Below are 57,671 nucleotides of genomic sequence, written 5' to 3' on the forward strand. Positions count from 1 at the left end.
ACCGTGGCCTGCAGCGGCGCCGGAGTTCGCAGGGCGGCGCGTAGCGCGGCCGGTAGCAAGGCGTCCATGCGCTTGCGGCTGCTCTCGGGCAGGCTGCGCACGCGGTGGCTGCCCAGCAGCGTTTCGGTACGGCGCAACAGGTCTTGCGCGTCGTCGCCGAAGGCCTGGCTGATCTGTTCGGCCAGTTCGCAGCTGCTATCGGGTTCGTCCGGGCCGGACCCGGGGTCGGCGGTGCCGGGTGCGGGCGCCGGCACTTCGGCGTCGCCCATGCCCACCAGGCGGAACACGTTGCGGAAGGTTTGCGAGACGAATTGCCGGTGCCCGGCCAGCGTGCTTTCGAAGTCCTCGGGGCTCATGCCCAGGGCCGCGGCCAGGGCGCCGCGCAGCTCGGGGTCGCCCGGCAGCAGATGGGTCTGGGCATCCTCGCGGTATTGCAGGGCATGCTCGGTGCGGCGCAGGTAGCGGTAGGCCTCTTCGAGCCGGCGCGCGTCGTCCTCGGGCACCAGGCCGGCGGCGCTTTCCGCATGCAGCGCTTCCAGCAGGCCGCGCTTTTGCAGCGCGGGCATGCGGCCGCCGCGGATCAGTTGCGCCAACTGCACCACGAATTCGATTTCGCGGATGCCGCCATCGCCCAGCTTGATATTGTTGGCGCTGTCGATGCCGTTGCGCGCGCTGGCGCGCCGCTGCCAGTCCTGGCGGATGCGTTCGCGCAGGGCGCGCAGGGCCGAGAGCGCGTCGAAGTCGAAATACTTGCGGTAGACGAAGGGCACGCGCAGGCTTTCCAGCTGGCGCGCCTGGGCGGCGCTGTCGCTGCCTTCGAAGGCCTGGGCCGGTATCAGGCGCGCCTTGAGCCAGGCGTAGCGCTCCCATTCGCGGCCCTGGCCGATCAGGTAATGCTCCAGCGCATCCAGGCTCCAGGCCAGGGGACCGGCGTCGCCGTCGGGGCGCAGCCGCAGGTCGGTGCGGAACACCTGGCCGTTGGCGTCCACTTCCGACAGCACGGGCATCATGCGCCGGGTCAGGCGGCCGTAGAACTCGTGATGGCTGATGCGGCGCGGGCCGTCGGTTTCGCCTTCTTCGCCGTACAGCATGATCAGGTCGATGTCGGACGAGACATTCAGTTCGCAGCCGCCCAGCTTGCCCATGCCCACGATCAGCATTTCCTGCGGCTTGCCGGTAGCCGGATCCCGCGGCACGCCATGCACCGCGGCGAGATCCGCCGCCACGCTGCGATAGGCCGCGGCCACGGCGGTGTCGGCCAGCGCGGTCATGGCGCCGACGACTTCCTCCAGATCGGCCTGGCCGGTCAGGTCGCGCACGATGAGCGTGTTGAAGACCCGCTCGCGCAGCTTGCGCAGCGCCATGCGGCAGACATCGACCGGCAGCGCGCCGCCTGCCTGCGGTCCGGCCAACTCGGCTTGCCAGCGCGCGATCTGCGCGGGCGTCACGGGTTCGCGCACGGCATCGTCCAGCCAGGCGGCCAGATCCGGGTGGGCATCCAGTCGGCGGCGCAGATGGCCAGACCAGGCGAGGGCGGGGGCAAGTGTGGGGGCGGGCGTGGACATGGCGAAAGGGGCGGCAGAATAGGCGCGTTTCAGGTATAAGTGGGGACGATACCGCAAGACATATTTTCCTGCCCACCGATCCGTGTCTGTTTCAAAAAAAGTGCTCTGCTGGGTTTTCTGGGCCGTGCTGACCATCTATGGCGTCGTGGCCCTCGGACTGCTGGGCGTCCGTTATTGGGTCCTGCCGCGCGTGGACCAATGGCGTCCCCAGATCGAAGCCTACGCCAGCCAGGCGCTGGGCTCCCGCGTGACCATCGGCTCCATCCAGGCGAACTGGCATGGCCTGAATCCCAAACTCGACCTTACCTCCGTCCAAGTCTACGACGACGAGGTCGATCCCGTGCTGTCCTTGCCCTCGGTGTCGGCGGTGCTCGCCTGGCGCAGCATTTTGACTTTGTCGCCCAAGCTGCTGCGGTTGCAGGTCGAACGGCCTGAGCTCACCTTGCGGCGCGATCCGGCCAATCACTTATGGGTGGCGGGCCAGGACATCGACTTGAATGCCAGCGACCAGCGTTCGGACCTGGACCATCCGGCCCTGCGCTGGCTGAGCGCGCAGCGCGAGCTGCGGATCCGCGGTGCCACCATACGCTGGCAGGACGAATTGCGCGGGGCGCCGGAGTTGACGCTTACCAGCGTCGATCTACTGGCGCGCAACGGCAGCCTGTCGCACCGCTTCGTGCTCAAGGCCGCGGCGGATGGGGCGCTGGCTCGCAACGTGGAGCTGCGCGGCGAATTCAACCGCAGCCTGTTCACCGTGAACGCGGCCAATCCCGGCAACTGGGGCGGTCAGCTATATGCTCAGCTGGACGACGTGGAGCCGCTGGCATGGCAGCCGTGGTTCGAGGTTCCGGCAGTGGCGGGCCGCTTGAGCGGTCGTGCATGGCTGCAGCTGGAACGCGGCAAGTTTACCGATCTGACCGCGGACGCCGCGGCGCGCGGCCTGCAATGGACGGCGACGCCGCAAGGCGCGCAAGCCCCTGGCTTCAAGGCTGGTTACGCCCAGGTCCGTATCCAGGGCTTGCCGGGCGACTTCATTCAATTGGACGGCGTGCCCCTGGCGCGCAGCCCCGGGGCTCCCGCGGTGTCGGTCAGCGGCAAGGCCGAGCAACTGGGCGTGCACTTGCCGGGCATCTTCGAGCAGCCCACGCTGGCGGCGCGTGAAGTGGCGCTGGACGCCAGCGTGAAGGGACCGGACGCCGAGCACTGGTTCGTGGACGTCGGCCAGCTGCAACTGGTCAACGATGACATCGACCTGCGCTTGCAAGGGCAATGGCGGCGCGAGGGCAAGACCGCGGCGGGCAGCGTCGACATGCGCGGCGTGATGGCGCGCGGCTCCATGTCCGCCATCCATCGCTACCTGCCCTTGGAGGTCAACGCCGATGCCCGCGAATGGCTGGCCATCGGCTTGCCTGCCGGCGAAATGCAGTCCGCGTCCATCACGCTCAAGGGCGATCTCGATGACTTCCCCTATGCCAATCCGGCGTCCCAGGGCGAATTCGTGATTGCCGGCGCGTTCAGCGGGGCCAAGGTCGATTACGCGCCCGCGCACGAACGCCGCAAGGGCTGGCCGATGCTGGAAAACCTGTCTGGCAATTTCCGCATCGACAAGGTCAGCCTGACCTTGGACAGCCCCGGCGGTGCGACCGCCCAGACGGGGCCGGGACAGACCGTGACGTTGGGGGCAGTTTCCGCCACCATTCCCAATATGGAGGAAAACTCCGAATTGCTGCTCACTGGCGAGACTGCCGGCACGGTGCCGGCGTATCTGGCGCTGGCGGCCAATTCGCCCTTGGGCGGATTGCTGGATGGGGCCCTCGAAGAGGCGCGCGGAACCGGCGACTGGCGGGTGGGGCTCAAGCTCAAGGTGCCCTTGCTGAATACCGATGACACCCAGGTCCAGGGAAACATCCTGTTCGCGGGCAACACGTTCACCTTCATGCCCGAAATGCCCCTGCTCAGCCAGATGCACGGCGACCTGGCGTTTTCGGAGAAGGGCGTGGAAGCCAAGGAACTGCGGGCCCAATTCCTGGGCGGCCCGGCGCGGATCTACGGGCGCCTGGCCCAGAGCACGGACGCGCTGCGCTTCGAGGGTACGTTGGCCGGGCCGGCGCTGACCCAATTGAGCAACACGCCGTCCATGGCGCGGTTTTCGGGCAAGGCCGCTTATAAGGGCAAGGTGGGCTATCAGCGCGGCGGCGCGGTGGACATCTCCGTCGAATCCGACCTGGTGGGCATGGCCATCGACATGCCCGCTCCAGTGGGCAAGCCGGCCCAGGCTTCCCAGTTGCTGAAGGTGCAATGGTCGCCCGCGCAAGACCGCGGGGCGCAGAACCGGCGCTGGCTTACCGCCAGCCTGGGCGATGCCGTCAACGCCCTGTTCGAACGGGCGCCGTCAGAAGGAACGCCATCCTATTTCGCGCGTGGCGCGCTGGGCATCAACCGTCCGGCAAGCCTGCCGGAACGCGGCTTCAGCCTGAACGCCAGCCTGCCCGAACTGGACATGGACGCCTGGGAAAAGGTGTCCGATGGCTTCAGCGCTCCTGCCGGCAAGGGCAAGGCGGCGCCCAAGCCCATGCTGCCCGCGGCCGAGCGCATCAGCCTGGCGGCCGGTGTCCTGCGCACGGGCGGCTTTACCCTGAACGACCTGACGCTGTACGCGACCCGGCCGGGGCCGGCGCAGTGGCGCGTGGACCTGCAATCCAAGCAGGCCACGGGTTCGCTGGAATGGCGCGAGGCTTCCGGCGCCATCGCCGGCCAGATCACCGCCCGCCTGAAGCACCTGTCGCTGGGCGGCGAGGGCGACAGCAACAAGGCGGACGAGGCGTTGTCCTCTGGCAACGACCTGTCCGACATCCCGGCGATCGATCTGCAAGCCAAGGAGTTCCTGCTGTACGGCAAGAATGTGGGCGAACTCCAGGTGCAGGGCACGAATCTTGAACGCGGCCGCCAATGGCGCCTGGACAAGCTGTCCATCGTCAATGACGCGGCCTCGCTCAACGCCACCGGCAATTGGGGACTGGAAGGCCAGAGCCGCGGCCTGACCGTGGACGCCTCGGTCAAGTTCGAAGACGTGGGCAAGTTCCTGGACCGCATCGGTTTCGAGAAGGTGGTGTCGGGCGGCAAGGGCACGATGCAGGGCAAGGCTACCTGGCGCAATCTGCCGTGGACCCACAAGATCGAGGATCTGACCGGCGAGGTCGACGTCAGCCTGGACAAGGGCCGCTTCATGCACGTGAACTCGCGCACCGCGCGCCTGCTGGAGCTGTTGTCCCTGCAATCGCTGCAGCGGCTGGCGCGGCTGGACGTGAACCCCACCAATCTGCTGCGCGACGGGTTCCCTTTTGACACCATCCGCGGCAAGGTCAAGCTGGCCGATGGCACGGCCTCGACCGAGGGCTACAAGATCAACGGTCCCGTTGCCGCGATCGTGCTGGCGGGTGGCGTCAACATCATCCGCGAGCGCTGGGACATGAAGGCCCTGGTGATTCCCAACCTGGACGCCAGCGGCGCGGCCATGGTCACGGCGCTGGCGGTCAATCCGTTGATCGGACTGGGGGCCTTCGTGACGCAATGGCTGCTGAAGCAGCCGCTGGCGCGGGCCATGACCATGGAATACGCCGTCACCGGCAGTTGGGACGATCCCAAGATCGACCCGATAGACGCGTCGGGCAAGCCGACGGGCGCCAAGCACACCCCGCGACCCGCTCCGCAGCCCGGCACGCTGGAGGAGTTCATGGGCAATTGAGCCGCGCAGGCAGCGGTCGGGTCGGCCCCATGAAAAACGCTCGCGCGACGACGCGCGTCCGAGGCGTTTTTCATGGGCGGGTCCGCGGCGCAGGCGCCATGGACCGCGGCGCCGTTTACTTCTTCTTCATCATGTCGAAGAATTCGGCGTTGGTCTTGGTGGCGCGCATCTTGTCCAGGATGAATTCCATGGACTGGACTTCGTCCATGTCGTGGATGAACTTGCGCAGCACCCAGACCTTCTGCAGCAGGTCCGGCGCGATCAGCAGTTCTTCGCGGCGGGTGCCGGACTTGTTCAGGTTGATCGACGGGTAGACGCGCTTTTCAGCCAGGCGGCGCTCGAGGTGGACTTCGGAGTTGCCGGTGCCCTTGAATTCTTCATAGATGACTTCATCCATGCGGCTGCCGGTTTCGATCAGCGCGGTGCCCAGGATGGTCAGCGAGCCGCCTTCTTCCAGGTTGCGGGCGGCGCCGAAGAAGCGCTTGGGGCGTTGCAGCGCGTTGGCGTCCACGCCGCCGGTCAGCACCTTGCCGGAAGCCGGCACCACGGTGTTGTAGGCGCGGGCCAGACGGGTGATCGAGTCCAGCAGGATCACGACGTCCTTCTTCATTTCGACCAGGCGCTTGGCCTTTTCGATGACCATTTCCGCGACCTGCACGTGGCGGGTGGCGGGTTCGTCGAAGGTCGAGGCCACCACTTCGCCGCGCACCGTGCGCTGCATTTCGGTCACTTCCTCGGGACGCTCGTCCACCAGCAGGACGATCATGACCGCGTCGGGGTAGTTGGTGGTGATGGCGTGCGCGATGTGCTGCATCATCACCGTCTTGCCGGACTTGGGGCTGGCGACGATCAGGCCGCGCTGGCCCATGCCGATGGGGGCGAAGACGTCAAGAATGCGGCCCGTGAGGTTTTCCTCGCTCTTGATGTCGCGTTCCAGGCGCATGGTCCGGTTCGGATGCAGCGGCGTCAGGTTTTCGAACATGATGCGATGCTTGATCGCTTCAGGCGCCACGCCGTTGACCTTGTCGACCTTGACCAGGGCGAAATAGCGCTCGCCATCCTTGGGCGTGCGCACTTCGCCTTCGATCGAGTCGCCGGTGTGCAGGTTGAAGCGGCGGATCTGCGAGGGCGAGATGTAGATATCGTCCGTGCTGGCCAGATACGAGGTCTCGGGCGAGCGCAGGAAGCCGAAGCCGTCGGGTAGGACTTCGAGGACGCCGTCGCCGAAGATCTGCTCGCCTTGCTTGGCGCGCCGTTTCATGATGGCGAACATCAGTTCCTGCTTGCGCAGGCGGTTGGCGTTCTCGATTTCCAGGCCGGCGGCCATTTCCAGCAGCTGCGAGACGTGCAGCGCCTTCAGTTCGTTGAGGTGCATCGCGGTGGGATTTTGGGGGAGAGTGAAGGAGAGTTCTGGCGGCGCGCCACGGACGGGCACACGCGGTATTGAATGAGCGCCGCCCCGAGGGCGGCGCCTTCGTTCACGGCACGCGACTTACAGCGCGCCGTCCAGGAATGCGGTCAGTTGCGACTTCGACAGCGCGCCAACTTTGGTGGCGGCGGCTTGGCCGTCTTTAAAGAGCATAAGGGTAGGAATGCCGCGGATGCCGTACTTGGTGGCGGTGCCCTGGTTTTCGTCGACGTTCAGCTTGGCGATCGTCAGGCGGCCGGCGTACTCCGTGGCGACTTCTTCCAGGATCGGGGCAATCATCTTGCACGGGCCACACCAGGCAGCCCAGTAGTCCACCAGCACCGGCTGGCCGGATTTCAACACATCGGCATCGAAGCTGGCGTCACTGACGTTCTTGATTTGGTCGCTCATGATGGTGATTCTCGGTTCGGCAGCAAAAGGCGCGTAAAAAGGGACGCGCCTCGCCGTTGTTCTTGTTTGTGGATGGGCTCAAGCATACCACTGTCAATAACAACAGGCATACCACTGTTAATAACAACAGGAGTTGCTGGATTTGTGTAGGATGTTGCGGCGCAGTTGTCGCGATCCGGGCCGTGTGGCCCCGATGCGCTGGCTGTGACTGTCATCATCCTACCGAATTCGGAGCTGCTCAGGTCGTGCTCATCCCACTGGGAGCCGCGCAGAATCTAGGCTTATCCGTAAAATGTCGGTTTTTTTCCACAGATGTTGGGGATAACTTGGCCACTCCACGTTACACCGAGGCGTCCATTCGCGTCCTGAAGGGACTGGAGCCCGTGCGCCAGCGCCCGGGCATGTACACCCGAACCGAAAACCCCCTGCACGTCGTGCAGGAGGTCATTGATAACGCCGCAGACGAGGCCTTGGCCGGCTACGGCAAGCAGATCCAGGTCACGCTGCATATCGACGGCAGCGTTTCCGTCGAGGACGACGGGCGCGGCATTCCCGTCGGCCTGCATCCCGAAGAGCATGCTCCCGTGGTGGAGCTGGTGTTCACGCGCCTGCACGCCGGCGGCAAGTTCGACAAGGCGGGCGGCGGCGCCTACGCCTTCTCCGGCGGCCTGCACGGCGTCGGCGTGTCGGTTACCAACGCCCTGGCCACGCGCCTGGAAGTGGTGGTGTGGCGCGACGGCGCCGTCAATCGCCTGGTTTTCAAAGGCGGCGACGTGGCCGAGCCCCTGGCGCCCTATGACCAGGGCGGCCGCAAGAAGTCCGGCACCCGCGTGCGCGTCTGGCCGGACGCCAAATACTTCGACAGCCCCAACATTCCGCTGGGCGAGCTGACGCACCTCTTGCGCAGCAAGGCCGTGCTGCTGCCGGGGGTCAAGGTGTCCCTGGTCAATGAGAAGACCGGCGACACCAAGACCTGGCAGTACCAGGACGGCCTGCGCGGCTACCTGTCCGAGGCGCTGGCCGGGGCGGAGTTGATGGTGCCGTTCTTCGAAGGCGAGCAATACGCCGGCGCCGACCACGAGAACTTCGCCGAAGGCGAGGGCGCCCAGTGGGTGGTGGCCTGGACCGAGGACGGCAACGCCGTGCGCGAGTCCTACGTGAACCTGATCCCCACGCCCGCCGGCGGCACCCATGAATCGGGTCTGCGCGAAGGCCTGTTCAGCGCGGTCAAGGGTTTCGCCGAACTGCACAGCCTGCTGCCCAAGGGCGTCAAGCTGCTGCCCGAAGACGTGTTCGCGCGCGCCAGCTTCGTGCTGTCGGCCAAGGTGCTGGACCCGCAGTTCCAGGGGCAGATCAAGGAACGCCTGAACAGCCGCGACGCCGTGCGCCTGGTCGGCGGTTTTTCCAAGAGCGCGCTGGATCTGTGGCTGCACAGCAACGTCGAGTACGGCAAGAAGCTGGCCGAACTGGCCATTCGCCAGGCCCAGGCGCGCCAGCGCTCGGCCCAGAAGGTGGAAAAGCGCAAGAGCTCGGGCGTGGCCGTGCTGCCGGGCAAGCTGACTGATTGCGAATCCAGCGACGCGACCCGCACCGAAGTCTTCCTGGTCGAGGGCGACTCCGCCGGCGGTTCGGCCAAGATGGGCCGCGACAAGGAATTCCAGGCCATCCTGCCGCTGCGCGGCAAGGTGCTCAATTCCTGGGAAGTGGACCGTGACCGGCTCTTCGCCAACAACGAAATCCATGACATTTCCGTCGCCATCGGCGTGGACCCCCACGGCCCCGGCGATACGCCAGACCTGTCGGGCCTGCGCTACGGCCGCATCTGCATCCTGTCGGACGCGGACGTCGACGGTTCGCACATCCAGGTGCTGCTGCTGACGCTGTTCTACAAGCACTTCCCCAAGCTGGTCGAAGCCGGCAACGTGTTCGTGGCCAAGCCGCCGCTGTTCCGCCTGGACGTGCCGGCGCAGGGCAAGCGTCCGGCGCGCAAGATCTACTGCCTGGACGAAGGCGAACTCGAGGCCGCGCAGGACAAGCTGCGCAAGGAAGGCGTGCGTGAAGGCGCCTGGGCTGTCAGCCGCTTCAAGGGCCTGGGCGAAATGAACCCCGAGCAACTGTGGGAAACCACCATGAATCCGGACACGCGCCGCCTGCTGCCCGTGGGCTATGGCGACCTGACGCCCGAAGACACCACCCGCATGTTCGACATGCTGATGGGCAAGGGCGAGTCCTCGCAACGCCGCGCCTGGATCGAAGAGAAGGGCAACCTGGCGGAGCTGGACATCTGATGGCCGCGTCCGCGCCCGGGCAAGCCCGTATGGATGTCGAGATGACGGCCGACGACTACGCCGACTTCGCCGCTTACGTGTACAAGCGGCCGGAGCTGCGCCGCCGCCGCTATCGCTCCCATCTGCGTTTCGCGGTCCTGATGATCGTGGCCCTACTGGCCTACCTGATCTGGCAGACCTGGGACGGCAATACGCCGAACTGGGGGCGGATCCTGCCCGTGTACTTCCAGGGGTTGGCGGTGGGCCTGGGCATCCTCATGCTCCTGGCTCTGGCCTACGAGTACATCCTGCCGGCGCTGGTCAGGATGAACACGCGCCGCATGCTGAAAAGGCAGCCCGACGAGTTGTTCCTGGGCCGCCATCAGCTGGATTTCGGCGCCGACGGCATCACGGACACCACTTCTACTGCCTCCGGACGCATGGACTGGTCCGATGTGCGGCGCGTCGAGGAAACCCCGCAACATCTCTATGTCATTCTCGGCACCTTGCAAGGCGTGATCATCCCCAAGCGCGGGCAGGACGCCGCCACGCTGGATGCGGTGCGGACCCAGTTGCGCGCGCATGTCGCCGATACGCAGCTGATGTCGTCCGCGCAGGCGCTTTGACGCCGTTTCGATGAAATTGTCTACCTGAATACATCATGACCGACAGCAATCAACCTGGCTTGTTCGATTCCAACCCGTCCGGTGGCGATGGCGACGGCGATGGCGATGCCGCCATCACCCTGGCGCGCTACGCGGAGCAGGCCTATCTGGACTACGCGGTTTCCGTGGTGCGCGGCCGCGCCCTGCCTGACGTGGGTGACGGGCAGAAGCCGGTGCAGCGCCGCATCCTGTACGCCATGCAGGCGATGGGACTGGCCGCTGGCGCCAAGCCCGTGAAGTCCGCGCGCGTCGTGGGCGACGTGCTGGGCAAATACCACCCGCACGGCGACCAGGCCGCCTATGACGCGATGGTGCGCATGGCGCAGGATTTCTCGCTGCGCTATCCGCTGATCGACGGCCAGGGCAACTTCGGATCGCGCGACGGCGACAACGCCGCCGCCATGCGATACACCGAAGCCCGCCTGACGCCCATCGCCAAGCTGCTGCTGGACGAGCTGGACGAAGGCACGGTGGACTTCGTGCCCAACTACGACGGCAGCCAGCAAGAGCCGCAGATGCTGCCGGCGCGCCTGCCCGTGATGCTGCTCAACGGCGCCTCGGGCATCGCGGTCGGCATGGCCACCGAGATTCCGCCGCACAACCTGCGCGAAGTGGCGCAGGCCTGCGTGGCGCTCATCAAGCATCCGCAATTGCCGGACGCCGAGCTGCACGCCTTGATCCCGGGTCCGGACTTCGCGGGCGGCGGGCAGATCATTACGCCGGCCGAGGACATCGCCCAGATCTACGCGGGCGGCCGCGGCTCGCTCAAGGTGCGCGCCCGCTGGCAGTTCGAGGAAATGGCGCGCGGCCAGTGGCAGTTGGTGGTCACCGAGCTGCCGCCCGGCACCTCGGGCCAGAAGGTGCTGGAAGAGATCGAGGAAATCACCAACCCCAAGGTCAAGACCGGCAAGAAGAGCCTGACGCCCGAGCAGACCCAGGCCAAGGCCGTGATGTTGAACCTGCTGGACGCGGTGCGCGACGAATCCGGCAAGGACGCCGCCGTGCGCCTGGTCTTCGAACCCAAGACCTCGCGCGTGGACCGTGACGAATTCGTCAACACCCTGCTGGCGCAGACCAGCATGGAAAGCAGCTCGTCCATCAATCTGGTGTGCATCGGCACCGACGGCCGGCCGCGCCAGAAGGGCCTGCGCGACATCCTGGTCGAATGGATTGCGTTCCGCACCAACACCGTGGTGCGTCGCACGCGCTACCGCCTGGACAAGGTCATCGACCGCATCCACGTGCTGGAAGGCCGCATGGTCGTCTACCTGAACGTGGACGAAGTGATCCAGACGATCCGCGAATCCGACGAACCGCGCGCCGCGCTGATGGAACGCTTCAAGCTGTCCGAACGGCAGGCCGAGGACATCCTGGAAATGCGTTTGCGCCAGCTGGCCCGCCTGGAAGGGTTCAAGATCGAACAGGAACTGGCGGACAAGCGCGAGGACCAGGTGCGCCTGCAGGAACTGCTGGACAATCCCGCCTCGCTCAAGCGCCTGCTGATCAAGGAAATCGAGGCCGACGCCAAGCAGTATGGCGACGACCGCCGCACGCTGATCGAGACCGCCGAGCGCGCCGTGCTCGAAACCAAGGTGCTGGACGAACCCGTCACCGTGATCGTGTCGCAAAAGGGCTGGCTGCGCGCCCGCCAGGGCCATGGCCACGACGCCTCGCAATTCGGCTTCAAGCAGGGCGACGACCTGTACGGCGCCTTCGAGTGCCGCACGACCGACACGCTGATCGCCGTGGGCGACAACGGGCGCGTCTATTCGGTGCCGGTCGGCGGTCTGCCTTCGGCCCGCGGCGACGGCCAACCCGTCACCACCATGATCGACCTGGGCAGCGGCACGCGCATCGTCCACACGATCGCGGCCGCGCCCGACAGCCGCTGGCTGCTGGCCACGCGCGGCGGCTACGGCTTTGCCGCCAAGCTGTCCGACATGGTCAGCCGCCAGCGAGCCGGCAAGCAGTTCATCACCCTGGAAGAGGGCGACGAACTCCTGCGTCCGGTGCCGCTGTTCGCCGGCGCCAAGCAATTGGCGCTGCTCTCGCACAAGGGCAAGTTCCTGGTCTTCGGCCTGGACGAGGTCAAGACCTTGTCCGGCGGCGGCCGTGGCACCATCCTGATGGGGCTGGACGGGACCGACAAGCTGGACCAGACCGTGCCCATTGGCGCGGGCGGCCTGCGCGCTGCCGGCATCTACCGCAACAAGCACACCGAGGACATCCTGGTGGGCGATGCGCTGGCGCCGTACATCGGCAAGCGCGCGCGCAAGGGCCGGGCGCTGGACGTGCGGCCGAAGCAGCCGGTGCTGTCGCCGGTGCTGGGCTAGGCCCCGGCGGGCAGGCAAGAATGCGGCGGGCTTCGGCCCGCCGTTTTTTCGCCTGTTGACCAGCGGCGAGATCCCGGTATTTAATAGATAGACTATTCAGTCTATTAATTAAAGATGCGCAAGATCGACCCCATCAAGCAGCAGGAACGACGGAATCAGATACTGGCCGCGGCGGCGGACTGCTTTGCCGAGCAAGGCTTCCATTCGACGTCCACGGCGCAGATCTGCGCCCGCGCCGGAATGAGCCCGGGCAACCTGTTCCATTACTACGGCAGCAAGGCCGAAATCGTCGAAGCGCTGATCGCGTCGGACACGGCATCGGCGCGCGAGCTCATGCGGGAAGCGTGCGCCGCGCCGGACGCGCGGCGGGCGCTGGCGGACTGGGTCGGCGCGCAGTTGGCGCTCCATCAGGATCCGGCCTACGTCAGGCTGGGCATGGAAATCCTGGCCGAAGCCGTGCGCAACCCGCGGGTGCATGCGCTGGTGATGGAGAACGAGGCTGCACGCAAGGCCGGCCTGGTGGCGCTGTTGGAAACAATCTGGGCGCAACGCTTGCCGCCGCAGCCGCCAGCGGAAATGGCCGACACCTTGTTGCTGCTGCTGGACGGCGTCTACAGCCGTTCGGTGGTCGATCCCGCTTTTGGCGCGGTAGCGGGCAGCCGCCTGTTGGAGCAGGCCTTATTGCGCTGCCTGCCCCCTGGCAAGGCCGGGCGGGCCGCAGCCGCAGGGAGGCAGGCATGAACGCGCCGGCAACCTACGCGCGGCTGGAGCAGGTCGACGCGCTGCGCGGCTTCGCGCTGTTCGGCATCCTGGTGGTCAACATCGGCGTGTTCTCTTCGCCGTTCTATGGCGCCGGCGTCGCTGATCCCAGCTACTCGCAACCGCTGGACCTGACCGTGCGCTGGCTGATCGCCTGGCTGTTCGAGACCAAGTTCTACCTGCTGTTTTCGTTCCTGTTCGGCTACAGCTTCACCCTGCAGATGAGCGCCGCCGAGCGCAGCCAGGCGGCCTTCGCGCCGCGCTTCCTGCGGCGGCTGGCGGGCCTGGCGCTGCTGGGCTTGGCGCATGCCGTGCTGTTCTATCAAGGCGACATCCTGCTTACCTATGCGTTGTTGGGGTTGGCCCTGCTGCTGTGCCGGCGCATGGAGCCCAGGCGGGCGCTGCGCATTTCACTGTGGATCATCGTGCTGACCGCGTCGCTGTGGGCCATCATGGGGGCGTTGAGCTACCTGGATCCGGTGCCGCCGGAGTACACGGCGCAGTACTACGCGGATGCGCTGAGCGCGATCGAGGCGTACCGGGGCACCATAGGCAGCACCATCGCGCAGCATATGAAGGAGCTGACTGAGGGAGTGTGGTTCACGGTCCTGTTCGTGCAAGGGCCGTTCGCGTTCGCCATGTTCCTGGCTGGCTACGCGCTGGGCCGCCGGCATGCGCTGGCGGACCCTTGGCGCCAGCCGCGGACACTGTGGCTGCTGTGCGCGCTGGGCCTGGGGCCTGGCCTGGCGGGGTCCGCCGCTTACGCCTTCAGCGCGCTGCCATCGGCGGGTGTGGCCTGGGAATTGCCGGGGCTGGCGGCCGACCTGCTGACCGCGCCGCTGCTCAGCATGTCGTACGCCGCGGCCTTGCTGCTGGCGATGCGCACCCCGTCCGGTGCGCGGCTGGCGGGCTGGCTTGCGCCGGCCGGACGGATGGCGCTGAGCAACTACCTGATGCAGTCGGTCGTCTGCGCCTTCCTGTTCACCGCCTGGGGCCTGCGGCTGTTCGCCTCGGTTTCGCCGCTGGCGGCATTCTGCATCGCCGTGGCGATTTTCGCGGCGCAGCTGCCGCTGTCGGCATGGTGGTTGCGGCGCCATGCTTACGGCCCGGTGGAATGGTTCCTGCGCGCGCTCACCATCGGCGCATGGCCGGCCTGGCGGCGCGCGCGGGCGGACTGATCAGACCGGCTTGGCGCGCGCAGCCGGCCGACGGCGGCGCCGCCATCCCGACGGCCCTGGCGCGTCCACATGCCCGCCAACAACAGCAGCGCGGGCACGTACACCCAGAAGTCGGACCAGCGCTGCGGGTTGGGCGCCTTCACTTCCACCACGTCCCAGCCTTGTTCCCAGCCCGCGCGCTGGGCGCGGCTGCCGAAGCGCACGCCGCCGATCTGCGTCTGGTCGCCCAGGCTCATCAGCGTCAATCCCGCCTCGGCCAGGCGCTTGCGGCCGGCGTCCTGTCCGCCAGCGTTGTCGGTCAATTCAGGCAGGGCGACGGCCACGGTCTTGGTCAGCTCGTCGCCTTCCAGGTTGATGCCGCGCAGCACCACCGTCAACCGTCCATTGTCGGGCAGCGCGCCCGCGATGGCCTGCATCTCGGACGCGGGCCGGCTTTCATGGCGGGCCGCGAAATGGTCCATGAACCAGTCCGGGCGGAACAGCATGAACGTGACCAGCAGCAGCACGCCGACTTCGACCAGCGTGCAGCGCACGCGGAACCAGCGCATGGTGGCGGCGGCGAAAGTCAGCGAGGCGATGGTGGCGCCCGTCACCACCAGGGCCAGCTCCCAGCCGTAGGTGACGTCGATCAGCAGCAGCATGGGGTTGAACACGAACATGAACGGCAGGATGGCCGTGCGCGCCGCGTAGGTCACGCCCTGGATGCCGGTCTTGATCGGGTCCTCGCCCGAGATGGCGGCAGCCGCGAACGTGGCCAGCCCCACGGGCGGGGTGATGTCGGCCATGATGCCGTAATAGAAGACGAACATGTGCACGGCGATCAGCGGAATGACCAGGCCGCTCTGCGCGCCCAGTTCCACCACCACGGGCGCCATCAGCGTCGCCATCAGGATGTAGTTGGCCGTGGTCGGCATGCCGAGGCCCAGGATCAGGCAGACCACCGCCGTGAAGATCAGCATCAGCAGCACGTTGCCCATCGACACCAGCTCGACGAAGGCCGTCATGCGCAGGCCCAGGCCGGTCAGGGTAATGGCGCCGACGATCAGCCCGGCGGTGCCGCAGGCGATGGCGATGCCTATCATGTTGCGGGCGCCGTCCTCCAGGCCGCCGATCGCGTCGCGCCAGCCCTGGCGCCAGGCCGGGGCTGCCGGCTGCTTGCGGAACCAGGCGATCAGCGGACGCTGCGTCACCATCTGGAACAGCATCGCCATTGCCGCCCAGAACGCCGAGAGGCCGGCCGACAGTTCTTCCACGCTCAGGCACCAGACCAGGATGCCGATGGGAATCAGGAAGTAGAGCCCGGCGCGCACCGTGGGCCAGGGCTGCGGGCGTACCGGATGGTTGATGTCGATATCCTGGGGCAGATCGGGATGGCGCGCCGCGATGCGCAGCAGCCATAGATAGAGCGCCGCCAGGATGGCCAGCAGCACCCAGATGGCCGCGGCGCCCGCCATGGCCTGCACGCCCGTGCCTATCCAGTAGGCGGCGCCCATCACCAGCAAGGTGCCGCTGATGCCCATGCCCCATCCGGCCAACTTCTGCAGCGGCGTACGGGCCGGACCCGAGGCCATCATGGGCTGGATCCCCAGTTTCAGGGCTTCCAGGTGGACGATGTAGAACAGCGCGATGTACGAGATCGAGGCCGGCAGGATCGCGTGGCGGATGATGTCGGTATAAGGGATGCCGACGTATTCGATCATCAGGAAGGCGGCGGCGCCCATTACGGGCGGCATGATCTGTCCGTTGACGGACGAGGCGGTCTCGATCGCTCCCGCGCGCACGCCGCCGTAGCCGGCCTTCTTCATGAGGGGAATGGTGAAGATGCCGCCCGTCACCACGTTGGCCACCGACGACGCCGACACCAGGCCGTTGACGGCCGAGGACACCACGGCCACCTTGGCCGGCCCGCCGCGCAGATGTCCCAGCAGCGCGAACGACACCTGCATCATGTAGTTGCCCGCGCCGCACTTGTCCAGCATGGAACCCAGCAGCACGAAGATGAAGATGTACGACACCGACACCCCCAGCGCCACGCCGTACACGCCTTCGGTCGTCAGCCACATGTGCGACATCAGGCGTTCCAGCGAAGCGCCGCGGTGCGCCAGCACGTCGGGCAGCCAGGGGCCGGCCAGGGCGTAGGCGACGAACACCAGGCCCAGTACCGTCATGGGCAGGCCGAGCGCGCGGCGCGTCACTTCCAGCAGCAGCGCCAGGCCGATCGCCGCAGTGGCCACGTCCATGGTCGTGGGCTGGCCGGGGCGGCCCGCCAGCTCGTTATAGAAGAGGTACAGATAGCTGCCGCAGAAGCCCGCCATCAGCGCCAGCGCCCAGTCGTACCAGGGCATGCGGTCGCGCGCCGAGCGCTTGCTGGCGGGGTAGGCCAGGTAGCCCAGGAACATGGCGATGCCCAGGTGCAGGGCGCGCGCCTCGGTGTCGTTGAAGATGCCCCAGTTCAGCGAGAATGGCAGCGGCGATGCGTACCAGAGCTGGAAGAAGGACCAGATCAGCGCGCCCGCCGCCAGCGTGGCGCCCGCCAGGCCGCCGGCATTGCGGCCTCCGCGGTCGGCGTCGGCGACCAGCTGTTCCAGGTCCGGGGCCGGCGTGTGCGGCTCTTTAGTCATGAAATTCCCCTACGTGTCATGGCGCGCGCCGGCGGCGCGGCGCGCGTTGTGTCCTTGCGCGCTTGCGCCGCGCAAGGTGCGGCAGCCTGCGCGCCGGGCGTGAGCCCAGGTCACGAAGGCGTGCCGTGTCAGCGGCCTTGAGGCCCAGGCCTCAGAGCAGGCCCTTTTCCTTGAAGTACTTCTCGGCGCCCGGATGCAGTGGCGCCGACAGCCCGTTCTTCACCATGTCCGCCGCCTTCAGATTGGCGAATGCGGGGTGCAGCTTCTTGAAGTCGTCGAAGTTGTCGAACACCGCCTTGACCACGGTGTAGACGGTGGCCTCGGGCACGTCGGCCGAGGTGACGAAGGTGGCCGTCACGCCGTAGGTCTTGGTTTCCGTCGGGTTGTTCGGATACAGCCCGGCCGGAATCGAGGCGTGGGCATAGTACGGGTACTTCTCGACCAGCTTGTCCACGGCGGGGCCGGTCAGCGACACGAGCTTGGCGCCGCAGCTGGTGGTGGGGTCCTGGATGTTGGCCGAGGGGTGGCCCACGCCATAGAAAAAGCCGTCGATCTTGCCGTCGCACAGCGCCGAGCCGTGCTCGTCGGGGCGCAGCTCGGACGCCAGCGAGAAATCCTTCAGCGTCCAGCCCATGGTGCTCAGCAATTCCTCCATCGAGGCGCGCGTGCCCGAGCCGGGGTTGCCGACGTTGAAGCGCTTGCCCTTCAGGTCTTCGAAGTTCTTGATATTGGCTTCCTTGCGCGTCACTACGGTGAAGGGCTCGGGGTGGATGGAGAACACCGAGCGCAGCTTGGCGTACGGCCCGGCCTGTTTGAACTGGCCTTCGCCCTTGTAGGCGTTGAAGCCCACGTCGGATTGCACCACGCCCAGGTCCAGCTCGCCGGCCTTGATGGTGTTGGCGTTGAAGACCGAGCCGCCGGTCGATTCGACCGAGCAGCGGATGCCGTGGCTGGAACGGTCCTTGTTGACCAGGCGGCAGATCGCGCCGCCGGCGGCATAGTAGACGCCGGTGACGCCGCCCGTGCCGATACTGACGAACTTCTGTTGGGCGGAGGCCGGAGCCGGCGCCGTGGACAGCAAGGCCGTGGCGAGACCCGCGGCTGCGAGCGTCCAGGCGTTGCGATGGCCCAAGGGGTGTTTGACGGACGTGGTCATGCAAACTCCTTTTGGGGTTTTTTCCCCGTGATATTGCCGGTCTTGGCCGGCGGTTGGCGCGCCCCGCGAGCCGCGGAGCACCCTGTGCGTATCATCACGAGCCCGCGCCAGGCGGGCGGCGCGGCGGATCGACGTCCGCCGCGCTTGCAGGCAAGCAGGCTCTAGGCCCGCGTCTGCGCAATGGCGGCGTCGATGGCGCCGACCAGACGTTCGGTCAACTGGTCCAGCTCATCGTCGGAAATGATGAAGGGCGGGGCGAGCAGCACGTGGTCGCCCTGGCGGCCGTCGATGGTGCCGCCCATCGGGTAGACCATCAGGCCAAGGGCCATGGCCTCGCGTTTGATGCGCGCATGCAGCGACAGCGCCGGGTCGAAGGTCTGCTTGCTGGCGCGGTCCTGCACCAGCTCGACGCCCATGAAGAGGCCCCGGCCGCGGATGTCGCCCACATGCGGATGCGCGCCCAGCGCGCTGTCCAGGCGCTGGCGCAAGCCTGCGCCCTGCGCTTGCACGCGCGCCAGCAGGCCGTCGCGCCGGATCACGTCCTGCACGGCCAGCGATGCGGCGCAGGCGATCGCATGGCCCAGGTAGGTGTGGCCGTGCTGGAAGAAGCCGCTGCCTTGCTGCATGGCGTCCACGATACGCTGCTGAACCATCACCGCGCCGATCGGCTGATAGCCGCCGCCCAGGCCCTTGGCGATGGTGATCAGGTCGGGCCTGATGCCTTCCTGTTCGACCGCGTACAGCGTGCCGGTGCGGCCCATGCCGCACATGACCTCGTCGGCGATCAGCAGCACGCCGTGGCGGTCGCAGACTTCGCGGATACGCCGGAAATAGCCTGGCACCGCCGTGACGGCGCCAGCGGTGGCGCCGACCACCGGTTCGGCCACGAAGGCCATCACCGTGTCCGGACCCAGTCGTTCGAAGGTCTGCTCCAGCTCCTGCGCCAGGCGCTCGCCGTATTGCTCGGGACTTTCGCCCTCGCGCTGGTCGCGGTAGGCGTAGCAGGGCGAGACATGTTCGACTTCGATCAGAAGCGGCGCGAACTGCGCGCGACGCCAGGCGTTGCCGCCCACCGCCAGCGCGCCCAGCGTGTTGCCGTGATAGCTCTGGCGCCGCGCGACGATGTGGCGGCGTTCCGGCTGGCCGATTTCCACGAAGTACTGCCGCGCCATTTTCAGCGCGGCTTCGACGGCTTCCGATCCGCCCGAGACGAAGTAGGCATGGGAGACGCCTTCTGGCGCGTCGGCCACCAGCCGCTCTGCCAGTTGCTCGGCGACCTCGGTCGTGAAGAAGCTGGTGTGGGCGTAGGCCAGCGCGTCGATCTGCGCGTGCATCGCGGCCTGGACGTCGGGGTGGTTGTGCCCCAGGCAGGAGACCGCCGCGCCGCCCGAACCGTCGAGGTAGGAGCGGCCGGCGCTGTCATAGACCCACACGCCCTGGCCGCGGACCGCGACGGCAGGCGTCTGGCGTAATGAACGATGCATGACATGGGTGTGGTTCATGGGGCAATTCCGCAATGCAAGAGGTTGAAGACGAATCCGGGCGGGGTATCAGGCGGGGCGGCGCGGCGGGGCGCTGCTCCAGTAGACGTTGTCGTTGAGCAGGCGTTGTTCCACTTCGGTCAGGCGGTTCAGCACTTCGTCGCCGCCGCGCGCGGTCAGGCGCGCGATCAGATGCTCGGCCAGCCCGAGCAGCCCAGCGGTGGTGTGGAAGAACGAACCGGGACCTTGGCGCGCCGGGCGGGCCCGCACGCCTTCGCGATCCGGCGGTGCAAAGCGCAGGGTATGGCGGGCGTCGACGGCAAGCGGCGACAAGGGATCATCAGTCAGCGCGATCAGCGCCACGCCGCGCTGCGCGGCCTGGCGGGCCAGCTGCACGGTGGCGGTGGGATAGGGCGCTTGCGAAATCACGATCAGCGCATCGCCCGTCCCCAGGTTGTCGGCCTGCTCGGCGGGCGCGCCGCCCAGGCCGTCTATGAGCATGCTGTTGCGCCGCACCAGCTGGTAGGCGTAACGCATTTGGAAGGCAATGCCGAAGGCCGAGCGGGTGCCCAGGAAGCCGACCTGCCTGGCCTCCAGCAGGGTCTGCACCGCGGCGTCGAAGGCAGAGGGCGGATTCAGCGCGCAGACGGAGCTCATGGCCTGGATCTGGTAGTCGGTCAGCACATCGTGCCCGGGCGCGGCGGGTTCGCCCGCTGCGGCCTGCAAGGCGGCGGCGCGGTCGCGCAGCCCCGGCGTGGCTTGTCCCGCCAAGGCCTGCTGGAAGGGCAGGCGGAAGTCTTCGTAGCTGGAAAAGCCAACGGCGCGCGCCAGCCGCAGCATCGTCGCCGGCGCCACGCCCAGGGTCTGCGCCTGGCGCCGCATGGACCACAGGCCGACCTCGGCGGGATGCGCCACGACCCAGTGCGCCGCCCGCTGTAGTTCCGGGGGCAGCTGTTCCAGTTTTTCCTGGAGGGTCAGGAGGAGGTCGGTGGGCAGGGACATGTACGGCAGCAGGCTTTCATAAAAAACAGATGATAAATCTGTGATCACGAAAAAAACATATGTTTTTATAAGGATTTTCACCTAGAGCGCTGGGGACGGAAAGAAGAGGCGCCACGCAGGTAATTCCATGAAATCCGCCGTTATCCTCCGCAAATCAGCGCTTATTTACTTACATCATGCAACGGGATTTTTGTTTGACGGGAATGAATCGTGCGCATATCATTTGTGTAGAAATGAATTTGACCGAACCTTCTTTTTCCCATGACTGACGCCGCGAAATCCGATCCCTCACAGCAATACGATTTGCGCATCTTGCGGGCGCTGCGCCGCATCACGCGTTCGATCGCCTTGCATTCGCGCCAGCTGTCCGCCGTCAGCCACATCACGGCGCCGCAGCTGATGTGCCTGCGCACGGTCATGGCCAACGGGCCGATGACGGCCACCGCCATCAGCCGCGAAATGCACGTCAGTCCCAGTACCGTGGTCGGGATCCTGGATCGCCTGGAAGACAAGGGCCTGATCCGCCGCGAACGCGGCCGCGAAGACCGCCGCATCGTATTCGTCACGGCCACCGACGCGGGCCGCGACCTGGCGCAAGGCGCGCCGTCGCCGTTGCAAAAGCACCTGGCCGACGCGCTCAACGCCTTGCCCGAACTTGAACAGGCCACCATCACGCTGTCCCTGGAGCGCATCGTGGCGCTCATGGAACAGGACGGCCAGGCCGCCGTCGAGACGCATGGCGATGTGTCTTCGCCCATCCTTGAAGTGCCCACGGGCGGGGCACCCCCTGAATCAGGAATCGTTGCATGAAGAAAAACGAACTGGATACCCCAACCCTCTCAAGTGCCGTGGCGCCGGCGGTCAGCGCGCAGACCCATACCATGCGTCTGCCCGACCGCAAAGACGGCGCCGCCATCCACCGCCTCATTTCCGAGTGCCCGCCGCTCGACCTGAATTCCCTCTACGCGTACCTGCTCCTTGTTGAGCACTTCCGCGACACCTGCGTCCTGGCCGAAAGCGCCGGCGGACGCATCGACGGTTTTATCTCCGCATACGTGATCCCGGACCGGCCCGACACCTTGTTTGTCTGGCAGGTCGCGGTGCACACCCGCGCACGCGGCCATCGACTGGGCCGCGCCATGCTACGCGAGCTCTTGCGCCGCAAGGGTCTCGAGCATGTCCGCTATCTCGAAACCACGGTGGGGCCTGACAACCAGGCATCGCGCCGCAGCTTTGCCGGCCTGGCCGGCGAACTCGGCGCCCACGTCTCCGAACAGCCGTTCTTCGACCGGCAACTGTTCGGCGGCGCGGACCATGACGACGAGATGTTGTTGAGGATAGGTCCGTTCGCCTTGCCAGCCCCCTAGGGGCGGCGCAAGCCCAGCGGTCTTATCGAATACCGGGATGGTTGGCCGATCCGGATGCGTCCGCGCACCCGGAAGGGCTCTGGCCGTCCGTCCACTTATGAGATGAAAGGGAGGATTAATCATGGACTTGAAGATCTTTGACCGGATGGAGTCGGAGGTACGGGGCTACATCCGGTCGTTCCCCGTGATATTCAGCCAGGCCAGGGGCTCGACCCTGATCGATGAGGACGGCACCGAATACATCGATTTCTTCAGCGGCGCCGGCACGCTGAACTATGGCCACAACAATCCTGTTCTCAAGGAAAAGCTGCTGGAGTACGTCCAGTCGGACGGCGTGGTGCATGGCCTGGACATGGCCACCAGCGCGAAGAAGCGTTTCCTGGAGACGGTGGACCGCGTGCTGCTCAAGCCGCGCAACTGGCAATACACCTTGCAGTTCACCGGCCCGACCGGCACCAACGCGGTGGAAGCCGCGCTGAAGATCGCGCGCCAGGTGAAGGGGCGTCCCAACGTCATCTCGTTCACCCATGGCTTTCACGGCGTGAGCGGCGGTTCGCTGGCGGTGACGGCCAACATGAAGTTCCGCGAGGCGTCCGGCTATGCCCTGGGCAACACCACCTTCATGCCCTACGACGGCTACTTCGGTCCGGACGTGGACACCATGGCCTACCTGGAGCGCATGCTGGAAGATCCCAGCAGCGGCATGGACAAGCCCGCCGCCGTCATCGTGGAAACGGTGCAGGGCGAGGGCGGCGTCAACGTGGCGACGCTGCGCTGGCTGAAGGAACTGGAAAAGCTGTGCAAGCGCCACGACATGCTGCTGATCGTGGACGACATCCAGGTCGGCTGCGGCCGCACCGGCACTTTCTTCAGCTTCGAGGCTGCCGGCATCCGCCCCGACATCATTACCCTGTCGAAGTCGCTGTCGGGCTTCGGCCTGCCGATGTCGCTGGTGCTGATGAAGCCCGAGCTGGACGTCTGGAAGCCGGGCGCTCATAGCGGCACCTTCCGCGGCAACAACCTGGCTTTCGTCACCGCGACCCAGGCGTTGGAAACCTATTGGGCCAATACCGCCTTCACCGCCGAGATCCAGCGCAAGGAGCGCCAGGTGCGCGACTGGCTGGAGAACCTGGTGCATAGCTATCCCAACGCCGGCCTGTCGGCGCGCGGCCGCGGCCTGATCCAGGGGCTGGTGTGCAACGCCACGCCCGCGCTGGCCAACCGCATCGCGCAGAACGCCTTCAAGAAGGGCGTGGTGATCGAGACCTCGGGCGCGCAGGACGAAGTGCTGAAGCTGCTGCCCGCCCTGACCATCGAGGAAGAACTGCTGAGCAAGGGCCTGGACGTGATCGAAGCCAGCGTCGCGGAAGCGCTCGCCGAAGAAGGGCAGTCCGCCCGCATCCTGAAATTTGGAGGAAAACGTCAATGATCGTACGCAATGTCAAAGATGTGATCGGCACCGCCGACGAAGTCCGCACCGACACCTGGGTCAGCCGCCGCGTGCTGCTGAAGAAGGACGGCATGGGCTTCTCCTTTCACGAGACCACCATCTTCCCGGGCGGCCGCACCCACATCCACTACAAGAACCATCTTGAAGCGGTGTGGTGCATTGAAGGCGACGGCTCCATCGAGACCATCGCCGACGGCAAGAAGTACGACCTGGGACCCGGCGTGGTCTATGCCCTGAACGAAAACGACGAGCACTGGCTGTGCGGCGGCAAGGAGCCGCTGCGTGTCATCTGCGTCTTCAACCCGCCGCTGACCGGCCAGGAAGTGCACGACAAGGAAGGCGTCTACGCCTTGCCCGAGGCCGAGGCCCAAGCGGCCTGACATACATACAAGGAGGTTCGCATGATCTCACCTGCACAGGATCCGTACGCCTCCCGTACGGATCGAAGTTCCGCCATCATTGCCCGCCAGGATCCGGTGGTCTATGAAAACGGCCAGTACGCCAGCGCATTGAATGCCGGCCAGGTCGAGCAATACGAGCGCGACGGTTTCATCCTGCTGGAGAACCTGTTCTCCGACGATGAAATCCGCGCCTTGTCCACCGAGGTCGAGCGCATGACGCGCGACCCCTCGATCGTCCGCCGCGAAGAGTCCATCACCGAGCCCGGCAGCAATGCGGTGCGCTCGATCTTCATGGTGCACGTGCTCAATCCCATCCTGTCGCGCCTGGTGCGCGATCCGCGGCTGGTCAACGTGGCGCGGCAGATCCTGGGCTCCGAGGTGTACATCCACCAGTCGCGCGCCAACATGAAGCCGGGCTTCAAGGGCAAGGAGTTCTACTGGCACTCCGACTTCGAGACCTGGCACGTCGAAGACGGCATGCCGGCGATGCGCGCCCTCAGTTGCTCGGTGCTGCTGACCGACAACAATGAGTGCAACGGCCCTCTGATGTTGGTGCCCGGTTCGCATCGGCAGTTCATTTCGTGCGTGGGTGAAACGCCGAATGATCATTACAAGCAGTCGCTGAAGAAGCAGGAATACGGCGTGCCGGATCCGGTCAGCCTGCAACTGCTGGTGGAGCAGGGCGGCATCCGCTCCATGACGGCCAAGGCCGGCTCGGTGGTGTTCTTCGACTGCAACACGATGCACGGCTCGAACAGCAATATCTCGCCCTGGCCGCGCGCCAACGTGTTCATGGTCTACAACAGCATGGACAACACCTTGAACCCGCCCAAGTACGGGCTGACGCCGCGTCCCGAGCACATCGCGACGCGCAAGGGATTCAAGGCGGTCACACCGCTGGATACCCTAAAGCTGGTCGGGGGCTGATCCCCCTGTGTAAATGCCCAGGCGCTGCCTGGGCATTTTCTTGTGGGCCTCTGCTATTCTCTGCGCACTCCGCTACATTGAGATCTCGCACGCCATGTCCGCCCGCATCCTCAGCCTGCACATCTACCCGGTCAAATCCTGCGCGGGCATCGCGCTGGACGAATCGCCCATCGACCGCGCGGGGCTGGCCCATGACCGCCGCTGGATGCTGATCGGCGCCGATGGCCAGTTCATGACACAGCGGCAATGGCCCGCGATGGCGCTGATCCGCACGGCGCTTACGGCAGATACGTTGCGCCTGTCCGCGCCGGGCATGCCCGATCTGGACGTGGCCCTGGACGGCTCGGGACTCGATCCAGAGGCGCAGTCCGTGGCCGTCTGGAGCGATACCACTTCCGGCCGGCGCGAAAGCGCGGCGGCTGGGCTGTGGTTTTCCGATTTCCTCAAGACGCCGTGCCGCCTGTACAAGATGGATGCGGCCGCGCAACGCAATGCCAAGCCGGATTGGGTTTCGCGCTGGCTGGACGCGCATCCCGACCTGGCGGAACCGTTCGCGGGCCAGCACTGTTTCGGCTTTGCCGATGGCTTTCCGTTGCTGGTGGCCAACCAGGCCTCGCTGGACGATCTGAATGCCCGCCTGCAGGCCAAGGGCGTGGCGCCGGTGCCGATGGACCGGTTTCGCCCCAATATCGTCGTGCAGGGCGAATGGGAAGCCTTCGAGGAAGACCACACCGCCATGATCGAGGCTGCAGGGGTGAAGATGGCTTTCGTCAAGCCTTGCACCCGTTGCTCGATTCCCGATATCGACCAGAATACCGCCCAGCAATACGAAGAACCCGGCCGCACGCTGGCGGGCTACCGCAATCTGGAGATCGGCGTGGTGTTCGGCCAGAACGCCATCCTCGACGCGCCCGCAGGCGCGCGCCTGAAGGTGGGCGACGAGGTCGGAATCGAACTGGATTTCTGATCCCGCGCCCCGTTCCGGCGGGGCCGCTATACCCCCATTTGCTTGGCGATGATGCTGCGCATGATCTCGCTGGTGCCGCCGCCTATCGGGCCGACCCTGGCATCGCGGAAGTACATCTGCATTTCGTTTTCCATCATGTAGCCGGCGCCGCCCATGATCTGGATACCCATGTCGGCGCACTTGCAGTTGTTTTCCGTTGCGACGACCTTGGCGATCGCTGTCTCCGAGGTGGGCTGCAGCCCGGCGTCGAGCATGTCGGCCACCCGGTAGGTCAGCACCCGCGTGGTCTCGGCCATGATCTGCATGTCCGAGAACTTGTGCGCCACCGCCTGATACTGGCCTATCGGCTTGCCGAACTGCGTCCGCGTATCGGCGTACTCCTTGGCGGAATCGATGATGCGCTGGATGTTGCCGCTGGCGGCGGCGGACAGGCAGAGGCGTTCGAGATTCAGCCCGCGCATCAGGCCGTTCCAGCCGCCGTTCGGGACCCCGAGCATGTGCGCGGCGGGCACTCGGACATTGTCGAAGAACACTTCGTTGGTATGGATCATCCGCCGGCCCAGGGCCTTGAGCGGCCGGATCGTCACTCCCGGCGCGTCGGCGTCGACCATGAACAGGGTGATGCCATGGCGTCCTGCGTCGCGCTCCGTCTTGGTCGCGACCACCAACTGGTGGGCGACGTGCGCGCAGGTGATGAATACCTTCTGGCCATCGATGACGTAGTCGTCCCCGTCCTGCGCCGCCCGGGTGCGGATGGCGCTCACGTCGGATCCTGCTTCGGGTTCCGTCAGGCACAGCGCCATGCGCGTTTTGCCGCTGATGATGCGGGGCAGGATCCGACTCTTTACTTCCTGCGATGCGCCGTGGCTAACCTGCATGCCGCCATAGACCACGGTGGCCAGATACGCCGACGCCATCTGGGCATTGTGATAGGCGACCGCCTCGATAAAGATCGCAAGATCCTTGAAAGAGCCGCCGCTGCCGCCGAACTGTGCGGGATAGGGCAGGCCCATCCATCCGGCCCGCGCCAGCGCCTCGTAGGCTTCGAAGGGAAACTCGCTGGCATCGTCGAGTTCGCGAATTTTCTCCCGCGGCAGCGCTTCCTCGAGCAGGGGTAGCACGCTGGCGCGGATCATGCGTTGAAACTCGGTCAGTTGATAGTCCTCCGGCAGGCTCATGCTTGGCCCTCCCAGCGAATGGCGCATGGACGGATGGGCGGGGCGTAAGCGCGTGCGCGCATGGGTGGATGCATGTTCTGTCTCCCTTTGATCTGGTCCCGGCTGATATGCAAATGCCGTGCCAACTGCGCCGTCCGGTGGGGAATGGCCGGGCTCATCGAAGGGAAAGAGGGCGTCGCGCCGCTTGCGGGCGGCCTTGCGCGTTCAGGGCGCGCGGCGCCATGTACACCGCGCGCACATTCGTGTCGCTGCCGGGGCCTCAGGCCGAGGACAGCTTCAGGCCTACCAGGCCGAGCACGATGAGGGCCACGCTGGCGATGCGCATCCAGCTGGTGGACTCGCCGAACAGCACGATGCCGGCCACGAAGGCGCCGATCGTGCCTATGCCCACCCATACCGCGTAGGCGGTGCCCAGCGGCAGGGATTTCATCGCCACCGCCAGCAGCCAGACGCTGATGGCCATGCCTCCGGCCGTGATGGCGGAAGGCCAGAAGCGGGTGAATCCGTGGGTATATTTCAGGCCTACGGCCCAGACGATTTCAAACAGGCCTGCGAGTACCAGGATGATCCAGGTCATTACGACTCCTACGCTTGTGTTGCCGGCTTGCCGCCGGCGCGAGGGGCCGTCCCCAGTATCAAACGCACCGGCCGTCCGGCCGCGCGCGGCAACGGGCCGTCCCGCTGCGGCAAAAATTATAGAATACCGGGTTCATACGGCAAAACCGGGTGCCGGGCATCACTCTAGCAACACTTCGCGTTCCGGGACGCGAAACCAGGATATCAATCATGCAACGCATCATGCTGCGGGCAAAACTGCACCGCGTCACGGTCACCGAGGCCGACCTGCACTACGAAGGGTCGTGTGGCATCGACGAAGACTTGCTGGACGCTGCCGGCATGCGCGAGTTCGAACGCATCGAGCTCTACAACGTCACCAACGGTGAACGTTTCGACACCTACATCATCAAGGCGGCCCGCGGCAGCGGCGCCATCTCCTTGAACGGCGCCGCCGCGCGCCGCGCCCAGGTCGGCGACCTGATGATCATCTGCACCTACGGCCCGATGTCCGAGGCCGACTCGGCCACGCACAAGCCGCTGGTGGTGCTGGTGGACGACGCCAACCGCGTCAAGGAAATCCGCAAGTTCCCGGCCTGAGGCCGGGCCGGGCGGAGCGCCTCGCGAACGAGGCGCTCCGCTAACACCCTGAACCGTTTCATCATGAGCTTCCAGGTCATCATCCAACCCAGCCAGCACCAATTCCCCGTCGAACCCGGCCAGACCGTGCTCGATGGCGCGCTGGCCGCTGGCATCGTCCTGCCGTACAGCTGTCGCAACGGCGCCTGCTCGACCTGCAAGGGCCGCGTGGTGTCCGGGGAGTTCGACGCGGGGCAGTACCCCGCGCAGATTCTTTCGCCCGAAGAGCTGGCCGACGGCTACACGCTGTTCTGCCAGGCCCGGCCTGAATCCGACATGGTGGTCGAATCCACCGAAGTCCGCCTGGCCAGCGACATCCAGATCCGCAAGCTGCCGTCGCGCGTGCAGACGCTGGAACGCGTGGCCCCGGACGTCACGGTGATCAAGCTGCAGCTGCCGGCGTCCGAGCAGTTCCGCTACTACGCCGGCCAGTACATCGAAGTCATCCTGAAGGACGGCCGCCGGCGCAGCTATTCGATGGCCGGCGCGCCGCATACCGGCAGCCCCCTCGAACTGCACATCCGGCACATGCCCGGCGGCGTGTTTACCGACCACGTGTTCGGCGCCAGCGACACGCAGATGAAAGAGCGCGAAATCCTGCGCCTGGAAGGGCCGTTCGGCTCCTTTTTCCTGCGCGAAGACAGCGACAAGCCCGTCGTGCTCCTGGCCAGCGGCACGGGCTTCGCCCCGGTCAAGGCCATCGTCGAGCATATGATCCACCACAACATCAAGCGCCCCGTGGCCCTGTATTGGGGGGGGCGCCGTCCGCACGACCTCTACATGGACGCGCTGGCGCAGTCGTGGGCGGGCATGCTGCCCGATTTTCGCTATGTGCCCGTGGTGTCCAATGCCTTGCAGGAAGACGGTTGGACGGGGCGCACCGGCTTCGTCCACGAAGCCGTCATGCAGGACATTGCGGACCTGTCGGGCCATCAGGTTTACGCCTGCGGCACGCCGCTGATGGTGGACGCCGCAAGGCGCGAATTCAGCGCTCAGAACGGACTGCCGGCGGACGAGTTCTACGCCGACGCCTTCACGTCCGAAGCGGACCTGGCCCGGGCCGCGCCCTAGTGTTGAGTAACAGGGCATGAGCGAGCAGGGGGGGAACGAGCGGGCCTGGAAAGGTTTGTGACTTCCGCCCCTTTTTATTCCGTAGGCGCGGGCAAAGCGCCAGGGTAAACTGCCGTGGCAGCAGCTTGCCATGGATCGTGGACATAGGGTCGGCGATCCGAGTTGGCACGCAAGGAGCAATGCGGGCATGAAAGTAGCGGTATTGGGTGGCGGCATCATCGGAATCTCCAGCGCCTGGTGGCTGAACCAGGCCGGCCACGACGTCGTGGTCATAGATCGCTGCACCGGTCCCGCCCAGGAAACCAGCCTGGCCAATGGCGCCCAGATCTCGGTTTCCTATGCCGAACCCTGGGCCAACCCGCAGGCCCCGTTCAAGTTGCTCAAATGGATGTTCCAGGATGATGCCCCGCTGCTGTTCCGTCCGCAGCTGGATTGGCGGCAATGGATGTGGGGGCTGTCGTTCCTGCGCGAGTGCCTGCCCAGCCGCCTGGCTCCGAATATCCGCGCCATGGTCCGCATGGCGGAATACAGCCGCGCGACTCTGCGCGGCATGCGCGCGGAACTTGGTATCCAGTACGACCACCTGGAACGCGGCATCCTGAATTTCTACCGCGACCCGCACGAATTCGAAAATTCGCAGCGCGCCGCCGGCCTCATGCGCGATTTCGGCGTGGAACGCCGCGTGGTCTCGGCCGACGAAGTCATCGCCATCGAGCCCGCGCTGGCGCCGCACCGCCAGACCATCGTCGGTGGCGATTACACGCCCGAGGACGAAAGCGGCGACGTACACCTGTTCACCGTGGCCCTGGCCGAGCATTGCGCCCGGGCCGGCGTCGAATTCCGCTACAGCACGCGCGCCACGCGCCTGCTGACCGAGGGCGGCGCGGTGCAAAGCATCGAAATCATCGAACCCGACGGCCGTTACGGCGTCGTGTCGGCCGATGCCTACGTCGTGGCGATGGGTAGTTTCAGTCCCTATCTGCTGCGGCCGCTGGGCGTGCCTTGCAATGTCTATCCGGCCAAGGGCTATTCGGCGACGTTCCCGGTCATCAAGCCGGACGCCACGCCTACGGTCAGCCTGACGGACAGCAGCCACAAGGTCGTTTTCTCGCGCCTGGGCGACCGGCTGCGCATGGCCGGAACCGCGGAGCTGTCGGGCTATTCCCGCAGCCTGAACACCGGCCGCTGCGAAGCCATGACCCGGCTGGCGCGCGAACTTTTTCCCGATGCGCTCGATTTCGAGCGCGTCAGTTACTGGTCGGGCTTGCGCCCGTCCACTCCCTCGAATGTGCCCATCATCGGCCGCAGCCGTATTCCCAACCTGTACGTCAACACAGGACACGGTACGCTCGGTTGGACGATGGGCGTTGGCTCGGGCCGGGCATTGGCCGATCTGCTCAGCGGACGGCGGCCGGAACCGGAGTTTCCTTTTCTTGGTCTGTGAACCTATGAAGAATCTGCAATTGGCGGGCGTTGCCCGCGCGATGTTCGCCAGCCGGCGCGCATGGTTGTTCGGCGCCGCCATGGCGATGGCCGGCGCGGCGAATGCCGCCGCGGTCGAAATCCAGGTCTGGCACACGCTGACCGACGCAAACAAGGCCGAGTTCGAAAAGCTCGCCAAGCAATACAACAAGGAGCAGGACCAGGTCCGCGTGACGCTGCGCGGCTTCGCCTCGTCCAACGCGCTGGAACAGGAAGCCGTCACGGCGGTGAAGGCCAAGAAGGGCCCGAACCTGCTGCAGCTGACCGACAACCACTCGCCTGAAGTCGTCGCCCAGCACAAGGCCGTGCTGCCGCTGTATGAACTGCTGGCCAAGTACCCGATCAAGGACCTGAACTGGTTCGTGCCGGCCACCAGCAGCTTCACGCGCGACAGCAAAGGCCGCCTGCTGGCCTTCCCCTGGATGGCCGAAGTGCCGGTGATGTTCTACAACACCGCTGCCTACAAGAAGGCCGGCCTGGATCCCAACAAGCCCGCGCGCACCTGGACCGCCCTGCAAGGCGAGCTGCTGAAACTGCGCGACGTGGCTGACATCGACTGCCCCTACGCCTCCAGCGACCAGGTCACGGTCCACCTGGAGAACCTGGCGCCGATCAACAACCAGCAGTTCACCAGCAACAACAACGGGCTGGACGCGGTCACCAAGAAGTCGGCCGCGCCCGCCATGCAGTTCGACACGCTCTACATGCGCCATATCTCGCTGATGGTGAGCTGGAAGCGTTCGCTGCTGTTCATGGCGCACTCGGGCGACAACGCCAGCGACAAGCTGTTCGCCAAGGGCGAATGCGCCGTGCTGACGGCCAATACCGGCGCGTTCGGCCAGTTCCTCAATACCAAGTCGTTGTCCTTCGGCGTGGCGCCGCTGCCTTACTACGACCAGGTCACCAAGGATGGCGGCAAGCCGTTCGTGAGCGGTTCGGCGCTGTGGGCGCTGGAAGGCCATCCCCAGGCCGAGGAAAAGGCCACGGCGCAGTTCCTGGCCTGGCTGTCCAAGCCCGTCATCGCGGCGGAATGGCATCAGCGCACCGGCTACCTGCCGCTGACCGAAGCCGCTTTCCGCGCGTCGGACGTGTCGTTCTATGAGCGGATTCCGGGCGTCCAGGCGCTGATTGCTTCAATGCGCGCCAACCCCACGGCGAATAGCCGCGGTTTCCGCATGGCCAACTACGAGCGCATCGAGCCTGTGCTGAACCAGCAACTCAACGAGGCCTTCGAAGGCAAGGTGCCGCCGGTCGCGGCGCTGAACAACGCCGCCACGCAAGCGCGCAGCATCGCCGCACAACGCTGATCCAGGCGGGCGGCGCACGCGTCGCCGCACCCTGACGCAAGCCCGGTCTCAGGACCGGGCTTTTTTTTGTCCCACCGCCGCGCGACCAAACCATCCATGCGTACATGCCAGTCTGGCGACGAGTCGGCCGCTCGTACACCATGCCTCTCATGCGTATCGATTCCGGTGCGCCTTTCGCTCGCGGTGAGGCATGGTTCGTTTCTTCTTCCTGGCGGCAGGGCTGTCCTGCCTGGGGGCCTGCACAGGGGCCGGCAAGAGTCCGGCCGCATCCACATGGGAAGCCTCGCGGCAGGCTGCCCAAGGCTTCCGCTTCGACTGGAAGTTGTCCGGCGACCCCTCTGTTGCGCCGATGCAGGTGTTCGACGACGGCAAGGAAACCTGGCTGCAGTTCGCGCCGGGGCAGGCGTTGCCGGCGATTTTCGGTGTTGGCAGCGATGGCGAACGGGCCTTGCCGTACGTGAGGCGCGATCCCTATGTCGTGCTGGCAGGAGGGTGGAACGGCTTGCTGTTTCGCGGCGGGCGCCTGATGGCCCGCGCGCAGCGTGTGCCGGCGGTCGCGGACGCCAGGCCGGCAGGTGGGGCGGGGATCAGGCCGCAGGATGAACCTGCGCCTCTGGCGCTGGCCGCCGCGGCTGAACGCATCGGCCCGGCGCGGCCTGCCGAGCCGGCGTCGCACGTCATCGGCGCGTTGCAAGCCGCCGGACCACTGGCCGGTGCGGCGTCGGCCGGCGCTACTGCGCCGGCACCGATGGCGGCGCCGCAGCAGGTCTATCGCGCTGCTCCCCCGGACGCCACGCTGCGAGCCGTTCTTGCGCGTTGGGCGGACCTCGCTGGCTGGACCTTCCAGCCGCAGCACTGGGCCGTGGACGTGGACATACCCTTGTCAGCCACGGCCGAGTTCTCCGGTGACTTCAAATCCGCCGTGCGTGAACTGCTGGGCGCCACCGAGCTCGCCGAAAAGCCCTTGCAGCCATGCTTCTACGGCAACCGGGTGTTGCGCGTGGTGCCGCTGGCGCAGTCCTGCACGCGGATGGCCGCGCCAGGGGGGGCTGCGGCATGATGCGGATACTGTGCTTGTCTGTCGTTGTCTCTGGTGTGTTGGGCGGCTGCGCGGCGTCGCAGCAGGCGGCGGATCAGCGCCTTGCGGCAAACACGCGTCAGGCCCAGGTGGCTGCCCACCAGCAGGCCTTTGTCGAAGGGCTGTCGGACCGCGCCGCACGCATCGCGGCCCAGGACGTCGCCATGCCGTGGCTGGCCGGCAAACCACAGCCCCTGGCGCGGGAAGTGGCGCTGCCGCCCGCGTTGCGTGAGAACGTGCGGACCACCTTGATGCTGGCCGACGACGCCGACCTGTCTGCGCTGGCCCAGCGCCTGACGGCCGCCACCGGCATCGCGGTGCGGGTGCGGCCGGATGCCTTGCTGCCGCTGGAATTGTTCCTGCCCCGGTTGGCCGTCAACGGCGCCTTGTCCATTCCGGCGCCGGTCAGCCTGGAGGTCCGCGCTGGCGGGCAGCCGCTGGCCGACCTGCTCGACGCGCTGGCCGCGCGCTTCTCGGTGCATTGGCGCTACGAGCACAACGCGCTCGAGTTCTACCGCACCGAGACCCGCGTGTTCGATTTGCGCGCCTTGTCGCTGACCAGCAAGGTGGATGTCCGCCTTGGCCGCGAGGGCAGCCCGGAAGGAGAAGGCTTTGAGAGCACCTCCAACACGTCCTTGTCGGCGGGCCAGCACGATGCGGTGGCTATCCTGCGCGCCAACATCGCGCCGTTCCTGACGCGTTCCGGCGTGGTGGCCGACGCGGTCGAGGGCGCCACCTCGATCGTCGTCACGGACACCCCCGAGGCGCTGGAACGTGTCGCCCGCTACCTCGAGCGCGAGAACAAGGCGCTGACCCGCCGCGTCCGGCTGGTGTTCGAGGAAATCACCGTCGTCGCCAACGATGCCACCTCGGGCGGCATCGACTGGAACGTCGTCTACGCCGCGGCCGGGGCGGCGGCGCGGCTGGCGCTGCCGGGCGCGGGGGCGGGCGGGGGCAGCCTGGATGCCTCCATGGCCCGGGGGCCCTTCCAGGGCACGCAAGCCATTGTTTCCGCGCTCAGCACGATGGGAGCCGTCGTACGGCACAACAAAGTTCCCATCCTGACCCTGAACCGCCGTCCGGTCACGCACGCGGTAAGAACCACGTTCAGCTACATCGACCGGGTGCAGAGTACCGCCGTCCCCGGTACCACGGCGGGGGGCGCCAACGGCTCGCTGCCGGCGGTATCCATCAGCCAGAAGGAAGAGACGGTAGGTTCGTTCCTGACGTTGTTGCCGGATATCCAGGAGGACGGCCAGATCCTGCTGTCGCTCGCCTATGACAACGCGGTCGCCCAGCCCCTGAAGACCATCACCTTCGGCGAGCGCGGCAACCAGGTGCAGGTGCAGCAGGTCACGATCGACGGCAACGGCACGGTGCAGCAGGTCGAGCTGCGTCCCGGCCAGCCCATCATCGTTTCCGGTTTCGACCGCAGCCAGGACCAGCATGACCGCCAACGGCTCGCGCCGGGGCTGCCGCTCATCGCGGGCGGCCTGGACAGCGCCTCCACGGAACGCATGACGACCCTGGTGCTGGTGACCGCCCAGGTCGAGGAAGGGTACTAGGCGTGGAACGGGTCCCTCTCTCCTTGTTGCTTGACGTTCCAGACACAGGCCGCACCTTGGCATTCGGTTTGCGTTGGTTCGCCCTGATCGGCTCCAACATTCCCGCGCTGGCGCGTTCGCGCGGGCGCCGCTTGCGGGCCAGCCACTACGTGGTGGGCGGAGCGCCGGCCATGGTGGCCGGTTATGGCCGCGTGCGTCCGTCGTGGCGTGGCGGTTCGCGAGCGGGGCGGGGCGGGCATCGGCACATCCAGGCGGCCGCGCAACTGTATGCCCTGCTGTATCCGGATGGGGGCCACAGCCTGATCAGCCTGCCCGGCGGCGGGCACTGGTTGGTGGCGGCGCAGCGCGGCACCGTGCTGTCGCAGGCGGACAGAGTGTTCGCCACGCTCGACGAAGCCTTGCGCGAACAGGCGCTGTTGCGCGCCCGGCGGCCGGGGTTGCCGGCGCAGGAAGCCGGCGAAGCCTGGGCCTTGCTGATGCAGGCGGCGGACCCGGCCGCGCGCCTGGCCGTGTTGTCGTCGCGCTGGGGCGAGCTGCCGCTGGCGTTCCGGTTGTTCCTGGCCTGCGCGGGGGTTGCCGCCATTGCTCCGCAATTGTGGAGCAGCTTGATAGCCCCATGGTCCGGCCGCGAACCACCCGCCCATGCCGATCCGCAGGGCCTGGAGCCGCAGCCGGATCCGTACCAGGTCCTGTTGCGAAGCACCGTGGTTCACGCTCCCGGCGAAGTCACCCGCCTGCTGGACGGTTTGGGCAGATTGCCGATACAGATGCGCGGCTGGGCGCTGAGCCGCGCGCGTTGCCTGGCTGCGGAGCAGGCCTGGAATTGTTCCGCTGTCTACGTCAGGGCTCATCCTCAGGCTGCCAACGACGTCCTGCACGCGCTGCGGCCCGTCGGCTGGCAGGTTTCATTTCAGCCTCTGGAGGAAGCCACGCTGTCTTGGCGCACGGCGTCCTCGCCGACTTGGCTGGCGGACAGGGTTCTGCCCACCTCGCTGCAGCTCGACACCGGGATGGTCGCCGCGTTGCAAAGGATGCGGGCGGCCTTTACTTCCGTCGTTCTGGCGACGGCATTGCCGCTGCCCTTGCCCACGCAGTCGCCGCCTGCCACCGGGCAGGCTGGCGTCACATACGCGGCGCGGCCTGTTATCCGCAGCCGCGCCATCACCTTGCGGGGGCCGCTACGTTCCTTCGCGCTGCTGGATGGCGCCATCGTGGCGGCCAAATGGTCCCGCCTGTCGCTGGACATCCAGGCGCAACCCCGGCCGAGCCTCGTCTCCAGCACGCTGGTTGCCGAACTACAGGGAGAAATCTATGAACACGAATAGGGGCGGCGGCGCGCGCCCGCACCTCGCGGCAGGCTTCATCGGGCGCCTGCTCGTGTCAGCCGCGCTGGTGCCTGCCGCCCACGGCCAGCCGGCGCCGCAGGCCGAGGAACCGCGACCGTGGCCAGAGACCGAAACCGTGCGCGCCTTGCTGCGTGCGGATGCGGCGGCTGCCCTGGCGGACTGCCGGGTCCCCGGCCTGTGCCGTCAGGGGGCCGAGTTCGCGGCGTCGGTAGCGCCACCCGCCAGGGCCTCCGACGAGATCCGGGTAATGGCGATTTTCGGTCTTGCGCGGCGCTTGAGCGTCGATATCGCCATCAATGGTGCCGTACTCCGCTATCAGGCGGGTAGGGGCGAACCTGTCGCGGGAGCCGTCGACAGCCGCGCTTACCTGTTGCTGGCCATCGACGATAGCTGCGTGAAGTTGCGCCGCGGCGATACCGAACGCACAGCTTGCGTCGATGCGGGCAGGGGGCAGCCATGACCGTGCATGCCCTTCAGCCCGTCGCGACGCATGCCGATGTGGGGCTTCCCACGGTGGCGGGCTGGGAGCCGCCCCAGCTTCAAACGCCTGAAGACATCGCCCGCCTGCAGCCACCATTCGCGCGACCGCTCGGGCGCGACTTCGATCTCGCCGCGCTCGCCGGCAGGCTGTGTCCCGTATTGCTGGAAAGCGGCGAGGTCGCTGTGTTCGCCGTAAAGGACTACACACTGGGCGATCAGATCGACGAGGTCGAGCGCATGGTGCTGGCGCGCGGCTATCGGCTGGCGCGCGTGCCGCGCTATCAGCTGCCCGCGCCGCTGCTGTTGATGATCGCCCGCGGGCAGTTGGCGGCGCCAGCGTTGGCCGGGCGCGGCAAGCAGCGGCAGGAGGAGCGAGCCTCGGCCCTGGCCGCGATGTTCCTCGACATCGTGGGCTGGGGCGTGGCGCAGGGAGCGAGCGACGTGCACATCAACGTCAACCGGCGCCGTGCCGCCTGCGAGATTCGCTACACCATCGGCGGGGAATACGTGGGCACGGAACGCTTTGCGGGCCTGTCCAACGCGACGCTGCTGGAGGTCCTGGCGGTGGCCTGGATGGATGTCAAGGGAGGCAACGGCGCGGTGTTCGACCCGGCGCTCGAGCAGCAAGGGCGCATCGGGCTGGACATCGATGGCGTACCCATCGTGCTGCGCTGGGCTTCACTGGCCGCCGATGCCGGGCCTTCGGTCTGCTTGCGCATCTTGCGACTGGACGCGACCGCCAACGCCGATCTACTGGCCTTGGGCTACCTGCCCACGCAGGTGGAAATCCTTGCCCGAGCGCGCGAGCGCGAAGGCGGAGCCATCGTGCTGGCAGGCGTGGTCGGCTCCGGCAAATCGACCACCATCGCGACGCTGATGCGCGGCATCGCGCCCACCCGCAAGGCCATCACGCTGGAGGATCCGGTCGAATACGTCATCGACAATGCCTTGCAGAACACGCTGGGAGGGGCTCTGGCGGAATCAGCCTGGCCGGCGTTCGACGCCAAGCTCAAGACCATCAAGCGCTCGGCGATGAATGACCTGCTGATCGGCGAGATCCGGGACATGGACACCGGCCGGGCGTTCATGGACCTGGCCGGCTCCGGCGTCAGCCTGTACACGACCACCCACGCCGCTGGCGCCGTGCTGATACCCGAACGCTTGGCATCGGATTCGATCGGCGTGTCGCGGGATTTTCTGGCTACGCCCGGCATCCTCAAGCTCTTGGTCTACCAGACCTTGCTGCCGCGCCTGTGCAGCCATTGTTCGCTGCCCGTGGACAGTTTGTGGTCCAGAGCAGCCGACGGCGGCAAGCGCCCGGACTGGCAGGCATGGTCGAAGCGGATGCAGCAGGAGTTCCTGCTGGATCTCGCCACGCTCAGGGTCAGGAATGCGGCGGGTTGCAGCGCTTGCAGGCGGCCGCAACTGCCTGAGTTGAACGGCATCTCCGGCCGCAGCGTGGCAGCCGAAATGCTTGAGCCCGAGCGTGTCGAAGGTTTTTTTGAGCGCGTGCGCGCACGCGACAACGTCGGGCTCAAGCGCCTGGCCGAGGCCGCCGGCCCTACGGTCTGGCGCAGCGAGACTGCGCGCGGTGCATCGGCGCGGGACTGCGCTCTGTATAAGGTCAGCTGCGGAGAAGTCGATCCTCGTTCCCTGCTGCGCCGCTTCGATTTTCCGTCGCCCGTGCCTGCGCGCGGCGTCGGCGCCGGCGGGGGCGGCCATGGCTAGATCGCTGCTGCCGCATTTTTCCTTCAGCCCCTCTTCCGGCCGGACCTTGTTGTTGCGCCTGGACGCGCTGCGCTTTCGTGCGGGGCGAGCTGACTATTACGAGTACCTTGCAGACCTGGTCGAAGGAACCCAGGGCCGCAAGAATCTGCGCGCCGTCTTCGAGGATGACGCGCGCCGTCATGGCGAAGATACCGTGCGCGGCCGGCTGTCGAGACATTGGGCGGGCATGTACCTGGAGGTCGGCGGCGATCTGGGCGCGGCCTGGACGGACACGCTGCCGTCCAGCGAGTGCGTGCTGCTCAGCTGCGTGCAGGAAGAGGGCGGCGATCTGTCCGCCGCGTTGCGGGATGTGGCGCGGGCCGTGCGCTTGGCGTCGGATGCGTGGCTGGCGCTGGTCTCGGCCGCGGCGGCGGGCCTCGCGGCTGCGGCTGTCGCATTCTCCTTGCTATGCGCAATTCCCTTTTTCAGCGTGCCGCGCTTGCAGCAGGTATTCCAGGCCGTGCCGGCGGAGGATTATGGCCGGCTGACCCGCGCGCTGTTCGCCTTGGCCCAGGGCCTGCGGCAATGGCTGGCCTTGTGGCTGGTGCTGTTGTCGGGCCTGGTCTTGCTGAGCCTGTGGTCGCTGCCGCGTTACACGGGCGCTGCGCGGCCGCGGCTGGACCGCTGGCTGCTGTGGCGGCTCTACCGGGATTTCCACGCCATCCGCTTTCTTGCGCTGCTGGCCGTGCTGGTCAGGCAGCACGGCGCGGCCGACACCCGTTTGCGGCGCGCCCTGGCCGTGCAGGCCCGCGATGCCGCGCCCTGGATGCATTGGCATCTGCTGGACATGCTGGGGCGGATAGACGGCGGCCAGACCGGCCCGGAGATCTTCGGCACGGGCCTGCTGGACGCGGACACATGGTGGTACATGGCCGACATGATGGATGCCCTGGGCATGGAAGCCGGGCTTGCACAGGTGCGGCTTCGCGTCGAATCGCGCCTGTTGGCGCGGGTGCGCCGCCAGGCATCGGTGTTGCGCTGGGCGTTGCTGCTCTCGTCCGTGGGCGCCGTGCTGGGCATCACGCTCTGGCATTACGGCGTGATCGATGAACTACGCCAGGCGCTGACTAATTTCTATGCCAGCCAATAGGGGCTGCATCAGGCACGCGGCGCCAATCGGCCCGCGCGCTACATCTCACGAGGAAAGCAACCATGCATTACGTACACGCAATCCCGTTCCGCGCCAGCCGGCAGCGCGGCTTTTCGTTGATGGAGGTCTCCATCGTCACCGCCATCGTCCTGTTGATTGCGATCGTCGGCATTCCGGCCATCGGCGCCTACGTCGTTGAGAACAAGGTGCCCAAGGTGGGAGAGGAATTGCAGCGTTTCATTGCCAGCATGAAGACCAATGCGCAGGGGGGCGGGGTCACTCCGTATGCAGGCCTGGACACCGGCGCCATGGCCAATGCCTTGCGGGAGTCCAGCGTGCTGGCCATCGATGGGTCCGGGGGCGCGGCGCGCATCGCCCATGGCCTGGGCGGCAGCGGCGTGGGAGGCAATGGGGTGGTCGAGGTCGCTGCCGCCTCGTTCGGCAGCGCGGGACAGGGTTCCGCGTTCTCCATCAAGCTGACCAACGTCAGCCAGGCGGCATGCCCATCGTTGGCCTCGGTGCTGCAACGGATGTCGGAGACCATCTCGATCGGTGGAGGGGGCGGCGGCCTCAGGCTTGTGAAGGACGCGTTTGCGACGCCCAGCGTGCCTTACCGGGCGGCCCTGGCCCAGGCGCAGTGCAGCCCGGGCGACGTCAACACCTTCGTATTCGTCGCAAAATGAGCCCGCCGCTGTGGTGCATGACGGCTCGGTCGGGTGCCGCTGCGGCTTTGCGTCAGCGCGGGTTCTCATTGCCGGGCCTGGCGGTGACGTTGGCCTTGAGCGCCATGGTGGCCATCTGGGCGTCCGGTCAGGTGGTGCAGCGGATCGAAGACGCAGCAGGCCGTGCCTCCGGCGTATGGTTGACGCAGATCCGCCTGGCGCTAACCGAGGTGTTGGCTCGGCATTCCGCCATCCTTGCCAAGGGGGATTTGCCACGTAGCGAACAGGGGGTTCCACTATTCGCGGACCCGCTTGCGCCCACCGTGGGCGAATTGCGTGGCTTGGGGCTGCTGCCGGCCGATTTTCCCGAGCGGTCCGCCATGGGTTTTTCGGCGCAGATCCAGATCGTCAGGTCGCAGGCATGCCCGGGCGAACGCTGTCGGATGGATGGACTGGTCTACAGCGCCACGCCCTTGTTGAAAACGGGGACGCAATCCATTGACTTGACCGGCATCGCTGCCGTTATCGATGCGGCCGGCGGCTATGGCGGGGCGGTGTGGCCGGCGTCGCCGGGTCTGGTGCGCGGCGCGGCGTTCAGTTTCGCCAATCCGGCGGCGTCCGGGGGGGCGGCCTACGCGCCGGGCACGCTCGCCCTGTGGGCGGGAGCGGACGCTGGCGGTCCTGATCTGGACCGCTACGTCAGGATCCGGGATACGCGCGATCCGCAGCTGCAGGGGGAGCTGAGCGTCGCGTCCTCGGCGCGGGTGGGCTCGCATCTTACAGTCGGCGCGCGCGCCAGCGTGGGACAGCCATGCAGTGTCGCCACCGGCGCCATGGCCACCTCGGAGCAGGGAGAGCTGCTGACATGCCAGTCCCAGGCCTGGGGGCCCGCAAGCGGCGGCTTCGGCGGGGCGTACAGCTTCAACAGCCCATTGGGTTGCTACCATTACACCGGCACGTCCACTGCGAATCCCCGGACTGGCGAGTGCTCATGCCCCACCGGCTACAAGGCCGTGATTGTTTCAGCGGGCGGGAAATGGACCGAGACGGAAGGCTGGACCACAGGCTACGTCTGCGTGCGCTGAGTCTGCCGCAAGGCCTCTTTTCCTGGGATCCCCGCCAACCCTCTATAATCAAAAATTCGCCTAAATTCTGCTTCGCCCACGATGAAATCCTCCGAGATTCGCCAGCAGTTTCTGCAATTCTTCAAGTCCAAGGGACACACCATTGTTCCCTCGTCGTCGCTCGTCCCGGGCAACGATCCGACTTTGCTCTTCACCAATTCGGGCATGGTCCAGTTCAAGGACGTCTTTACGGGCAAGGAATCGCGGTCCTATACGCGTGCCACCTCGTCGCAGCGCAGCGTGCGCGCCGGCGGCAAGCACAACGACCTGGAGAACGTGGGCTATACCGCCCGCCACCATACGTTCTTCGAAATGCTGGGCAACTTCAGCTTCGGTGACTACTTCAAGCGCGACGCCATCCAGTACGCCTGGGAATTGCTGACCCAGGTCTACAAGCTGCCCGCCGAGAAGCTCTGGGTCACGGTCTACCAGGAAGACGACGAAGCCTACGACATCTGGGCCAAGGAAGTCGGCGTGCCGGCCGAGCGCATCATTCGCATCGGCGACAACAAGGGTGCGCGCTACGCGTCGGACAACTTCTGGCAGATGGCGGATACCGGTCCTTGCGGCCCGTGCTCGGAAATCTTCTATGACCATGGTCCCGAGATCTGGGGCGGCCCCCCGGGATCGCCCGAAGAAGACGGCGACCGCTACATCGAGATCTGGAACCTGGTGTTCATGCAGTTCGAACGCGATGCCGCCGGCAACATGCCGCGCCTGCCGCGTCCCTGTGTCGATACCGGCATGGGTCTGGAACGCATCGCCGCCGTGCTGCAAGACGTGCATTCCAACTACGAAATCGATCTGTTCCAGCACCTGATCGCCGCCGCCGCGCGCGAAACTGGCATCAAGAACCTGGAAGACAACTCGCTCAAAGTCATCGCCGACCACATCCGCGCCTGCTCGTTCCTGATCGTCGATGGCGTGATCCCCAGCAACGAAGGCCGCGGCTACGTGCTGCGCCGCATCGTCCGCCGCGCGCTGCGCCACGGCTACAAGCTGGGCCAGACCAAGCCGTTCTTCCACCGCCTGGTGCCCGACCTGGTCGCCGAAATGGGCGACGCCTATCCGGAACTGGCCGCCACGGCCGACCGCGTCGCCCAGGTGCTCAAGCAGGAAGAAGAGCGCTTCGGCGAAACGCTGGAACACGGCATGCGCATCCTTGATTCTGCGCTGGCCAACGTGCCCAAGGGCGGCCAACTGGACGGCATGACCCTGTTCACGCTGTACGACACCTACGGCTTCCCGGTGGACCTGACCGCCGACATCTGCCGCGAACGCGAACTGGACGTGGACATGGCCGGTTTCGAGGTCGCCATGGAACGCCAGCGCGACCAGGCGCGCGCCGCCGGCAAGTTCAAGATGGCCGAAGGCCTGAGCTACGAAGGCGCGGACACGCGCTTCGAAGGCTACGAAAAACTCGAACTGGATGGCGTCAAGGTCACGGCCCTGTACGTCGACGGCACGCAGGTTCAGCAGGTCAAGGCAGGCCAGAGCGCGGTCGTCGTGCTGGACGCGACTCCGTTCTACGCGGAGTCGGGCGGCCAGGTCGGCGATACCGGCCTGCTGGAAGCCGACGGTGTCCGTTTCGCCGTCGCCGATACCCTGAAGATCCAGGCCGGCGTGTTCGGCCACCACGGCGAACTGGAGTCCGGCACGCTGTCCGTGGGCGATACCTTGCTTGCGCGCGTCGACGCGGTCCGCCGCGCCCGCACCGTGCGCAACCACTCGGCCACTCACCTCATGCACAAGGCGCTGCGCCAGGTGCTGGGCGCGCACGTGCAGCAGCGCGGCTCGCTGGTGGATCCCGACAAGACCCGCTTCGACTTCGCCCAGGATGCGCCGCTGACCGCCGAGCAGATCGCTCGCGTCGAAGCCATCGTCAACGCCGAGATCCTGGCCAACCAGCCCACCGTGGCGCAGGTCATGGCCTATGACGACGCCGTCAAGGGTGGCGCCATGGCGCTGTTCGGCGAAAAATACGGCGACACGGTCCGCGTGCTCGACATCGGCTTCTCGCGCGAACTCTGCGGCGGAACCCACGTCAGCCGCACGGGCGACATCGGCCTGTTCAAGATCGTGTCCGAAGGCGGCGTGGCCGCTGGCGTGCGTCGCATCGAGGCCATCACTGGCGATAACGCGCTGGCCTGGGTGCAGAACCAGAACGCCTTGCTGACCCAGGTTGCGGGCATGCTGCGCAGCACGCCCGCGGACCTGCCGGCGCGTATCGCGCAGGTGCAGGAACAGGTCAAGAGTCTCGAGAAGGATCTGGAACAGTCGCGCAACAAGCTTGCCGCCAGCGCTGGCAATGATCTGGCGACCAGCGCCGCGGTCGAGGTCAAGGGCATCAAGGTCCTGGCCGCCAGCATCGGCGACGTGGATCCCAAGGCATTGCGCGGCATGGTCGACAACCTGAAAGACCGCCTGAAGCCTGCTGTCGTGCTGCTGGCCACGGGTTCGGCCGATGGCAAGATCAGCGTGGTGGGTGGCGTCACCGCCGACCTGACCGGCCGCGTCAAGGCGGGCGATCTGGTCGGCTTCGTCGCGGCCCAGGTGGGCGGCAAGGGCGGCGGCCGTCCCGATATGGCCATGGGCGGTGGCACGGACTTGGCAGCCTTGCCCGCGGCGATCGCCAGCGTGCAGAAATGGGTGGACGAGCGTCTGTGATGAGCGGGGCGGATACCAGCCTTGATGGCGGCGCGCAGGCGCCGTCCTTCGAGCACGAAGTCGATGCCAGCGGCCTGACCTGCCCCTTGCCTATCCTGCGCGCCAAGAAGGCGTTGGCGCAGATGGCCAGCGGTGAGGTGCTGCGGGTCATCACCACGGATCGCAATGCGATCCGCGACTTCCAGGCGTTCGCCCGCCAGACCGGCAATGTGCTGGTGGCGCAACAAGAGGTTGATGGCCACGGGGTGCATTTCCTGCGGCGGCGCTGACCGGTTGCCGGTAGTACACGCCACGTAGAAGGGCCCGCCGCAAGGCGGGCCCTTTCGCATGGGTGGAGCCCCTGCTTACTTGCGGATGGCCGCCGCGACTGCCCGGGTAATGGTGAAATCCACCAGGTCGCCTTCCTTCAACTGCTGCAGGCGTGCCTGCAGGGCCGGATCCTGGACCTGGATGGTACGCATGCCGCCTTGTGGACCCTTCAGCGTCACCAGGTTGGCGCTCTTGTTGATGTGCCAGATCTCGGCGGTGATGGTGGTCTGGCGTCCGGCAGCGCCGCCAGGCATGGCTCCCTTGGCGCTGCGGGTTGCCGCGGTTTCGGTCTTGACCTCCGGAATGCCAGATCCGGCCGGGCGCACGTCCACCGCTACCGACTCGTAGTAGTCGAGCGTCAGCGTGTCGCCGGGCTTGATCTGCTGGAAGTTGCGGATATCGGGGCCAGCCTGAATGTCTACGCTATTGCCGTTTTCGCCCTGCAGCGTGATGGTCCGGGTGGCCGGGTCCACAGCGGTGACCTTGCCGGAGGCGGTCGTCAGGGCGGCTCCCATGACACGGGCCGAAGCTGCAAGCGGCATGGCCAAAGCGCCCGCCAGCAGGCCCGCCAGGGCCAGGCGCGCAACAGGGGTGAAGACTGATTTCTGATTCTTCATGGTGGTGCACCCTCCGGTTAGAGGAAGTTGGGGGAAAACCGCTGGAAAAAGCAGAGACAGGCGGCAGGTGGGCCGCCATTAAGGGGATGGCTTGAAGCAGGTGCGGTGGCGGCGCCGTGGACAGGCGGCAGGGGGGATCGAAGCGCGGGGTCTTGCGTAGGTCGACATAAAACCGATCTCCTCAATCGGGCTATTTCTTCACACGCACTGAGTTCTGACGCACTAAGACAGGCACGAGGGGGGCAGGGCGGCTACACTTGGCACTGCGGCGCGGGCCCCGGCCCGTGTGTTTGTAGAATACCTGGATGTGGTGTTTTAGGATACAAATCGCGCCGCTACGCACAATTCGGCACTGCCATTTGCCAGCAGGCTTGTTTAAGTGCTAGAATTTCCCGTTTTTCACAACTAATTCAAGGGATTACCTATGGTGGTGATTCGCCTGGCCCGCGGTGGGTCCAAGAAGCGTCCGTTTTACAACCTGGTGGCCACCGATTCGCGTAACCGTCGCGACGGCCGTTTCATCGAGCGCGTGGGTTTCTACAACCCCGTAGCCAGCGAAGGCACGGAAAACCTGCGCATTGCGCTGGATCGCGTGCAACACTGGACCGGCAACGGCGCCCAACTGTCGCCTGCTGTCGAGCGTCTGGTCAAAGAGTACTCGGCCAAGGTTTCCGCCGCGGCTTAATTGCCTGCGTCGCTTACCGAGCCCTGAGCTTTACTGCGCTTAAAAGCTGCCATTCATAGCTGCTTCATAGTTACCAAGAGCACGATACATGCCTGATGCCGCAACCTCCAACGCGGCGCCGACGGATTTGATCGAGCTGGGCCGCATCAGTGCAGCCTACGGTGTGAAAGGCTGGGTCAAGGTGCAGCCACATTCGGCCAATGCCGAAGTGCTGCTCTCAGCATCTCAATGGTGGTTGACTCGCCCTGTGCCTGAACTGGCGCGGGGCGTTGTCGCGTCTGCGCCTGTCGCATACAAGGTCGTGCAAGCCCGTTCGCAAGGAGCCACCGTGGTGGCTCAGCTGGCTGGCATTGCGGACCGCGATCAGGCCGAAGCCCTGCGCGGTTGTTCCGTGCAGGCGCCGCGGGGATCCTTTCCCGCGCCCGAGGAAGACGAATACTACTGGGTCGATCTCATCGGTTGTGCGTTGTACACCAGCGCCACTGGCGAACCTGCGCTGTTGGGCGTGGTCGACGAGGTCCTCGATAACGGCGCTCATGCCGTTCTGAGGGTCTTGCGCCAACGGGTTGGGGCTGAAGGCCCCGAGCCCATCCTGAACGCCAAAGGCCGGCCCGCCGAAATGCTTGTTCCGTTCGTGCGCGCGCACATACACGCCGTCGATTTGTCAGCTCGCCGCATAGACAGCGACTGGCCGGCGGATATTTGATGCGTATAGACGTCGTTACGCTCTTTCCCGAAATGTTCGGGGTAGTGCGGGACCTGGGTGTCACCGGCCGGGCGCATGCCCAGGGCCGGTGGTCCCTGCATGCCTGGAATCCTCGTGATTTCACGCACGACGTGCACCGCACCGTGGACGACCGCCCCTACGGCGGCGGCCCCGGAATGGTGATGATGGCGGGGCCTCTGGAAGCCGCCGTCAATGCCGCCCAGGACGCGCGCGCAGCGCTTGGCCTGGGCCGCGCTCCTGTTGCGCTGCTGGCTCCGGTCGGCCGGCGCTACGATCAGGCGGGCGCCGAATCCCTGGCAGCAAGCGAGGGTCTGATCCTCATTTGCGGCCGCTACGAAGGCGTGGACCAGCGTTTCATTGCGCGCTGCGTCACGCAGGAAATCTCGCTGGGCGACTTCGTATTGTCGGGCGGGGAAATTGCCGCGCTCGCCGTGATCGACGCCGCCGTGCGCCTGTTGCCTGGCGTGCTGAACGATGGCGAATCCGCGCTGCAGGATTCCTTCAACGACGCCTTGTCCGGCCTGCTGGACAGTCCGCACTACACGCGCCCCGAGGTCTACCAAGGCGAGCCCGTGCCGGCGCCTCTCCTTAGCGGGCATCACGCGAACATCGCCCGTTGGCGGCGCGAGCGTTCGTTGGAGCTGACCGTTGCCCGGCGTCCCGAACTGATCGAGGCTGCTCGCGCAAAAGGGGTGTTGACCCTGGCCGATGAGCGCTTTCTGGCCGAGTTGGCGGGTACTCCGCTGCCGGAGCCGGTCAAGCGGCGCCGGCCATCTCGGCCCAAGCTGCCCAAGGCCTCCTGAACCTTCTTCGACTGCACGTTTGCCGGCGATCCCTGCGCCGCGAATGTCTTGCCGCGGCAGGCAAACAAAAAACCCCGGAACAAAATTCCGGGGTTTTTGCTTCCAGCGTAGCGATAGGGCTTAGTTGCCCAGCTTGACGCGCTGTTCGCGCACCTTCTGCAGCGTCTCGCCGAACTGCGCCATGCGCGCCTTTTCCTGCTCGACCACGGCAGCCGGCGCGCGCTCGACAAAGCTGGCGTTCGACAGCTTGCCGTTGGCCTTGGCGATTTCGCCTTCCAGGCGCGCGATTTCCTTGTCCAGCCGCACGCGTTCCGCCGCCACGTCGATTTCGACGTGCAGCATCAGGCGGCTGTTGCCCACGACCTGGACCGGCGCTCCGGCGTCGGGCAGGGTGTCGAGCACCTCGACCTGGCTCAGCTTGGCCAGCGCGGCCAGGTACGGCGCGTTGCGGGTGAGGATGGGTGCATCGCCCTGGGCGCACAGCGGCACCTTCTGCGCGGGCGACAGGTTCATCTCGCCGCGCAGCGCGCGCACGGCTTCGACCTGGGCCTTGAGCTCGGCGACATCGGCTTCGGCGGCGGTGTCGACCGCGGCGGGGTTGGCCTGCGGGTAGGGTTGGACGCTGACGCTGTCGGCGACGCCTTCCTTGCGCTTGCCGGCCACCACCGACACTTTTTGCCAGAGTTCTTCCGTAATGAACGGAATGATCGGGTGCGCCAGGCGCAGCACGCCTTCCAGCACGCGGATCAGCGTGCGGCGCGTACCCAGCTGCTGGGCCGGCGTGCCGGTCTGGATCTGCACCTTGGCCAGTTCCAGGTACCAGTCGCAGTACTCGTCCCACACGTAGCGGTAGAGCGAATTGGCGATGTTGTCGAAGCGGTAGTCGGCAAAGCCGCGCGCCACGTCGGCCTCCAGCGCCTGCAGTTGGCTGACGATCCAGCGGTCCACGAAGGACGTTTCGCCGGTTTCCGGGCCGGTCAGGTCGTGGCCTTCGGTGTTCATCAGCACGAAGCGCGTGGCGTTCCACAGCTTGTTGCAGAAGTTGCGGTAGCCTTCGCAGCGCTTCAGGTCGAAGTTGATGTTGCGGCCCAGCGTGGCGTAGGCGGCCATCGTGAAGCGCAGCGCGTCGGTGCCGAAGGCGGGGATGCCGTCCGGGTACTGGCGGCGCGTGGCTTTCTCGATGGCGCCCGCCTGTTTCGGATTCATCAGGCCGTAGGTGCGCTTGGCCACCAGGCCGTCCAGGTCGATGCCGTCGATCAGGTCGACCGGATCCAGCGTGTTGCCCTTGGATTTGCTCATCTTCTGGCCGTCGGCATCGCGGATCAGGCCGTGCACGTAGACGTGCTTGAACGGGATGTGGCCGGTCAAGTGGGTGGTCAGCATCACCATGCGGGCGACCCAGAAGAAGATGATGTCAAAACCCGTGACCAGCACGCTGGACGGCAGGTAGCGCTGCAGGTCGGGGGTGTTTTCCGGCCAGCCCAGCGTGGTGAAGGGCACCAGGCCCGACGAGAACCAGGTATCCAGCACGTCCGGGTCGCGCTTGAGCTCGCCGGTCACGCCGGCCGCGCGGGCCTGGGCATTGGCTTCGGCTTCGTCGTGCGCCACGAAGATCTGGCCGTCCTCGGAGTACCAGGCGGGAATCTGGTGGCCCCACCAGAGCTGACGCGAAATGCACCAGTCCTGGATGTTGTTGAGCCACTGGTTGTAGATGGTGGTCCAGTTGTCCGGGTAGAACTGGATGCGGCCGTCGGCCACCACTTCCAGCGCAACCTCGGTAATGCTCTTGCCCGGGTTCAGCGTGCCTTCGGGGGCGGGCTTGCTCATCGCCACGAACCATTGGTCCGTCAGCATCGGCTCCAGCACGACGCCGGTGCGGTCGCCCTTGGGCTGCATCATCTTGTGCGGCTCGACCTTGACCAGATAGCCTTCGGCCTCCAGCTGCGCCACCACGGCCTTGCGCGCCTGGTAGCGTTCCATGCCCTGGAATTGCTTGGGGCCGTTCTCGTTGACGTGGGCGTCCAGCGTGAAGATCACGATCAGGGGCAGATCGTGGCGCATCGCGCAGGCGTAGTCGTTGAAGTCGTGGGCGCCGGTGATCTTCACGCAGCCCGTGCCGAATTCGGGGTCGACGAAATCGTCCGCAATGATGGGGATGTTGCGGTCGCACAGCGGCAGTTCCACTTCCTTGCCGACCAGGTGCTTGTAGCGCGGGTCTTCGGGGTGGACGCACAGGGCGCCGTCGGCCAGCATCGTTTCCGGGCGGGTGGTCGCGATGGTCAGGCCGCGCAGCGTGACGGTCTGGCCGTCCTTGTCGACGATGGTTTGCGGGCCGTCGACGAAGGGGTAGAGGATGTGCCACATGTGGCCGTCGGTTTCCTCGGACACCACTTCCAGATCGGACACTGCCGTCAGCAGCTTCGGATCCCAGTTGACCAGGCGCTTGCCGCGGTAGATCAGTCCCTGTTTATGCAGGCGCACAAAAGTTTCCACCACGCCGCGCGACATGCGCTCGTCCATGGTGAAATATTCACGCGGCCAATCGGCCGAGGCGCCCAGGCGGCGGACCTGCTCGGTAATGGCATTGCCGGATTTTTCCTTCCACTCCCACACCTTTTCCACGAATTTTTCGCGGCCCAGGTCGTGGCGGGAAACCTTCTGGGCGTCCAGTTGTCTCTCAACCACGATCTGCGTGGCGATGCCGGCGTGGTCGGTGCCGGGAATGAATACGGTGTCGTCGCCGAGCATCCGGCGGTAGCGCACCAGGCCGTCCATGATGGTCTGGTTGAAGGCATGGCCCATGTGCAGGGTGCCCGTCACGTTAGGAGGCGGGAACTGGATGACGTAGGGGTGGCTTTCGGTCCCCGTTTTTACATGTTGCCCTGCCTGGAAGTACCCGCGCTTGTCCCACTCGGCGTACCAGCGGGATTCCAGCGCGGAGGGTTCGAAGCTCTTGGAGAGTTCCTGGGCGTCGCTCGCGGCATTCGCGGCGTTCGGGGGGGCAGCTTGAGTCATTGCAGGGTTCCGGCAAACAGGGGCGCCCGAGCTAAGGGTGCGGGCGGCAAACCGCACATTTTAAGATGTAATGCGGTCTTCTCAGCGTGTTAGAATACCGGGTTACTGTAAACCTTTTAGAAGTCCCTGAATTCATTGAGGATTCCGGGCGAGTCCAACAGGTAGGCAGTGTCGAATCCCTGCCTTGGCCTAGTGGTTCGGGACGGCCCGAAACAAGCATGCGTTTCGGACCTCCTGCGCGCCAACAGCGCGATGACGCTTCAAGGGTGACACCGACAAGCGCAGAGCCACGCCAGGCAATTCATCAGAAACCAAGTCAGAAATCAGTTTTCGGAGTTCTTATGTCCATTCAACGCACCCTCTCGATCATCAAGCCCGACGCCGTCGCCAAGAACGTCATCGGCCAGATCGTCGGCCGTTTCGAGCAAGCTGGCCTGAAGGTCATCGCTGCCCGCCTGGCCCAGCTGTCGCGCGCCGACGCCGAGCGTTTCTACGCCGTGCACAAGGAACGCCCCTTCTTCAAGGACCTGGTCGACTTCATGATCTCGGGTCCCGTGTTCGTGCAAGTCCTGGAAGGCGAAGACGCCATCCTGAAGAACCGCGACCTGATGGGCGCCACGGACCCCAAGAAAGCGGCTCCCGGCACCATCCGCGCCGACTTCGCCGACAGCATCGACGCCAACGCCGTGCACGGCTCGGACGCTCCGGAAACGGCCGCTGTCGAAGTCGCTTTCTTCTTCCCCGAAATCAACATCCACAGCCGTTGATTTTCGCGGAACTTCTGTTCTAGCTTTTTAGTGTTACCCAGGTCATGGAAACCGTCGAACGAATCAATCTGCTGGGGCTAGACGGCTCCGCCCTGTCCGAACTGGTCGGAAAGTGGGGCGGCAAGCCGTTTCGGGCTCGCCAGTTGCAGCGCTGGATGCACCAGCGCGGCGCCGATTCGTTCGACGCCATGACCGACCTGGCCCGCGACTTCCGCGGCCAGCTTGCGCAGCATTGCCGCATCGAGGCTTTGCCCGTCAACATCGAGCAGCGCTCGACCGACGGCACCCGCAAGTGGCTGTTCGATGTGGGGCAGGGCAATGCCATCGAGACCGTCTTCATTCCCGAGGACGACCGCGGCACGCTATGCATTTCCAGCCAGGCCGGATGCGTGGTGAACTGCCGCTTCTGCTCGACCGGGCACCAAGGCTTCAACCGCAACCTGAAGACCAGCGAGATCATCGGCCAGCTGTGGTGGGCCAAGCGCGTGCTGGAGGCCGACATCGGCACCGCCCGCCTGGAAAGTGCCCGCGCTACCGAAGACACCCGCGTCATCAGCAATGTGGTCATGATGGGCATGGGCGAACCCCTGCTCAACTACGACCAGGTTCTGCCCGCGTTGCGCCTGATGCTGGACGACAACGCCTACGGCTTGTCGCGCCGCCGCGTCACCGTATCCACCTCCGGCGTGGTCCCCATGATGGACCGGCTGTCGCAGGACTGTCCCGTGGCGCTGGCCGTTTCGCTGCACGCACCGAACGATGCGCTGCGCGACGAGCTGGTGCCGCTGAACAAGAAGTACCCGCTGAAGGAGCTGCTGGCTGCTTGCGAACGCTATCTGGCGTTCGCCCCGCGCGACTTCATCACTTTCGAATACTGCATGCTGGACGGCATCAATGACACCGACCAGCACGCCAAGGAACTGATCCAAATTGCACGCCAGCTGCGCTGCAAGCTCAATCTGATTCCGTTCAACCCCTTTCCCGAGTCCGGCCTGAAGCGCTCGAACTCGGCGCGGGTGAAGGTGTTTGCCCAGCGTCTGATGGACGCCGGCATCATCACCACCGTGCGCAAGACCCGGGGCGACGATATCGATGCGGCCTGTGGCCAACTGGCCGGAGAAGTGCGCGACCGTACCCGGATCACCGAACGGAACGCTGCACAGCGCCAGACCATACCAATTAAACAGGTGCACGCATGACGCAGGATTTCGCTTCTGCAGTTTCAGAAACGCCCGCAGGCGCTGTGGGTGGCATCGGCTCGGCATTGCGCGCGCTGCGCCAGTCCAAGGGCTGGTCGCTCGACGAAGTGTCCAGCCGCATCAAGTTTTCCACGAAGCAGATCGAAGCCCTCGAAAACGAGCAATGGGCAAACCTGCCCACCGGCGTTTCGCTGCGAGGCCTGGTACGCAACTACGCGCGCCTGTTGGGCGCGGATTCGCAGGCCATCGTCGATTCGCTGGATCCCAAGGCGCGTGTCACCGGTCCGGTGAAGCTCAGCCCGGGCGCTCTGCATTCGGCGCACTCCATTCCCCAGTCCGGCGCCGACGACGAGCGCTCGTCGTCGACCTCCTGGGGCTGGCTCATCGCCATCGTGCTGGTGCTGGCCGCCGGCGTGGCGTATGCCTTCTGGCAAGGCTGGTTGCCGCAGCACTGGCTGCCGTCCGACTGGCTGCCGAAGTCGACCAAGTAACAACCCGGTTCCACCGATGCAAGAATCTTCTCTGCCTTGCCAGGATGCCCCGCCTCCCTCCGTGGGGGCGGCTGAGCGCCGCGCCACGCGTTCGGTGGCGGTGAAGTGGGGTGATCGCGTCGTGAAGATCGGCGGCGACGCTCCGGTCGTGGTCCAGTCCATGACCAACACCGACACGGCGGACGCCATCGCCACCGCGATTCAGGTCAAGGAGCTGGCTCAGGCCGGCTCCGAGCTCGTGCGCATCACCGTGAATACCCCGGAAGCCGCGCGCGAAGTCATCGCCATCCGTGAACAACTCGACCGCATGGGCGTGAACGTGCCGCTGGTCGGAGACTTCCACTACAACGGCCACAAGTTGCTGACGCAGTTTCCCGATTGCGCGCAAGCGCTGTCCAAGTACCGGATCAACCCGGGCAATATGGGCGGGGGCAAGCGGCGCGACGACAATTTCGCGCAGATGATCGAGGTGGCCTGCCGCTACGACAAGCCGGTGCGCATCGGCGTGAACTGGGGCAGCCTGGACCACGAGCTGATGGCCCGCAAGATGGACGAGAACAAGCTGCGCGCCCAGCCCTGGGAAGCGCAAGCCGTGATGCGCGACGCGCTGGTCGTGTCCGCCATCAGCAATGCGCAGCGCGCCGAAGAACTCGGCCTGCGGCGCGACGCCATCATCCTGTCCTGCAAGGTCAGCCACGTGCAGGACCTGATCGCCGTGTATCGCGACCTGTCCGCGCGCTGTGACTACCCGCTGCATCTGGGCCTGACCGAAGCCGGCATGGGCAGCAAGGGCATCGTGGCTTCCACCGCCGCGCTGGCCGTGCTGATGCAGCAAGGCATCGGCGACACCATCCGTATTTCGCTCACGCCCGAACCTGGCGGCGACCGCAGCCGCGAGGCCATCGTGGCGCAGGAAATTCTGCAGACCATGGGGTTGCGCGCCTTCACGCCCATGGTCGTGGCCTGCCCGGGATGTGGCCGTACCAGCAGCACGTTCTTCCAGGAACTGGCCGATAGCATCCAGACCTACCTGCGCCGCCAGATGCCGCTCTGGCGCGCCCAGTATCCCGGCGTCGAAAGCATGAACGTCGCGGTCATGGGCTGTGTGGTCAACGGGCCGGGCGAAAGCCGTCATGCCGATATCGGCATCAGCCTGCCGGGCACCGGCGAGGTACCCGCCGCGCCGGTGTTCGTGGACGGCGAACGCACGGTCACGCTCAAGGGCGACCATATCGCCGAAGAGTTCCAGGCCATCGTTGAAGACTACGTTGCGCGCCGCTATGGCGCGCCTGCCTCTCATTAAAGTAAGGGTGTGGCCGCTAGCGCGCTTGCCGGCGCGCGATGCGGCATGATCAAGATGACTCAAGCTTTCCAGAAAGTCGCCGCGATACGCGGCATGAATGATCTGTTGCCGGGGGCGAGCGCCCGCTGGGAGCAATTCGAGGAAATCGTGCGCGGCTGGCTGCGCGGCTACGGCTATCGCAATGTGCGTACGCCCGTGCTTGAGCATACGCGCCTGTTCGCGCGCGGCATCGGCGAAGTCACCGACATCGTCGAAAAAGAGATGTACACCTTCGCCGACGGGCCCGACGAAGAACTGCTGACCATGCGTCCTGAAATGACGGCTGGCATCGTGCGCGCGTCCATCGAACACAATCTGCTCTACGACCGCCCGCAGCGCGTCTATTCCATCGGTCCCGTGTTCCGCCGCGAGCGTCCGCAACGCGGCCGCTATCGCCAGTTCCATCAGATCGACGTCGAGGCCCTGGGCTTCGCCGGTCCCGACGTGGACGCCGAGCTCATCGTCATGCTGGCGCGCCTGTGGAAGTTGCTGGGTCTGACCGATGTGCGCCTGGAGCTGAATTCGCTGGGCCAGCCAGCCGAACGCGCCGCCCACCGCGCGGCGCTGATCGAGCACCTGGAAAAGCACCGCGACATCCTGGACGAAGATGGCCAGCGCCGCATGTACAGCAATCCCTTGCGCGTCCTGGACACCAAGAACCCCGCCATGCAGGAAATGGCTGACAGCGCGCCGCGCCTGTTCGACTTCCTGGGCGAGGAATCGCGCGCGCACTTCGATGGCATGTGCCAGCGCCTGACCGACGCCGGTATCGAGTATCGCCTGAATCCGCGCCTGGTGCGCGGGCTGGACTACTACAACCTGACCGTGTTCGAGTGGGTCACCGACCGCCTCGGCGCCCAGGGTACCGTGTGCGGCGGCGGCCGTTACGACGGCCTGATCGAACTGCTGGGTGGCAAGTCCGCACCCGCGGTGGGCTTCGCGATCGGCATGGAGCGCCTGCTGGATCTCTGGGAGCAGAGCGTGCAGGTCGAACAGCAAGCAGAGTGCGACGTCTATGTCGTGCACCAGGGCGAAGAGGCGCAACGCCTGGCCGCCCGGGTTGGCGAAGACCTGCGCGATGCCGGCCTGTCGGTCGTCGTGCATGCGGGTTCGGCAGGCTTCAAGTCGCAATTCAAGCGCGCCGACGCCAGCGGCGCCCGGGTTGCGGTTATTCTTGGCGCCGATGAAGTGGCCGCGCAGACGGCCAGCGTGAAGTTCCTGCGCGCCGACGCGCAGGGCGAAACGGCCCAACAGCAAGTCCCGTTGGCGGGATTGGCCGACGTATTGAATAACAAGGGTTAATGCATGGCATACGATCTGGAAGAACAGGAAAAACTCGACGCTATCAAGGCGTGGTGGGCGCGTTACGGCACGCTGGTGGTCACGCTGGTGGCGGCGGTTGCGCTGGCCTGGGGCGGCTGGTGGGGCTGGAAGGCCTATCAATCGCACCGCGCCAACCAGGCCATGGGTTACTTCGAAGCGCTGGAAGACGCGGCCCGCCTGGGCGGCGCCGATTCCTCGGTGCGCATCAAGACCGCCGCAGCCACGCTGCGCGAGCAATATCCGTCCACCGGCTACGCCACGCGCGGCGCCCTGGTGGCAGCCCAGGCGCTGCAGGCCCAGAAGGATGACGCAGGCGCCCGCGAGCAGCTGGAATGGCTGGCCGCCCAGGGCAAGAACCCGTCCATGCAAGCCGTGGCGCGTTTGCGCCTGGCTGGCATGATGCTGGACCAGAAGCAATACGATGCCGCCTTGGCGCAACTGAACAATCCGCCGGCAGCTTTCGCCGCCTTGTTCGCGGATCGCCGCGGCGACATTCTCGCCGCGCAAGGCAAGCGCGAAGAAGCGCGCGCTGCGTGGCAAAGCGCCATTGATGGCCTGGGTACGGCCAATCCCCTGACCCAGGTTGTGCAACTGAAACTGGATGCCCTGAGCGGAGCGTGACTGTAATGCGTAAATTTGCACCTGGTCGTACGTGGCGTGGCGCCGTTTGCCTGGCGGGCTTGCTCGCCCTGGGCGGATGCGGCATGTTTTCCCATGATGACGGCCGCTACGATCCCGCGCCCCTGACCGAATACAAGGCCGGCATGTCCGTGCGCCAGGTCTGGAGCGTGTCGGTCGGCAGCGGCTCGGGACTGGGCTTTGCGCCCACCGTGCTGGGCGACGCCATCTACGCCGCCACGCCTGACGGTTCGGTTGGCAAGTTCGACCTGCAAAGCGGCCGCGCCATCTGGAAGGCCAGCGTCGACGGCAAGTTGTCCGCCGGCGCCGGCAGCGATGGCACCACCACCGCCGTGGCCTCGCCCAACGGCGACGTCATCGCCTTCGACGACACCGGCAAGGTGAAGTGGAAAGTCCGCGCCACCAGCGACGTGACCATCCCGCCCGTGGTGGGCTATGGCATCGTCGTGGTTCGCAGCGGCGACTACCGCATCCAGGCCTTCGACGCCAACAGCGGCGAACGCGTCTGGAACGTGCAGCGCCCGGGGCCCTCGCTGGCCCTGCGCAGCGTGTCGCAGATGGTCCTGGCCGAAGGCCTGGTCATTACCGGCCTGCCGGGCGGCAAGCTGATGGCTATCGCGTTCAACAGTGGTAACGTGCAATGGGAAGGCACCGTGGCGACGCCGCGCGGCGCCAGCGACCTGGAGCGCCTGACCGACGTGGTCGGCGCCCCTCGTATCGCGGGCAACCTGCTTTGCGGCGTGGCCTATCAGGGACGTATCGTTTGCTTCGACGTCACGGCCGGCGGCCGTCCGCTGTGGGCCAAGGATTTCTCCAGCGTCAGCGGCCTGTCGCTGGACGAGCGTTTCGCCTATGCGGCGGACCAGAACAGCGTGGTCAATGCGTTTGCGCTGGATAATGGCGGCAATGTCTGGAAGCAGGCAGCGCTGAAGAACCGCCAGGTCACCGCTCCGGCTATGCTGGGTGGCGCGCTGGCAGTGGGCGACCTGGATGGCTATGTGCATTTCCTGTCGCGCAGCGACGGCAGCCTGATGGCCCGCCTGTCGGTAGGTGGAGGCCCGGTGATTTCGCCGCCGCAGACCACTTCCCAGGGAGTGCTGATCCAGACGGGCAATGGCAACCTCGTCCTGATCGGCGCCAACTAAAACCTATAGAACAAAGCCTTACACCGTGTCTTTCAAGCCTGTCGTCGCCCTGGTCGGCCGTCCCAACGTTGGGAAGTCGACCCTATTCAACCGCCTGACGCGATCGCGCGCCGCGCTGGTGGCCGATTATTCCGGCCTGACCCGCGATCGCCATTACGGCGAGGGCAGGGTAGGCGAGATCCCCTTCATCGTCATCGATACCGGTGGTTTCGAACCCGTCGCCAAGGACGGCATCCTGCTGGAGATGGCTCGCCAGACCCGGCAAGCCATCGCCGAGGCCGACGTCGTGGTGTTCCTGGTGGATGCCCGCGCGGGCATCAATGCCCATGACCACGAAATCGCCCAGCTGCTGCGCAAATCCGGCCAGCAGCGCGTGCTGCTGGCGGTGAATAAGGCGGAAGGCATGGGCGCCGGCTCGGCCATCTCCGAATTCCATGAACTCGGATTGGGCCAGCCCTATCCCATCTCGGCTGCGCACGGCGACGGTATCGTCGACCTGATCGAACTGGCCCTGCAGGACCTGGCCGAGCCGCCTGCGGAAGAAGAGTCGCCCGAAGAGGGCGAGCACGACCACCGCATCAAGCTGGCCATCGTCGGCCGTCCCAACGTGGGCAAGTCCACGCTCATCAACACCTTGATGGGCGAAGAGCGCGTGATCGCGTTCGACATGCCGGGCACGACCCGCGACGCCATCGAAATCGACTTCGAGCGGGATGGCCGTCGCTATACGCTGATCGACACCGCAGGCCTGCGCAAGCGCGGCAAGGTGTTCGAGGCGGTCGAAAAGTTCTCCGTCATCAAGACGCTGCAGGCCATCGAGGCCAGCAACGTCGTGCTGCTGATGCTGGACGCGCAAACCGAAATCTCCGAGCAGGACGCCCACATTGCCGGCTTC

Annotated in this window: 48 protein-coding genes (2 of these 48 running past the window's edge); 37 read left to right on the top strand and 11 right to left on the bottom strand. The window is 66.0% G+C overall.

The window, feature by feature from the left end; translation table 11 throughout:
* Positions 1-1,565, bottom strand: the 5' portion of a protein-coding gene (glnE, locus tag AXYL_RS10575) for a bifunctional [glutamate--ammonia ligase]-adenylyl-L-tyrosine phosphorylase/[glutamate--ammonia-ligase] adenylyltransferase (protein WP_013392785.1). 1,219 nt of this gene lie to the left of the window's left edge; the window shows 1,565 of its 2,784 coding nt (coding positions 1-1,565); it begins with the start codon at positions 1,563-1,565; the stop codon falls past the left edge of the window.
* Between the two features lie 124 nt (positions 1,566-1,689).
* Between glnE and AXYL_RS10580 the strand changes: the two genes are divergently transcribed.
* Entirely contained in the window at positions 1,690-5,310 is a 3,621-nt protein-coding gene (locus tag AXYL_RS10580; RefSeq protein ID WP_013392786.1) for a YhdP family protein, read from the top strand.
* 115 nt (positions 5,311-5,425) lie between these two features.
* On the opposite strand, the gene rho is transcribed toward AXYL_RS10580, so the two are convergent.
* A complete protein-coding gene (gene rho, locus AXYL_RS10585) occupies positions 5,426-6,685 on the bottom strand; it encodes a transcription termination factor Rho (protein ID WP_006218533.1) in 1,260 nt (419 codons plus the stop codon).
* 117 nt (positions 6,686-6,802) lie between these two features.
* Positions 6,803-7,129 (bottom strand): thioredoxin TrxA, encoded by a 327-nt coding sequence (gene trxA, locus AXYL_RS10590; RefSeq protein WP_006218534.1) that lies wholly within the window; start codon positions 7,127-7,129, stop codon positions 6,803-6,805.
* 326 nt (positions 7,130-7,455) lie between these two features.
* On the opposite strand from trxA, the gene AXYL_RS10595 reads away from it, so the two are divergent.
* The 5 genes from AXYL_RS10595 (at position 7,456) to AXYL_RS10615 (ending at position 14,331) form a co-directional block, all read left to right on the top strand.
* The gene (locus AXYL_RS10595; protein WP_013392787.1) at positions 7,456-9,417 is read left to right on the top strand and encodes a DNA topoisomerase IV subunit B; all 1,962 of its coding nucleotides are present in this window, start codon (positions 7,456-7,458) and stop codon (positions 9,415-9,417) included.
* The gene (locus AXYL_RS10600; protein WP_013392788.1) at positions 9,417-10,022 is read left to right on the top strand and encodes a YcxB family protein; all 606 of its coding nucleotides are present in this window, start codon (positions 9,417-9,419) and stop codon (positions 10,020-10,022) included. Before AXYL_RS10595 ends, AXYL_RS10600 begins: the two co-directional genes overlap by 1 nt.
* A 35-nt stretch (positions 10,023-10,057) precedes the next feature.
* Positions 10,058-12,394, top strand: coding sequence for a DNA topoisomerase IV subunit A (gene parC / locus AXYL_RS10605; protein WP_013392789.1), 2,337 nt, complete (start codon positions 10,058-10,060; stop codon positions 12,392-12,394).
* Positions 12,395-12,508: 114 nt separating this feature from the next.
* Positions 12,509-13,135 (top strand): TetR/AcrR family transcriptional regulator, encoded by a 627-nt coding sequence (locus AXYL_RS10610; RefSeq protein WP_013392790.1) that lies wholly within the window; start codon positions 12,509-12,511, stop codon positions 13,133-13,135.
* Positions 13,132-14,331 (top strand): DUF418 domain-containing protein, encoded by a 1,200-nt coding sequence (locus AXYL_RS10615; RefSeq protein WP_013392791.1) that lies wholly within the window; start codon positions 13,132-13,134, stop codon positions 14,329-14,331. Before AXYL_RS10610 ends, AXYL_RS10615 begins: the two co-directional genes overlap by 4 nt.
* Here the strand turns inward: AXYL_RS10615 and AXYL_RS10620 are convergent.
* From AXYL_RS10620 to AXYL_RS10635, 4 genes are all read right to left on the bottom strand, one after another.
* Positions 14,253-16,952, bottom strand: coding sequence for a TRAP transporter permease (locus AXYL_RS10620; protein ID WP_013392792.1), 2,700 nt, complete (start codon positions 16,950-16,952; stop codon positions 14,253-14,255). The genes AXYL_RS10615 and AXYL_RS10620 overlap by 79 nt on opposite strands.
* A gap of 151 nt (positions 16,953-17,103) precedes the next feature.
* On the bottom strand, positions 17,104-18,108 hold the full coding sequence (locus AXYL_RS10625; protein WP_013392793.1) for a TAXI family TRAP transporter solute-binding subunit: 1,005 nt from the start codon (positions 18,106-18,108) through the stop codon (positions 17,104-17,106).
* A gap of 161 nt (positions 18,109-18,269) precedes the next feature.
* Positions 18,270-19,610, bottom strand: a complete 1,341-nt coding sequence (locus AXYL_RS10630; RefSeq protein ID WP_013392794.1) for an aspartate aminotransferase family protein — start codon at positions 19,608-19,610, stop codon at positions 18,270-18,272.
* A 48-nt stretch (positions 19,611-19,658) separates the two neighbouring features.
* Complete coding sequence (locus AXYL_RS10635) at positions 19,659-20,591, bottom strand: MurR/RpiR family transcriptional regulator (protein ID WP_041653188.1); 933 nt, start codon at positions 20,589-20,591, stop codon at positions 19,659-19,661.
* Positions 20,592-20,852: 261 nt separating this feature from the next.
* On the opposite strand from AXYL_RS10635, the gene AXYL_RS10640 reads away from it, so the two are divergent.
* The 6 genes from AXYL_RS10640 to AXYL_RS10665 all read left to right on the top strand — a co-directional run bounded on the left by AXYL_RS10640 (position 20,853) and on the right by AXYL_RS10665 (position 25,703).
* Positions 20,853-21,401 (top strand): MarR family winged helix-turn-helix transcriptional regulator, encoded by a 549-nt coding sequence (locus AXYL_RS10640; RefSeq protein ID WP_013392796.1) that lies wholly within the window; start codon positions 20,853-20,855, stop codon positions 21,399-21,401.
* Entirely contained in the window at positions 21,398-21,958 is a 561-nt protein-coding gene (ectA, locus tag AXYL_RS10645; protein WP_013392797.1) for a diaminobutyrate acetyltransferase, read from the top strand. The genes AXYL_RS10640 and ectA overlap by 4 nt, the downstream gene beginning before the upstream one ends.
* Before the next feature lie 121 nt (positions 21,959-22,079).
* Positions 22,080-23,387: a diaminobutyrate--2-oxoglutarate transaminase gene (ectB, locus tag AXYL_RS10650; RefSeq protein WP_013392798.1), complete on the top strand. Its 1,308-nt coding sequence runs from the start codon at positions 22,080-22,082 to the stop codon at positions 23,385-23,387.
* On the top strand, positions 23,384-23,788 hold the full coding sequence (locus AXYL_RS10655) for an ectoine synthase (RefSeq protein WP_013392799.1): 405 nt from the start codon (positions 23,384-23,386) through the stop codon (positions 23,786-23,788). Before ectB ends, AXYL_RS10655 begins: the two co-directional genes overlap by 4 nt.
* A gap of 21 nt (positions 23,789-23,809) precedes the next feature.
* Positions 23,810-24,736 (top strand): ectoine hydroxylase, encoded by a 927-nt coding sequence (thpD, locus tag AXYL_RS10660; protein WP_013392800.1) that lies wholly within the window; start codon positions 23,810-23,812, stop codon positions 24,734-24,736.
* 94 nt (positions 24,737-24,830) lie between these two features.
* The gene (locus tag AXYL_RS10665; RefSeq protein WP_013392801.1) at positions 24,831-25,703 is read left to right on the top strand and encodes an MOSC domain-containing protein; all 873 of its coding nucleotides are present in this window, start codon (positions 24,831-24,833) and stop codon (positions 25,701-25,703) included.
* A gap of 26 nt (positions 25,704-25,729) precedes the next feature.
* Here the strand turns inward: AXYL_RS10665 and AXYL_RS10670 are convergent, their stop codons facing one another.
* Together AXYL_RS10670 and sugE are read right to left on the bottom strand one after the other, a co-directional pair.
* Positions 25,730-26,881 carry an acyl-CoA dehydrogenase family protein gene (locus tag AXYL_RS10670; RefSeq protein WP_013392802.1) on the bottom strand — a complete coding sequence of 384 codons (1,152 nt, stop codon included), beginning with the start codon at positions 26,879-26,881 and terminating at the stop codon, positions 25,730-25,732.
* A gap of 259 nt (positions 26,882-27,140) precedes the next feature.
* Complete coding sequence (sugE, locus tag AXYL_RS10675) at positions 27,141-27,458, bottom strand: quaternary ammonium compound efflux SMR transporter SugE (RefSeq protein WP_013392803.1); 318 nt, start codon at positions 27,456-27,458, stop codon at positions 27,141-27,143.
* 209 nt (positions 27,459-27,667) lie between these two features.
* On the opposite strand from sugE, the gene panD reads away from it, so the two are divergent.
* The 14 genes from panD to AXYL_RS10745 all read left to right on the top strand — a co-directional run bounded on the left by panD (position 27,668) and on the right by AXYL_RS10745 (position 43,983).
* On the top strand, positions 27,668-28,036 hold the full coding sequence (gene panD, locus AXYL_RS10680; RefSeq protein WP_013392804.1) for an aspartate 1-decarboxylase: 369 nt from the start codon (positions 27,668-27,670) through the stop codon (positions 28,034-28,036).
* Positions 28,037-28,099: 63 nt separating this feature from the next.
* Entirely contained in the window at positions 28,100-29,146 is a 1,047-nt protein-coding gene (locus tag AXYL_RS10685) for a CDP-6-deoxy-delta-3,4-glucoseen reductase (protein WP_013392805.1), read from the top strand.
* Between the two features lie 187 nt (positions 29,147-29,333).
* Positions 29,334-30,590, top strand: coding sequence for a D-amino acid dehydrogenase (locus AXYL_RS10690; protein WP_013392806.1), 1,257 nt, complete (start codon positions 29,334-29,336; stop codon positions 30,588-30,590).
* A 4-nt stretch (positions 30,591-30,594) separates the two neighbouring features.
* Positions 30,595-31,935: an extracellular solute-binding protein gene (locus AXYL_RS10695; RefSeq protein ID WP_013392807.1), complete on the top strand. Its 1,341-nt coding sequence runs from the start codon at positions 30,595-30,597 to the stop codon at positions 31,933-31,935.
* A gap of 190 nt (positions 31,936-32,125) precedes the next feature.
* Positions 32,126-32,995, top strand: coding sequence for a TcpQ domain-containing protein (locus AXYL_RS10700; protein ID WP_013392808.1), 870 nt, complete (start codon positions 32,126-32,128; stop codon positions 32,993-32,995).
* Positions 32,992-34,578 carry a hypothetical protein gene (locus AXYL_RS10705; protein WP_013392809.1) on the top strand — a complete coding sequence of 529 codons (1,587 nt, stop codon included), beginning with the start codon at positions 32,992-32,994 and terminating at the stop codon, positions 34,576-34,578. The genes AXYL_RS10700 and AXYL_RS10705 overlap by 4 nt, the downstream gene beginning before the upstream one ends.
* 56 nt (positions 34,579-34,634) lie before the next feature.
* A complete protein-coding gene (locus AXYL_RS10710) occupies positions 34,635-35,903 on the top strand; it encodes a hypothetical protein (RefSeq protein WP_013392810.1) in 1,269 nt (422 codons plus the stop codon).
* On the top strand, positions 35,890-36,384 hold the full coding sequence (locus AXYL_RS10715; protein ID WP_013392811.1) for a hypothetical protein: 495 nt from the start codon (positions 35,890-35,892) through the stop codon (positions 36,382-36,384). The genes AXYL_RS10710 and AXYL_RS10715 overlap by 14 nt, the downstream gene beginning before the upstream one ends.
* On the top strand, positions 36,381-38,132 hold the full coding sequence (locus AXYL_RS10720; RefSeq protein ID WP_013392812.1) for an ATPase, T2SS/T4P/T4SS family: 1,752 nt from the start codon (positions 36,381-36,383) through the stop codon (positions 38,130-38,132). The genes AXYL_RS10715 and AXYL_RS10720 overlap by 4 nt, the downstream gene beginning before the upstream one ends.
* A complete protein-coding gene (locus tag AXYL_RS10725) occupies positions 38,125-39,261 on the top strand; it encodes a hypothetical protein (RefSeq protein ID WP_013392813.1) in 1,137 nt (378 codons plus the stop codon). Before AXYL_RS10720 ends, AXYL_RS10725 begins: the two co-directional genes overlap by 8 nt.
* Positions 39,262-39,323: 62 nt before the next feature.
* Entirely contained in the window at positions 39,324-39,944 is a 621-nt protein-coding gene (locus tag AXYL_RS10730) for a type 4 pilus major pilin (protein ID WP_013392814.1), read from the top strand.
* A 17-nt stretch (positions 39,945-39,961) separates the two neighbouring features.
* A complete protein-coding gene (locus AXYL_RS10735) occupies positions 39,962-41,008 on the top strand; it encodes a type II secretion system protein (RefSeq protein WP_041653201.1) in 1,047 nt (348 codons plus the stop codon).
* 81 nt (positions 41,009-41,089) lie between these two features.
* Positions 41,090-43,714 carry an alanine--tRNA ligase gene (alaS, locus tag AXYL_RS10740; protein WP_013392816.1) on the top strand — a complete coding sequence of 875 codons (2,625 nt, stop codon included), beginning with the start codon at positions 41,090-41,092 and terminating at the stop codon, positions 43,712-43,714.
* On the top strand, positions 43,714-43,983 hold the full coding sequence (locus AXYL_RS10745) for a sulfurtransferase TusA family protein (protein WP_013392817.1): 270 nt from the start codon (positions 43,714-43,716) through the stop codon (positions 43,981-43,983). Before alaS ends, AXYL_RS10745 begins: the two co-directional genes overlap by 1 nt.
* A 75-nt stretch (positions 43,984-44,058) precedes the next feature.
* On the opposite strand, the gene AXYL_RS10750 is transcribed toward AXYL_RS10745, so the two are convergent.
* The gene (locus AXYL_RS10750; protein ID WP_013392818.1) at positions 44,059-44,640 is read right to left on the bottom strand and encodes a hypothetical protein; all 582 of its coding nucleotides are present in this window, start codon (positions 44,638-44,640) and stop codon (positions 44,059-44,061) included.
* A 424-nt stretch (positions 44,641-45,064) separates the two neighbouring features.
* Here AXYL_RS10750 and rpsP point away from each other — a divergent pair, with 424 nt between their 5' ends.
* From rpsP to trmD, 3 genes are all read left to right on the top strand, one after another.
* A complete protein-coding gene (gene rpsP / locus AXYL_RS10755; protein WP_013392819.1) occupies positions 45,065-45,325 on the top strand; it encodes a 30S ribosomal protein S16 in 261 nt (86 codons plus the stop codon).
* 88 nt (positions 45,326-45,413) lie between these two features.
* Complete coding sequence (gene rimM, locus AXYL_RS10760) at positions 45,414-46,031, top strand: ribosome maturation factor RimM (RefSeq protein ID WP_013392820.1); 618 nt, start codon at positions 45,414-45,416, stop codon at positions 46,029-46,031.
* Positions 46,031-46,855 (top strand): tRNA (guanosine(37)-N1)-methyltransferase TrmD, encoded by an 825-nt coding sequence (gene trmD, locus AXYL_RS10765; RefSeq protein WP_013392821.1) that lies wholly within the window; start codon positions 46,031-46,033, stop codon positions 46,853-46,855. Before rimM ends, trmD begins: the two co-directional genes overlap by 1 nt.
* Positions 46,856-46,975: 120 nt before the next feature.
* Here trmD and AXYL_RS10770 read toward each other — a convergent pair whose 3' ends face one another.
* Positions 46,976-49,870 (bottom strand): valine--tRNA ligase, encoded by a 2,895-nt coding sequence (locus tag AXYL_RS10770; RefSeq protein ID WP_013392822.1) that lies wholly within the window; start codon positions 49,868-49,870, stop codon positions 46,976-46,978.
* Positions 49,871-50,211: 341 nt separating this feature from the next.
* On the opposite strand from AXYL_RS10770, the gene ndk reads away from it, so the two are divergent.
* The 8 genes in view from ndk to der are tightly spaced (at most 54 nt apart) and all read left to right on the top strand, a layout consistent with a single transcriptional unit that may run on beyond the window.
* A complete protein-coding gene (ndk, locus tag AXYL_RS10775; RefSeq protein WP_006393972.1) occupies positions 50,212-50,637 on the top strand; it encodes a nucleoside-diphosphate kinase in 426 nt (141 codons plus the stop codon).
* A gap of 44 nt (positions 50,638-50,681) precedes the next feature.
* Positions 50,682-51,836 carry a 23S rRNA (adenine(2503)-C(2))-methyltransferase RlmN gene (gene rlmN, locus AXYL_RS10780; protein WP_013392823.1) on the top strand — a complete coding sequence of 385 codons (1,155 nt, stop codon included), beginning with the start codon at positions 50,682-50,684 and terminating at the stop codon, positions 51,834-51,836.
* A complete protein-coding gene (locus AXYL_RS10785) occupies positions 51,833-52,327 on the top strand; it encodes a helix-turn-helix domain-containing protein (protein WP_013392824.1) in 495 nt (164 codons plus the stop codon). Before rlmN ends, AXYL_RS10785 begins: the two co-directional genes overlap by 4 nt.
* Before the next feature lie 16 nt (positions 52,328-52,343).
* Entirely contained in the window at positions 52,344-53,630 is a 1,287-nt protein-coding gene (gene ispG / locus AXYL_RS10790; protein WP_013392825.1) for a flavodoxin-dependent (E)-4-hydroxy-3-methylbut-2-enyl-diphosphate synthase, read from the top strand.
* Positions 53,631-53,684: 54 nt separating this feature from the next.
* Positions 53,685-54,971 (top strand): histidine--tRNA ligase, encoded by a 1,287-nt coding sequence (gene hisS, locus AXYL_RS10795; protein WP_085947857.1) that lies wholly within the window; start codon positions 53,685-53,687, stop codon positions 54,969-54,971.
* 3 nt (positions 54,972-54,974) lie between these two features.
* Entirely contained in the window at positions 54,975-55,613 is a 639-nt protein-coding gene (locus tag AXYL_RS10800; RefSeq protein ID WP_013392827.1) for a YfgM family protein, read from the top strand.
* A 5-nt stretch (positions 55,614-55,618) separates the two neighbouring features.
* Complete coding sequence (gene bamB / locus AXYL_RS10805; RefSeq protein ID WP_013392828.1) at positions 55,619-56,776, top strand: outer membrane protein assembly factor BamB; 1,158 nt, start codon at positions 55,619-55,621, stop codon at positions 56,774-56,776.
* Positions 56,777-56,801: 25 nt separating this feature from the next.
* Positions 56,802-57,671 carry the 5' portion of a ribosome biogenesis GTPase Der gene (der, locus tag AXYL_RS10810; protein ID WP_013392829.1) on the top strand. 483 nt of this gene lie beyond the right edge of the window, so only the first 870 of its 1,353 coding nucleotides appear in the window; the start codon lies at positions 56,802-56,804; its stop codon lies off the right edge, out of view.

The organism is Achromobacter xylosoxidans A8, assembly GCF_000165835.1.
Classification (GTDB): Bacteria; Pseudomonadota; Gammaproteobacteria; order Burkholderiales; family Burkholderiaceae_B; genus Achromobacter; species Achromobacter xylosoxidans_B.

Coding starts and splice junctions, on each gene's coding strand:
- rho (WP_006218533.1), bottom strand. CDS start 6,685: ATGCACCTCAACGAACTGAAGGCGCTGCACGTCTCGCAGCTGCTGGAA.
- trxA (WP_006218534.1), bottom strand. CDS start 7,129: ATGAGCGACCAAATCAAGAACGTCAGTGACGCCAGCTTCGATGCCGAT.
- AXYL_RS10600 (WP_013392788.1), top strand. CDS start 9,417: ATGGCCGCGTCCGCGCCCGGGCAAGCCCGTATGGATGTCGAGATGACG.
- parC (WP_013392789.1), top strand. CDS start 10,058: ATGACCGACAGCAATCAACCTGGCTTGTTCGATTCCAACCCGTCCGGT.
- AXYL_RS10610 (WP_013392790.1), top strand. CDS start 12,509: ATGCGCAAGATCGACCCCATCAAGCAGCAGGAACGACGGAATCAGATA.
- AXYL_RS10615 (WP_013392791.1), top strand. CDS start 13,132: ATGAACGCGCCGGCAACCTACGCGCGGCTGGAGCAGGTCGACGCGCTG.
- AXYL_RS10620 (WP_013392792.1), bottom strand. CDS start 16,952: ATGACTAAAGAGCCGCACACGCCGGCCCCGGACCTGGAACAGCTGGTC.
- AXYL_RS10625 (WP_013392793.1), bottom strand. CDS start 18,108: ATGACCACGTCCGTCAAACACCCCTTGGGCCATCGCAACGCCTGGACG.
- AXYL_RS10630 (WP_013392794.1), bottom strand. CDS start 19,610: ATGAACCACACCCATGTCATGCATCGTTCATTACGCCAGACGCCTGCC.
- AXYL_RS10635 (WP_041653188.1), bottom strand. CDS start 20,591: ATGTCCCTGCCCACCGACCTCCTCCTGACCCTCCAGGAAAAACTGGAA.
- AXYL_RS10640 (WP_013392796.1), top strand. CDS start 20,853: ATGACTGACGCCGCGAAATCCGATCCCTCACAGCAATACGATTTGCGC.
- ectA (WP_013392797.1), top strand. CDS start 21,398: ATGAAGAAAAACGAACTGGATACCCCAACCCTCTCAAGTGCCGTGGCG.
- ectB (WP_013392798.1), top strand. CDS start 22,080: ATGGACTTGAAGATCTTTGACCGGATGGAGTCGGAGGTACGGGGCTAC.
- AXYL_RS10655 (WP_013392799.1), top strand. CDS start 23,384: ATGATCGTACGCAATGTCAAAGATGTGATCGGCACCGCCGACGAAGTC.
- thpD (WP_013392800.1), top strand. CDS start 23,810: ATGATCTCACCTGCACAGGATCCGTACGCCTCCCGTACGGATCGAAGT.
- AXYL_RS10665 (WP_013392801.1), top strand. CDS start 24,831: ATGTCCGCCCGCATCCTCAGCCTGCACATCTACCCGGTCAAATCCTGC.
- AXYL_RS10670 (WP_013392802.1), bottom strand. CDS start 26,881: ATGAGCCTGCCGGAGGACTATCAACTGACCGAGTTTCAACGCATGATC.
- sugE (WP_013392803.1), bottom strand. CDS start 27,458: ATGACCTGGATCATCCTGGTACTCGCAGGCCTGTTTGAAATCGTCTGG.
- panD (WP_013392804.1), top strand. CDS start 27,668: ATGCAACGCATCATGCTGCGGGCAAAACTGCACCGCGTCACGGTCACC.
- AXYL_RS10685 (WP_013392805.1), top strand. CDS start 28,100: ATGAGCTTCCAGGTCATCATCCAACCCAGCCAGCACCAATTCCCCGTC.
- AXYL_RS10690 (WP_013392806.1), top strand. CDS start 29,334: ATGAAAGTAGCGGTATTGGGTGGCGGCATCATCGGAATCTCCAGCGCC.
- AXYL_RS10695 (WP_013392807.1), top strand. CDS start 30,595: ATGAAGAATCTGCAATTGGCGGGCGTTGCCCGCGCGATGTTCGCCAGC.
- AXYL_RS10700 (WP_013392808.1), top strand. CDS start 32,126: ATGGTTCGTTTCTTCTTCCTGGCGGCAGGGCTGTCCTGCCTGGGGGCC.
- AXYL_RS10705 (WP_013392809.1), top strand. CDS start 32,992: ATGATGCGGATACTGTGCTTGTCTGTCGTTGTCTCTGGTGTGTTGGGC.
- AXYL_RS10715 (WP_013392811.1), top strand. CDS start 35,890: ATGAACACGAATAGGGGCGGCGGCGCGCGCCCGCACCTCGCGGCAGGC.
- AXYL_RS10720 (WP_013392812.1), top strand. CDS start 36,381: ATGACCGTGCATGCCCTTCAGCCCGTCGCGACGCATGCCGATGTGGGG.
- AXYL_RS10725 (WP_013392813.1), top strand. CDS start 38,125: ATGGCTAGATCGCTGCTGCCGCATTTTTCCTTCAGCCCCTCTTCCGGC.
- AXYL_RS10730 (WP_013392814.1), top strand. CDS start 39,324: ATGCATTACGTACACGCAATCCCGTTCCGCGCCAGCCGGCAGCGCGGC.
- AXYL_RS10735 (WP_041653201.1), top strand. CDS start 39,962: ATGACGGCTCGGTCGGGTGCCGCTGCGGCTTTGCGTCAGCGCGGGTTC.
- alaS (WP_013392816.1), top strand. CDS start 41,090: ATGAAATCCTCCGAGATTCGCCAGCAGTTTCTGCAATTCTTCAAGTCC.
- AXYL_RS10745 (WP_013392817.1), top strand. CDS start 43,714: ATGAGCGGGGCGGATACCAGCCTTGATGGCGGCGCGCAGGCGCCGTCC.
- AXYL_RS10750 (WP_013392818.1), bottom strand. CDS start 44,640: ATGAAGAATCAGAAATCAGTCTTCACCCCTGTTGCGCGCCTGGCCCTG.
- rpsP (WP_013392819.1), top strand. CDS start 45,065: ATGGTGGTGATTCGCCTGGCCCGCGGTGGGTCCAAGAAGCGTCCGTTT.
- rimM (WP_013392820.1), top strand. CDS start 45,414: ATGCCTGATGCCGCAACCTCCAACGCGGCGCCGACGGATTTGATCGAG.
- trmD (WP_013392821.1), top strand. CDS start 46,031: ATGCGTATAGACGTCGTTACGCTCTTTCCCGAAATGTTCGGGGTAGTG.
- AXYL_RS10770 (WP_013392822.1), bottom strand. CDS start 49,870: ATGACTCAAGCTGCCCCCCCGAACGCCGCGAATGCCGCGAGCGACGCC.
- ndk (WP_006393972.1), top strand. CDS start 50,212: ATGTCCATTCAACGCACCCTCTCGATCATCAAGCCCGACGCCGTCGCC.
- rlmN (WP_013392823.1), top strand. CDS start 50,682: ATGGAAACCGTCGAACGAATCAATCTGCTGGGGCTAGACGGCTCCGCC.
- AXYL_RS10785 (WP_013392824.1), top strand. CDS start 51,833: ATGACGCAGGATTTCGCTTCTGCAGTTTCAGAAACGCCCGCAGGCGCT.
- ispG (WP_013392825.1), top strand. CDS start 52,344: ATGCAAGAATCTTCTCTGCCTTGCCAGGATGCCCCGCCTCCCTCCGTG.
- hisS (WP_085947857.1), top strand. CDS start 53,685: ATGACTCAAGCTTTCCAGAAAGTCGCCGCGATACGCGGCATGAATGAT.
- AXYL_RS10800 (WP_013392827.1), top strand. CDS start 54,975: ATGGCATACGATCTGGAAGAACAGGAAAAACTCGACGCTATCAAGGCG.
- bamB (WP_013392828.1), top strand. CDS start 55,619: ATGCGTAAATTTGCACCTGGTCGTACGTGGCGTGGCGCCGTTTGCCTG.